Raw genomic sequence first — 57,671 nt, forward strand, 5'->3', positions numbered from 1 at the left:
GTCTATCCATAGACTACGAGCATACAGTAGAAAGTTCGGCAGCGCACATCAAATTAGCTAATATCAGCATGACCATGCAGTGCTTAAGCTAGTTTTGACAAATTTAATTCCCCAACAAGCTCTAAGATCGAACTCGACAGGCGAACTTTTTTGCTCTTCAGATGGTAAATTCTACCCCTCAGGCAATTCGATTCGTAGTGTCAATAATTTTATTCCGTAAGGACAATAAGCAAAAAAGGATTCGACTGGCGAGTTCTGGCACCAGACTCGCCAGTCGGGTTCAGCGTTTAAAAAACCGCCGCACCGCCAGTAGCCGATGCTCATTCGTGATGGAGAAAAAGTGTAGGCCGGAGGGTAAGTTACCTGCATCAATATCCATGGAATGACCAGTCACCGAGCCTGATTGTAATATACGGCCATCACTGCCTGCAATCGTGTACGTCAGCCGACCAGTCGGTAAGTTTACTCCGGAAATTTCCAGGTGGAGTGAGTTTTCTACGGGATTGGGGTTGATTTCAATAGTGGCCGTGGGTTCCCGAACAATTTCTTCATTTGCCACCGGCTTAATCAGGTGAATGGTGCCTGATGTGCAGCCAGGTTCGAGCCCACCTCCCATTGTATCACCATCCATTCTATGAACCGAAGGAAAGATATGGGTAATGGGGCGTCTCACCATAACGATAAGTCGATAGCGTCAATCTTTCCAAACCTCGCCCAAACCAGTTACGTTACCGACAAATATGCGCTACTTCCTCTCCTTCCTCCTCCTACTATCCCTCCTATCCGCCTGCAACTCCGGCACCGGCCGCCAGGAAATAGACCTCACCGAACGAACCATCGCCAACCCCGCCGACGGAGTAGGTCATTACGTCTATGCCCTCTCCCTGCCGGAATCCATCGCAGCCGGTGAAACACTGGAAATCCAAATGGACTGGCGCACCGTCGGCCCCGCCGATATGCGCAAACGCTACGACCTTGAAATGCGGCTCAATGGCCCATCTACTAAGATATACCGCGTAGACAAATCGCTCAACACCGTCGGCGAAGCCAATCTGGTTAATTGGATCAACTACTTTTTCGACGTTCCCGCCAACTTCCCGGCGGGAAGCTACAGCGTAGAAGTTCGCTTGCTCGATGAGACACGAGTGGAAGGGTTCGTATCATTAGGGTTTCAACAGGATATGGCTGCGGGGGACGGGTTTTGGCGCGTAGCCGAGATCGAAATAGAAGCTTTACAATAATGAATGGTTGAGGCCTGGCTGGCTCGCCAGTTATGTATTCAACAGTTCACCAACTCATTGTGACTGTAGGCAACAAAACGAATCCAGGTACATCGTAAAATCGCATGATCATCTGTTTGTATTCCGCATTGTCCTGGAAGATATTTCTACCGGTACCGCCACTGCCCAGAGGATGAGGAAAATACAGTGGAACTACGAAAACTGCGCTTTTATCTTGAACAACACAATCTTCCCATGCCCTGATCCTTTTCGCATTTCTAAAAGAAATACGATTCATAAATTCCTGTAGCTCCTCGTTCGGGGTTCCCTTCGCGAAAATCCACCCCTTGGAAGTAAAATCATGAGCTATTGAGTCATACTCATAAAACATTATTACGCCCTCTTCCTGATCATACTCCAACTGTGAAGTACTTGCACGGGACAGGGCTGAGACGATTCGTTTGGCACAGGAGTCTGAAGCTACAGCAGCTAAACCTGGCGGTGTTCCGCCTACATCTTGAGCAAACAGGCTACCCGCTAAAGCCAGAAACGACAGACAGAAAAACGAGGAAAAGAGAATTACACGAAGGAGCATACTTAACAATTTATGAAGTAATAGTTGGTGAAATCTCCCGGAGTAGGGCTGCATCTGGCGGCCATATCTATTTCCACCACAGAACGACTCTATTTATTTAGACCTTACTAACAATTTATAAAGCACAAGGCATAGTATTGCGATTACAAGAAAAATAAAGAATGAAGAAACCCAGAAGAGAAGCCCGGGATTTGGTTTAAAAAACATGCGTTATTTTTTTTAATCAATGGTTATTGACCATTCGCTGGTCCATGGATCGAAAATTAGTTGAAGGTGATAGGTTGCAGTAGAGTATCCGCCTGATCCGGTAACTGAAATGTATCCATAAACATTTACAACTAATCCTCCAACTCCCCAACTTGAACTTGTCGAAGTCTGATTCCAATTTAGAGGTCCTGAAAACCCATAAAGGTGAGAAGTGATATTACTAGCCTCCCAGCCTAGATTCATTGTACCATTGGGTAGTTCAGAATAATCGAAATCGATTGCAAAGCCATAGGGTGCCCAATAACCGGCTGGTTGATTTGCTGTAACGTGGCCACCAGAAACACAATGAGCGGGAGTAAGGATAGCGAAAGGATCATTACATCCGTTTAATTTACCCGTATGGTCCTTCCCCTTACCGTTAAGGGTAACAATAAACTGGTCAGATGTCATTATAAACCGTTCACCCCGAAGACTTTCAGTAGCTGCAAGCTCGCTATAAATATATTCAAGCTCTGTTTGAGTATAGTCCCTCAAACTACTTTGGCTATTGGTTAAACTAGTTTTGATCAAGTTAAATTCACTGACTATTTCATCAAACGTTATTGCTGTAGGATCAAAACTATTTTCCTCGACACAGCTATACGTTAGAGCTAAGAGAGAAAGGCATACGAGAAGCGAGAAACGAGAAACGAGAAACATAATTCAGGTTTAATTAGGTGGAAATAAAATTCCAATAATTGAATATTGTATGTGCAAGATAGTTTCAAAGCAATAAAAAGTCAAAAGAATATTAAACATTAACGTTCAAAAAAACAAAAAGCGCACACCAGGATTGACCCCCCGGCATGCGCATCCAAAGCTAAAAAAAAGGTGTGATTGCTGAGGCTGGAGCCTAATCGGACGCCAGACTCAACATGGTTGAAATCTAAATTTTATCGGAAGTATTCTAGGGAGCTAGGAGCTAGGGAACTAGGAACTAGGGAGCTAGGAGCTAGGGAACTAGGAACTAGGGAGCTAGGAGCTAGGAGCTAGGGAACTAGGAACTAGGGAACTAGGGAGCTAGGAGCTAGGGAACTAGTTCCTAGTTCCTAGTTCCTAGTTTCTAATTCCTAGTTTCTAATTTCTAGTTCCTAATTCCTAGTCCACATTATCGTGCAGGTACCGGTTATCCCGGCGCAGCGGCATCTCCTCGTCGTCAGAGATACTCCAGCGGCTCAGTTCGCGCTCGTCGCTTGGGGCCACGTTGTCGAGTTGAATGTTCCGACGGAGGTAGGCGGGCTGACTTTCCAGTTCGTTCACCACTTTCGGGTTGCTGAGTTTGGGCAGTTCGGTCCGGTTACGGAGGGCGGCACGACGCTCTTCGTCGCGGGCAATCTGCTCGAGACGGAGGGCTTCACGGCGGGCTTCTTCCTCGTTCTGGAGAAAGGAGTTCGTAAAGCTGCGCTCTTCGCCACGGCTGCGCGGACGGAGACGCGCCTTGGCTTCCTCCAGGTCCTCGAACTCGAAGGTAGTGGTGCCTTTATTGTCTTTGCTGTAACCAACGGGGTCGGCTTCGCCGGTGATGTCTTCCAGGCTAACGCGTGTTTGCGCCTTTGGCTGGTCGTCATTGACCTTGCGGTCGTCCAGGTGAACTACCCGACGATCGGTTGCCTTGCCGGCAACCAGGTTCTTCTTTTCGTTGAACCCGGTAGCGATTACGGTTACGCTGAGGTTATCGCCCAGACTCTCGTCGTAGCAGTTACCCCAGATGAGGTCGGTGCCGTAGCCGGCTTCTTCCTGTACGAATTCGGTGATCTCAAAGATCTCGTCCATCGTCACTTCGCGGGTACCGGAGGTGATGTTCAGGAGGATGTGACGGGCACCACGGATGTCGTTGTCTTCCAGCAGCGGGCTGTGGAGGGCCTGGTCTACAGCCTGGCGGGCGCGGTCGTCGCCTTCGGCCATTGCGGTACCCATGATGGCTACCCCGGATTCGCGCATTACCGTGTTCACATCTTCGAAGTCAACGTTCACGTAACCGGGAACGGTGATGATTTCGGCGATGCCCTTGGCTGCGGTCGTCAGGATGTTGTCGGCCTTGGCGAATGCTTCGCTAAGGTTCAGGTTACCGTGAATCTGACGAAGTTTGTCGTTGCTAACAATGATGAGCGTATCAACGTTCTCCTTCAGTTCGTTCAGGCCTTCCATGCCGTTGGTTGCACGACGACGGCCCTCAAAAGTGAAGGGCAGGGTTACGATACCAACCGTCAGGATGCCCATTTCGCGGGCAGTCTTGGCGATGATCGGCGCGGCACCCGTTCCCGTTCCACCGCCCATACCGGCGGTCACGAAGAGCATCCGGCAATTGTTGTTAAGGTACTTGCGAACGTCATCGATGCTCTCTTCGCAGGCAAGGGCTCCTACGTCAGGTTTCGACCCTGCTCCGCGGCCTTCTGTAAGGTTGGGGCCAAGCTGAACCTTGGTGGGCACCGGGCTCAGTTCCATGGCCTGGTGATCTGTATTACAAATGGCAAAATCAACACCGATAATGCCCTGGCTGTACATGTGGTTCACGGCATTGGAGCCGCCGCCACCGACGCCGATTACTTTGATGATGGGAGATTCTCCCTGTGGGAAATCGAAATTCATAGTTCTTTGATTTATTTGCCCGTATCCTCAGCATGGTTCACACCTCTGAAAACCAGAAATATCGGATGTCTTGTGGGCTACAGCGAAGGGTGAGTCCGCTGGATTATTGTTGTGGGTTATGAAGCATCTGGGCGGGGCCGCAGGTGCAATGAAGGTTGAAAAGCAAGGTTCCTCAAGTCGCCAGTCGAATTCTTTTTAGCCTGACGAAGTCGGATAAAAAGTTCGCCTGTCGACTTGAGCCGAATCTCCACCAAAATCGGCAGATGAAAACTCTGCCGACTACGTCAGGCGAAATTTGATTCGGCTGGCGACTTAGAAATCAGAGTCAGGCTCAGCTTCGAACCATTCCTTTGTTTTCTTGAACACGTTGTCGAACCATCCGGAGCCGGAGGACACTGCTTCCTGTTCCGCTGCCTGCTCCTGCGTACGCGCCGCCTCTTCCTTCGCTTTTGCTTCGGCTTCGAGTTGTGCTTTTGCAGCTTCTTCCTTCGCCTGCTTGCGGGCAATGGCCGGGTTCACTTTGCCGGCGTCGATGTCCGCAAAACCCTGCAGCAACAGGCCTACACCGGTGGCGTATATCGGGCTGGTCAGTTTTTCCTGGTAGCCGTGCGCGAGGTGCTCGATCGGCGTACCCACGCGGGTGGGCATTCCGGTGTGCAGCTCGGTGAGCTTTTCGATGTCTTTCATGAGGGCGCCACCGCCGGTAAGCACGATGCCACCGATCAGTTCCTGACCTTCAAATCCGGCACGGCGGATCTCCCACATCACGTGATCAAGAATCTCTTCCGCGCGGGCCTGAATGATCAGGGCAAGGTTCTTCTCACTGATCTCCTTCGGGTCGCGGCCACGCAGACCCGGGATTACGATGAGGCGGTTCTCGAACACCTCGCTGGCGAGGGCCGAACCGTAGTTTACTTTCAGTTTTTCAGCGTGCTGGTCCATCACGGTGCAGCCCGCCTTAATGTCTTTGGTGAAGACGTTACCACCAAAAGGAATCACTGCCGTGTGGCGGATGATGCCGTCCTGGAAGATGGTAATGTCAGTCGTTCCACCGCCGATGTCGACCAGCGCTACACCGGCCTGCTTTTCGTCGGAGTAGAGCACGGATGCAGCACTGGCGATGGGCTCCAGCGTTACGCCGGCCATTTCCAGTCCGGCGCGCTCAACGCAACGGTGGATGTTGTTGCTGGCCGTGATCTGGCCAGTGATGATGTGGAAGTTCGCCTCCAGGCGGGAGCCGCTCATCCCGATGGGGTCGGTGATGCCCTGCTCCATATCCACGGTGTATTCCTGCGGAATCACGTGGAGGATTTTGTCTCCGGGAGGGAGAACGAGCTTGTGCATATCGCTGATCAGGCGATCGATGTCGCGCTGGCTGATTTCGTCCTGGGCGTTGTCCCGAACGAGCATCCCGCGGTGCTGCAGGCTTTTAATGTGCTGGCCGGCAATACCGACGTGCACGATGTCGAAGTTTTCGCCGCTGGCCTTGCGGGCCAGGTCGCATGCTTCGCTGATGGCGCGTACGGTCTTCTCGATGTTCGAGACGACGCCGCGCATTACGCCTTCGGATTCGACCTTGCCGGTTCCGAGGATTTCCAGCCGTCCGTGTGCATCACGCCGTCCAACGAGGGCGCACACTTTGGTGGTGCCGATGTCTAGTGCGGCAATGGTTTGGTTTTGAGTATCAGTAGTCATAATTACATCCGATAATTAAAAAGGGTTAAAAAATATGGCCAGGGTCATTGGCCGGCTGTGAGTCGGGAGTTTTGAGTCTGGAGACCTACCGCTGTTTCCATTCACTGTACTTCGCTTGTTCGCTCAGGGTGAGCAAGCGAAGCGCTGCGAATAGCAATTGCGGCAGCGACTCCAGACTTCCGACTCCAGACTCTCTACCGCTTCCGCGCAATCACCTGGTCAGAGAAGCGCAAGTCAAAGCTTTTGTACTTACGCCACCCTTCGTAGGGGAGCCCTTCACGATAGAAGATCTTTAGTCGGCGCAGGCGTTCCTGCGTCGTTTCTTTTTTATAGCGACCAAGGTGAATCACCTGGTCTCCGACCTTAGGAGCGAGGACGAACTCGCCGTTGGTCTTTACGTAAATCTGTTCCACCAGCGCGTCGAGGAAATCATCCTGGCGCAGGTAGTGGGCCAGCTCTACGAGCTGGCGGAGTTGGTTGTCGTCGTGGTCCATGAAGTCATCAGACCACAACACCACGTTGCCCGATGCGACGGGCACGCGGGCCGTGTAGCTGCTGCTCAGGGGCATGCGGACCCCGTCTTCGTCGAGGTAGTAATCTTGTCCGTTCTCGGCCATTACTCTGAGCAGTGGGACCCGCTGAGTAACTTTTATGTTCAGCTGGAGGTCGTCGTCGATATAAGCATCGGCGTTGGCCACAAAAGCCTGGCCTTCGAGCACTTCTTCGACGCGCTCGATGTCGATATCGCTGAGGCTCAACTCACTCATCGGCTTGGTGAATCCGGCAGCCAGACGGTCCAGCAGGTCCTTTTCGGTTACCAGTGCCTCGCCTTCGGCGAGCGGCATGATGATCGGGGCTACGGTTTCAACGTGGGAGGCTTCGCGGGACGAAATCGCTGAGATCGCGAGAACGCCGACGATGATCGCCACCCCCAGCCAGCCATAGGCCCGTATTCCGCCAAGGATGGCGAACAGCACCTGAGTAACCTTATTGGTTTTTTTCTTAGCCATTGGTGAGGGTATTTTGGTGTTCAGCTACAATTTTCGGGACCAGTGCATCGATGTTTCCGGCACCTAACAACAGCAATACGCCGTCGGTAAGTTCCGCCGTTGCGGCCAGCATCTGCTCGTCGTCAAGCAGGCGCTTATTGGTTGAGCGCATCTTCCCGAAGATCAGGCGGCTGGTAACGCCCTCGATGGGCAGTTCACGGGCCGGGTAGATCGGGATGAGGATCGCTTCGTCAAGTAAATCGAGGGCTTTTGCAAAGCCCTGTGCGAAGTCCTGTGTCCGGCTGAACAGATGTGGTTGAAACACACCGCGGATCGTCTGGTCGGGGTACAGTTCCCGGGCGGCCGTGATGGCCGCTTCCAACTCGGTCGGATGGTGAGCGTAATCGTCGATGATGACGATTTTGTTTGTCTTCAGTACCGTCTCGAAGCGACGGGCGATGCCACGGAAGGCAGACAGTCCTGCTTTCAGTGCATCCTCACTCCCGCCGGCCAGCCGGGTTACGGCGCAGGCAGCAACGGCATTCTCGACGTTGTGGCGCCCGGGCAGGGCGGTGCGGATGTTCGTAATGAGGTGGCCATCCGGTTCTTTGAGATCGAAGTGGAAGGCTCCGTCTTCTACGCGCACGTTGTGCGCGCAAAAGTCTCCGGCCCCAATTCCGAAGGTGTATAGCCCCTCGCCTCCCAAAGGGGGAGTTAACCGTGCTCCCCCTTTGGGGGGCGGGGGGCTAAAATGGTGCGCAATGTCGTAGCGTACAATCAGGCTTCCACCTTCTTTGACCCGGCGTGCGTACGCCCGGAAGCCGGTCTCCAGCATATTGTCGTGGTCGCCGTAGATGTCCAGATGATCAGGGTCAGCACTGAGGATGACGGCGATAGCCGGGTCGAGGTTCAGGAAGCTCCGGTCATACTCATCGGCTTCCACCACTACCCAGTTGCTGTTGCCGTGGACGTAGTTTCCGTCGAAGTCGCGCGGGATGCCGCCCAGGAAGGCGTGGGGTTGCAAGCCCGCTGTCATCATCAGGTGAGTGGTGATGGTAGTTGTGGTTGTTTTACCATGAGTTCCGGCAATACCGACACAATCCATCCCCCGGCTGAGGAGGCCGAGTACCTGGGCACGCTTGTAAAGGTTGTAGTTGCCAGCCTGCACTTTCACCAGCTCGGCAAAGTCGGTCGGGATGGCCGGGGTCCACACTACCAGCAGATCATCGGATGCGTCCGGTACAAGGCTTACGTTCGCAGCGCCGTAGTGGATAGCAATTCCTTCGGCTTCCAGCGCACGGGTGAGCGGCGTCTCGGTCTTGTCGTAGCCCGTCACCTTCAGCCCCTGGCTGTTGAAGTAGCGCGCAACGGCGCTCATCCCGATTCCACCGACACCGATGAAGTAGACCTGCTTTATGTCAGTCAGTTCCATTATACGAAAGCTTTTACGGGTGAAGGAATAAGATTGATAACTTCGTTGGCGATGCGGGTTACGGCTCCGGTTTGGGCCATTGCGCGGGCATTGGTGCTGAGTACCGTTGGTAGCTGAGCGTCGTCGATGACTCCGAACACCGTCGCCACCAGTTTTTCATTCACGTCTTTGTCGGCCACCAGGACTGCTGCGTCGCGCTCGGTGAGTGCCCGGGCGTTCATCGTTTGGTGGTCTTCGGCAACCCAGGGGCTCGGCACAAGGATAGTCGGTTTGCCGAGGAACTGGATTTCGGCGATGGTAGTGGAACCGGCCCGGCCGATGACAACGTCGGCTGCGGTGTAAGCAGCTTCCATATCGTCGATGAAGGCGGAGATCGTTACGTTTGGCAACTGCGCGGTAGCGCAGTCTTTGAAAGCGTCGTAGTAGAACTTACCGCACTGCCACGTCCATTGCACCTGCGGCCGCGCCCCGATCAGATCAGTACTGTCGCGCATTGCTTCGTTGAGCGAACGGGCACCGCCGCTGCCGCCCATCAGAAGGATATGGGTTTTTCCTTCCGTGATGTTTCTTTCCGAAACCGGTGTGGACTTCTCCAGCACCCGCTCCAGCATCTCTTCCCTTACCGGGTTGCCCGTCTCGACCAGCTTTTCTTTGGGGAAGAACTTCTCCATTCCGGGGAAAGCCACGCAGATTTTGTCTACGTACTTACCCACCCATTTATTCGCGAGGCCGGCAAATGCGTTCGGTTCCTGGATCAGTGTCGGCACGCCCATTCTCGCCCCGACATAAAGGATAGGTCCGCCGGCGTAGCCGCCGGTGCCTACAACTGCATCGGGCCGGAAACTTTTGATGATGCTCCGGCTCTGCCACAAGCTGGAAAGCAGCTTGAACGGGAAAGACAGGTTGGCAAGCGACAGCTTACGCTCAAGGCCCCGGATGGGCAATCCGACAATCTTGTAGCCAGCCATCGGCACTTTCTCCATCTCCATTTTTCCCGTGGCTCCCACAAACAGGAACTCGGTATCCGGGCGGAGCCGCTTGAGCTCATCCGCAATGGCGATGGCCGGGTAGATGTGCCCGCCGGTGCCGCCGCCACTTACGATTACCCGTAAGGGGGCCGTGTTATGTCCGACACTAGGTTGCATCAGCAGTAACGGCTTCTATGTACTTCGATACGGACAAGATGATGCCAAACGAAATACAGGTGAACAATACGGACGTACCACCCATCGAAACGAGGGGCAGCGTCAATCCGGTGACGGGGACGAGATCAAGGTTGACCGCGATATTCATGAAGGCCTGCATCAGCACCGCCAGGCCGATCCCGAAGGCGACCATGGCCCCGAAGGCCTTTGAGCTTTTAGTTACAAGGCGCACCACCCGTAGGAACAGTAACATGTAGAGCGCGATCAGGGCAATACCTCCAACGACGCCATATTCTTCAACAATAATGGCGTAGATGAAGTCTGCGTAGGCATACGGTACGTAGTTCCGCTGGGTCGAATTGCCCGGTCCTACGCCAATTATACCACCGTTGGCCATTGCAATTTGTGCCTTGGTGATCTGGTAACGATCATCGGAAGATGCTGCACTTGGGTTCACGAAGGTTTCGATCCGCTTTTCCCAGGTAGCTGCCCGCGGAATCAGACCGGGATATTTAGACCCCAGCATCACCATAATGCTGAAAACGGAAACCCCGAGCAGGATCAACATCACCACGTACTGAAGCGCCACACGACCAACCACCATCATCAGGATGCAGATCAGAAACAGCATCAGCGCCGAGGAAAGATCGTTGATCGCGATCAGCATACAGATACCGATCACCGGCAGGATGATGGGCAGAAATGCCCCCTGGAAATCTTTGATCACATCCTGCTTGGAGCCGATGGAACGGGCGACAAAAATGATGAGGGCCAGCTTAGCGAAGTCGGACGTCTGGAAGGTGAGCCCCACAAACGGAATCTGAAGCCAGCGTTGCGAGTTGTTGATTACGGGCCCGAACCACATCGTAAGCAGTAACAGGACAAAGGCGACCACCAGCATACCCGGTGCCCACCGGCTGAACTTGGTGTACGCCAGCAGGTGACAGACGTAGATCACCACCAGGCCGAAGGCCAGGATGACGCCGTGCTTGATGAGGTAGTAGCTCACCTCGCCCGACCGCTCGGCGTAAGCCAGCGTGGAAGCAGAGCTGAATACGGACACCATGGAAATGATGGCCAGCAGAACCACAATGGCCCAGATCACGCGGTCACCCCGCAACTCCGTCGCTATGCGTGCTGAGATGTTCATGCGTTGAGGTTTTTAACGGCCGCACGGAACTGGTCTCCGCGGTCGATGTAGTTATTGAATAAGTCGAAGCTTGCGCAACAGGGGCTCATCAGTACGGTATCGCCTTTTTTCGCCAGTTGGCTGGCAAAGGTGACGGCCGCAGCGGCACTGTGGCACTCGTACAGATTTTCCACCTTACCGGTGAAAGCCTCCACCAGTTTGGCGTTGTCTTTCCCCATGCAGATGAGGGTGTGCACGTTTTCGGTAACGAAAGGCAACAGGACGTCGTAGTCGTTCCCTTTGTCCGTTCCGCCGGCGATCCATACCGTAGAGCCGCTCATCGCTTCCAGCGCGAAGTAAGTGGCATCCACGTTGGTTGCTTTGCTGTCGTTGATCCACGTGCGGCCGTCGGAGGTCGGGACGACTTCCATGCGGTGCGGTGCGGGGACGAAGCTGTCCAGCGCCAACTGTATTTCTTTTTCGTTCACGCCCAGTTCCATCGCTATACGGATAGCGAAAAGCGCATTCAGTCCGTTGTGGCGGCCGCGCAGGCTGCCCGTTCCGAGGGTAAATTCGTAGCCGTCGATGAACACGCTTCCGTCCCGAATATCCTCGTCGGAAATCGTTGTGAGTTTAGCGTCAATTTTGTGGCGACGCAGCGCAGGTGCAATGGTTTGTTGATCGGCAAGGACGAAAAGACGATCAGTGAGACGTTGGTTTTTAGCGATGCTGACCTTCGAGTCCGCATAAGCCTCCAGCTTGTAGTCGTACCGATCCAGGTGGTCCGGGGTGATGTTAAGCACCGCCGCGATGGCCGGCCGGAAATCCACCATGCCATCGAGCTGAAAGCTCGAGAGTTCGAGTACGTACACATCCTGCGGCTCGTGGTCCAGCAGGAGACGGGCGAAGCTATCACCAAGGTTGCCACCGGCGAGTGACTTCACATCGGCGAAGTCGAGCAGGTGATGCGTCAGCATTGTGGTCGTTGTTTTACCGTTGCTTCCGGTGATCCCCACGATGGTCGCTTCCTTCGGCGCGAAGCGGTAAGCGAATTCGATTTCGCTGATAACGGGGATACTACGCTTACGCAGCTCCACGATCATCGGTACGGTATCGGGGATACCGGGACTCTTCACCACTTCATCCGCAGCGTAAATCCGCTCGGTGGAATGCTGCATCGTCTCAAACTCGATGCCGGCCGCTTCCAGTTCAGCCAGGTATTTAGGGTTGCCCGGTCCTGCGTCGGATACGAAGACGGCATAGCCTTCCCGTTGCGCCAGGCGGGCTGCGCTTGCTCCGGATTCACCGGCTCCGAGGATGACTATGTTCTTCGTTGTCTTCATGGTTGGTTTTTCAGTAGGCGTGGCTTCAACCGCTGCCTTGGTAATTATTTTTAAAGGCAGCGGCTGAAGCCGCGCCTGCTGGATCAGCGTAGTTTTAAGGTAAGAATGGTTGCTACCGCGAGGAGAAGGCCTACGATCCAGAACCTGATCACGATCTTGGTTTCGGGCATCCCTTTCTTTTGGTAGTGGTGATGTAATGGTGACATGAGGAAGATCCGTCGGCCTTCCCCGTATTTCTTTTTGGTGTATTTGAAGTAGCTCACCTGCATCACTACGGAGAGGTTCTCGATCACGAAAATCCCGCACAGCAGCGGCAGCAGCAGTTCTTTGCGTAGTAGTATGGCAAGCGCGGCAATCATACCTCCCAGGGCAAGTGACCCGGTATCGCCCATGAAGACAGTTGCCGGAAAGCCATTGTACCACAGGAAGCCGAGGCAGGCTCCGAAAAGGCAGGCGCTGAAGATCACCAGCTCCTGCGTACCCGGCAGGTGAAGAACCCCGAGATAGTTCGCCGCGATAGCATTGGAGCTCACGTAGGCGAACACGCCGAGTACCGCCGCAATGATCGCCGAAACTCCGGTCGCTAATCCGTCCAGCCCGTCGGTGAGGTTCGCCGCATTCGACACTGCCGTAACGATGAACACGATAAAGGGCACAAAAATGATCCACACCAGCGAAGCACCGATGTTGAAGATGTTATCGTAGGCGATGTGGCTGTTCTTGATGAAAGGAACGTTGGTCAGGGTCGTGCGGTAGTTTGCGCGTTCCATCGTCTTACCATTGGCAAGAACTGTGGAAGTCGCCTCCCCTACCCGATCTTCGGCGGTGAGTTCCAAAGCTTCTGCTTCTTCTACCGTCATCCGTACGGTTACCTGCTCGCTAAAGAGCATTACCAGTGCGATCAGGATGCCAAGACCGATTTGCCCGGCGATCTTGAACTTACCGGCCAGACCATCTTTATTTTTACGCTTGATCTTCAGGTAATCATCAACAAACCCGATTGCCCCCATCCATACCGTTGCAACGAGCATGGTGAGGAGGTAAACATTGTTCAGCTTTCCCATCAGCAGGCAGGGAACCAGAATAGCCAGCAAGATGATCACACCGCCCATGGTGGGAGTCCCTGCTTTCTGAGCCTGACCGTCGAGGCCAAGGTCGCGTACCGACTCTCCCATCTGGTGACGCTGAAGCATCTTGATGATCCGGTTACCGAAAAGCATGCTGATGACCAGGCTGAGGATAATTGCCACGCCAGCCCGTACGCTCAAAAAGTCGAACAGATTATTACCAGGAAAGTCTCCCAGAACGGATTCCAGCCATTTGAACAGACTAACTAGCATAATTGCGGGTATTTAGTGCGGTGGCTAATTCCAATTTATCGTTGAAGGGCAGGCGCTCTCCTTTGATTTCCTGGTAGGTTTCGTGGCCTTTGCCAGCAACCAGAACAATGTCCTGTGGCCTGGCAAACTGAACTGCGGTACGGATGGCACTGCGGCGATCCGTGATGCGCAGGGTTTTCTCTTTTTGCATCGAAGTGGTCAGGCCAGCTTCCATGTCGTTAATAATCGTTTCGGGATCTTCTGAGCGGGGGTTATCGCTGGTCAGAATTACCCGGTCGGCAATTTTTGCCGCCAATTGCGCCATCAGCGGGCGCTTCGTTTTGTCGCGGTCTCCCCCGGCACCAACGACACAGAGTAACTGAGCATCGGTCGCCAGAAGATCACGAAGGGTTGTGAGTACGTTTTCGAGCGCATCGGGCGTATGGGCGTAATCGACAACGGCAGTAACGAGCCCTGCTGGGTCCGTGACGTAGTCGAGCCGGCCGGCAGCAGCCGTCAGGCTGCTAATTGCCACGAGTACTTCGTCGCGTTCCTGCCCCAGTTCCATCGCTACCCCGAAGGCAGCAATGAGGTTGTAGGCATTGAACCGACCGATAAAGCGGGTGAACACCTCCGTTCCGTCCAGCTCGAGTTGCAAGCCCTGAGCGGAGTTGCTCAGCACTTTGGCGCGGTAATCCACCAGCTTGCGCAGGCTGAACGCCAGCTTGCGGGCTTTGGTGTTTTGCAGCATGAACTGGCCGTTCTTATCGTCAGCGTTTACGAGGGCGAAGGCCGTTTTCGGGAGTTGATCGAAGAACCCCTTCTTAGCGTCGCGGTAGGCCGCGAAGGTCTCGTGGTAATCCAGGTGATCGTGGCTCAGGTTAGTGAAAACACCGCCGTTGAAGGCGAGGCCGCAGGTGCGATGCTGGCTTACGGCATGGCTTGACACCTCCATGAATACGTAGTCGCAGCCGGCATCCCGCATTTCCGCAAGGAGAGCGTTGACCGACAGCGCATCCGGGGTGGTATGCGTAGCGGTTTGCACCTCGCTGCCAACCCGGATCTCTACGGTCGAGAGCAACCCGGCTTTGTAGCCCAGGTTGGTGTACAAATCGTGCAACAGGGTGGCAACGGTCGTCTTACCGTTGGTACCGGTGATACCGACAAGGGTAAGATCCTGGCTGGGGTTGTGGTAGAACTCTGCGGCTGTTTGGGCCAGGGCTTTGGCCGAGTTTTTTACCTGGAGATACGTTTCCCTCTCCCCCGGCCCCTCTCCTCGGGAGAGGGGAGACGAGGCAGACGTGAGTGCTTGCTCTCCCATTCTGTTCTCCTCCAGCTCCTCTTTTCGGGAATCGGGAGACGAGGCAGACGTGAGTGCTTGCTCTCCCATTCTGTTCTCCTCCAGCTCCTCTTTTCGGGAGTCGGGAGACGAGGCAGACATGAGTGCTTGCTCTCCCATTCTGTTCTCCTCCAGCTCCTCTTTTCGGGAATCGGGAGACGAGGCAGATGTGGGTACGCCGTAGTAGACTTCCGTTGGGTACGGGAAGGGGCGGCTTTCGCGCTCGTCCAGTATGGTTTTGATCTTAGCTGCAACTTCAGATGGCTGAGCTAAAACTTCTTCGTTAGTAAAGCGAATTACCTTATAGCCTACAGACTCAAACTTTCTAGAGCGTTCTTCGTCGCTCCAATACATTTCTGGTGTTTCGTGGTAGCCGCCATCAACTTCAACGATTAGTCGTTTTTCAAAAAACACAAAGTCTGCAATAGCGTATCCCATCGGTCTTTGACGGTATACTTTATAGCTAAGTTGGTTGGCTCGGATTTTGCCCCACAGTACTTTCTCTGCGGGGGTCGGAGCGCTGCGCATTTTCTTTGCGTAGCCTAAAATGGTTTGTGCATGCGCTTCAGGCAATGACCAGTAAGTTTTGGTCAGTTCCCCAACAGCGAACTCTTCTTCCGCAGCACCTCCGACACCAAAGCCGTCTCCCCTCTCCCGAGGAGAGGGGCCGGGGGAGAGGGAACGAACAGAGGGGGTTTCATTGCTATCCGAACCTCCCCCCGCACCTGCGTCCGCGCCCACAGGCAGCTCTTCGCAAATAATTGCCGTAGCACCAAGCTCAATCGCCTTGGCTATGTAATCGTGCCCGTCGACCTGCGTACCGCGAACGGCAACAAACAGGCAGCCCGGGACTGCTTTTCTTGAATCAAAAACCACGCAACTCACCCCACGACCGGTCACCTCGCCAACAACGGCAAGGGGATGAATCCGATCAATGATTTGGGTAAGTTGCATGGTTAAAATAGTTATCTGGTATCAGTAAAAAGGAAAAAATGGTTGCAAAAAATTAGTAATTGAGATTCAACTCGTATCCTTATTGAATCAGTGTCTTTTGGGATTTTGATCTATGGGCGTCAGTTAAGTATTAAGGTGACATCTTTACCGCGCTTCCCTTTTCCGTCGGTATGCCACTGCTGGTCGGTGACCCTGCCAACACCTTTGGGGTGTACTTTGTATCCGTTGTTTTCCAGGACGTAGACTGCGTCACGCAGTCTCATCCCCCGAACGTTTGGCCACTGCTGGGCTGCGGGATCCCATGGCTTCACCACTACCCGTTCGTCTGCGGCATCCACCACCGCCAGTTCGCTGCCCGGCAGGCTGTCCAGCTTCACGTTGACGTAGTCGAGAATGGTAGTGATCTCGGCCAGATTCCCCGCGTCACGGTTGGGCAGTTGTGCAGCGTAAAGCACCGGGCGTGGCCCCTGATTGAGCGCATCGTGGACGGTGATCATACTGTTGTAGATATTGTCGGATATCTCACGGAAAACCGGACCTGCAACCTCGCCACCGTAGTATCCGCCCTGGGTAGGGTTGTAAATCACTACGATCACGCTATAGACTGGTTTTTCAGCCGGGAAATAGCCAGCAAAGCTCGCCTGGTGCTCGGTTTTACGCCGGCGCTTTCCGTAATTCTGCTGACTCGTCCCCGTCTTACCCGCAAAGCGGTACTTATCGGATTTGAGTTTCTTAGCCGTACCGCGCTCTACCACACCCTCAAGGAGTGTTTGCAATTCTTCGATGGTGTGCTGCGAAGCAATCTGTTCATCGACCACCGTTGGCCGGAAGTCGGTGAGGGTCTTCCCTTCTCTGCGAATCTCTTCAACTACGTAGGGCTTCATCATCTTGCCACCGTTAGCAACGGTGTTGAAAAAAGTCAGCATTTGCAGCGGAGTCAGGCGGGATTCGTAGCCGAAGGAGAGCCATGCGTTAGAGATGCCCGACCACTCGGCGCGGCTGGTATCGTTTACCATTGGTGTTCCTTCTCCGGAAAGCTCGATCCCCGTCTTCTCGTCGAGGTGGAACGACTGCAAGCGGGCCGAGAACTCACCGTCGACGTAGAGGCTGTCGGCCAGCTTGGCCATCGCCACGTTGGAAGATTGCTCGAAAGCCTGGCGGATAGAGATCACATTCCAGTGCCTGCTGAGCGGGTTGGAGTCGGTTACCTTCACCTTGTCTTTAGAGAATTCCTTCACCCCTTTTTCGATATCGATCTCGCCGTCAAGGGTCACTTTTTTGTCTTCCAGCAATGCCATCATTGTGGCCAGTTTGAAGGTAGACCCCGGCTCTGTACTCCGCTGAATAGCATAGTTGTACTGCTCGAAGTATTTCGTGCGGGTAGTGTTCATCCCCAGGTTGGCGATGGCACGAATGGCGCCGGTCTTGACGTCCATCACAATTGCCGCGCCCCAGTCTGGCCGGTGCTTGCGCATCGCCCGGTGCAGGGCATTCTCGGTAATGTCCTGAATATTGACGTCCAGCGTGGTGTAAACATCAGCACCTGCAGTAGGCTCTACGATGGCGAGGTTTTCGGTTGGCAACCATACATCATCGTTCTTGCTGATGCTGAACATATGAGCTTTGCCGCTTTTGCCAGCGAGTTCTTTATCGAATGCGTTTTCAATTCCTACTTTCTTGCCGTCGATCTTACCGATCGTCCGCCGGGCAAGCCAGCCGAAGGGCCGCTTACGCTCGTCTTTTTTGGTCACAATGAAACCACCGCCAAACCGCCCGAGGTTAAAAATCGGGAATTTTTTGATCTCCTGTAGTTCGCGGTAACTGACGCTCTCGGCAATTTTATAGTAGTGGCGGGCAGGCTTGCTGAAGCTGTCACGCATAAAGGTCAGGCTGTCGCGCCAGTCTCCGGCGGTATGGCTATCGTCGACGTGCAGGCTCAGCAGGTAAGACAGGCTGTCGATGTTGTCGTAGTAAGTGCGGGGCGGCGCTACAAACGGATCGAAGTGCAAGGTAAAATACGGTACCGAAGTAGCCAGCAGGTTATTGTTACGGCTGTAGATGTTGCCCCGCTCAGGCCGTACTTCACGTTCCTGGAAGTACTCAGCGCCCTTTTTCATGTTTGCCTCCCTGTTGATAACGGCGATATCAATCGTCTTGTACGCCAACGCGCCCGCAATCGCCACCATGACGGCGACGATAAGGTAAATCCTGACCAGGACATCGTCTTTGTAATTTAGAGCCATTGTTACTGGGTAGTTCTTGGTGGGTAGTGGGTAGTTATTAAATGATGGTGGTGGTGTTACAGACGCTGGAGTGTGGAAGGCGTAGCAGGCTTGGGATACCGAAGCTATGGGCGGCTATTACCCCAACTATCCTGCTATTTACTATTCACTACCAACTTCTTAGGTTTTCCCCGGTGCATGCGCAGCCCGTCTTCGCGGACATTTTCCACAACTTCGGAGCGCAGACCGTTGTACATGTTCTCACTTTCGAGCGACATGTAAAGCCAGCGTTTTTCTTTGATTTCGTCTTCGAGGTATTGGATACGGCGTACGTTGTACTCCGCGTAATGGGCATTGCCGATATACAGCAGGGCCAGCCCGCCCAGAAAGGCAAGGAAGCCGAGGTTATTCAGGATGAAGGAGGAGACGTCAAAGGACGGTCCTCTGCTGCGTTTAGCTGCCATTTTAATCACACCTTTTGGACATTTGAATGCCGGACAAATGATTCCCCATCCCTGATTCAGGTGCCGCACCGTACAGGCGGCACCGTCAATTGGTACGAGTCTCAAAATCTCAAATTCAGCAATCCTAATTCAACAATCAATACGTGGCGACTATTCTTCGCCTTTTCTTAAACCTACCCGCAGTTTAGCGCTACGGGCCCGGCTGTTCCGCTTCAGTTCTTCAGCGGAAGGCAACTCGGGTTTCTTCGTCAGGATTTTATAGGGACGGTCAATTTTCCCGTAAAAATCCTTGATGACGTTTCCGTCCGCGTTGCCTGTTTTGAGGAAATTCTTCGTGATGCGGTCTTCCAGCGAGTGGTAAGAGAGTACAACGAGTCGACCTTTGTTTGGTATCAGTAAGTCGGTGGCCTGGGCCAAAAGATCAGTAAGTGCGCCGATCTCGTCGTTAACCTCTATCCGCAGTGCCTGGAACACTTGCGCCAGGTAGCGTGGTCGTGTACCGCGCACCCAGGGATCGCAGACATCCAGGAAGTTCTGAATGGTCACGATGGGTGCATTTTCGCGGGCTTCCACAATTGCGTGAGCCAGCGAGCGGGCGTTACGAACTTCGCCATACTCCCCGAACACCTGCTGCAGATCGTCGGCTTCATAGTTGTTCACTATGTCGGCGGCGGTGCGGTCGGCGGCCTTACCCATGCGCATGTCCAGGTCCGCGTCGAAGCGGTAGCTGAACCCCCTTTCGGCCTGATTGAACTGGTGGCTGGAGACCCCCAGGTCAGCGAGCAACCCGTCAATCTGAGTTACTCCGTGCAGACGCAGGTAGTTGCGCAAGTGGCGGAAGTTGGCGGCTACGAAGGTGAAGCGCTCATCGTCGAGGGCATTGGCACGGGCTTCCTCATCCTGATCGAAGCCGAACAGACGAATGTCCATATCACCGGCTTTTTCCAGAATGAGGCGGCTGTGACCGCCTCCTCCGAAGGTTACATCTACGTAAATTCCTCCAGGACGGAGATCCATAGCATCCACGCATTCGTGGGCCATTACGGGTATGTGGTATTCAGACATCAGTCTTCAACTTTTTTACCCTTCGAATCACCGAACAACTCTTCGGCAAGCGCCGCCGGATCTTCCAGCGCCTCTTGCAGCAATTCGTCGTATGCGGCTTCCGTCCAGATTTCAATTCTGTCGTTGCGGGCGCACAAAATCAGGCTCTTCTCCCCTTCTGCATAGGCCTGCAACCGCTTGGGCAGCAGAATCCGGTCTGCAGAATCAGGAGTCACCTCATTGGCGCCACGGTAAAAAATCCGCTTAAACGTTTTATGGCGAGGACTGAGATCGCTCAATTCGTCAACCTCCTTCTTCACCTCGTTCCAAACGGGACGAGGATACATGGTCAGGCATTTATCGAAGCCCTGGTTAACAACAAATTCAAGCTCGTCCCGGTCTCCCAGTTTTTTGAGTAAAGCACCAGGAATACGAAAGCGGCCCTTGCTGTCAAGGGACACATCATACTCGCCGATAAGATTATACTCAAGTACCATAAGCGGACCCCACGGGATATACGAACCCCTTGGGACTGTAAAAATACAGTGCATTGACACAAATTCCCACTTTTCGACACTTTATTTCACATCTTTTTCACTCAGCCTGAGTTTCAAAGCATAAAAAACGACGCACTTGGTCGCAAAAAAATTACACACGTAATTTTAGATCGCAATAAAATGTCATTTCTATTCAAATCTTGGTACAGTTTTTTCTTCTTCCAACCTACCTCGGCTTCCTGAGCCTCTTTTTGAGTTTTTCCGTAAGACTATACTGGTGGGAAAAAGTGTCGGTAGGTGTAAAAGAAAGTGGTAAATCTTCATCGCCAACCACTTCAGGGCACAATATAGGGCAAATTGTTTGCTAAATTTCAAAATACCAACATTAACACAATTCGGAGGCGAGGCCGCAGGTGCAGCGCACGGGTTAATGGAAAGGACTATCCGGAAATGATGGTTAGAATTGATATCTTCACCTTCTTCTATACCTTAGGTATATCATCATGCAAACCGTAACTAATGCTACGCCCTTTTCTATTTACCCTTACTCTTCTTCTCATGGAAACTACCTGTTTCGGACAAAACGACTTTGCTAACCTGGCCCGGTACGCAGACCACAACGAAGTCCGAGCCGAAATGACCAACGAAGTCGTCTTCCTCGGCAACTCGATTACCGACAGCTGGTACGCCCGGGATACTGCTTTCTTTGAAAGCAACAACTTTGTCGGGCGTGGCATCAGTGGGCAAACCTCAGAACAGCTCTTGCTTCGTTTCCGCCCGGATGTAGTCAACCTGAAACCCAAAACCGTAGTCATCCACATCGGCACCAACGACGTAGCCGAAAACACCCGCCCCTACAGCGAGGATTACACCGTTGGTAACATTGCTTCCATGATCGACATTGCCGACCAGAACGACATCCGCGTTGTTCTGGCCTCGGTTTTGCCCGCTACCGGATTCTCCTGGCGGCCAGCTCTCGGTGATCGCTCTGCCATGATCGTTGCCCTCAACAAAAGACTAAAGCAGCTGGCAGAAGAGAAAAACGTGGACTACCTGGATTACCACTCCGCCCTCAAGAACGACCAGAACGGCATGGACAAAGAGCTGGCTCCGGACGGCGTCCACCCCACCATGAAAGGCTACGGAATGATGAAGGAGATGGTGCTGAAAGTGCTGCGGTAACGCACTGGAGCGAGCTGCCTGCGGCAGCGGGTTCGAAGGCAACTCGCTTCAGGTCGTATTATTCATACGCTCTATATTTGAGGTTAACCCTCTCGCCAAATGAAATCCTATTTACCAGTACTAATTACCTACGCTCTCTGCTCTCTTCTCACAGGTTGCAGTACAGAAGGGAGTCACCCAACCGGAATCTATCTCTCCGTCTGCACTACGGAAAACGGCTCACCGTATAGCGATTTAACGGTATTCCACGTAAAAGAAGATTCAATTACCGCAAGCACTCTCAACAACTTCCTCAATGGCAGTACATCTCAAGGAACGGCTATACCTACTTCTGTACTTAACACTCCTTATTACAAAGACTATGATCAGTGGTTCAAAGACACTATAACCGCAACCATAACGGCGGATGAGTTAACGATAACCTCTATCGGAATCTCAAATAGCATAACGATTGCTAAGCACCTGCAGGGCATCAATTCCGGTAAGATCCACCTCGCTGACAATAGTATGGTAGCCAATAAGGCATTTGAAAGATGGAGCGACCGGTCCCGCTGGCTGTTCTCAGCGGACAACCGGCTCGAGGTAAGAACCCATGATAACAAAGCGCTCTATGAACTGGAATATGACCAGTTTTACACCATCGATAGTTTTGCCAATTCTCGATTTTTGAATGTCCATACCAACAACCAACATAAGTATACTATTGACACTATTAGCGAATCCTACATCGCGCTGGAACAGGTTGGCTGCGCTCCCACAAAGGACACCCTGAGGTTTTTAAAGGATACGTTTATCGAAAACCTACTCCCCCCGGCAGAGATCCTTGCCGAACACCCCGAATATGAACCTAAGAGTTATTCAACCTACTGGTACGAAACGCTGTGGACGTTTACCTTTTTGAACGATGGAACTTTTAAGTATCTCCCAAGCGGGCACTTTAGTGCCGGGCACCTGTACACAGGCACCTTTAAAGAACAAGACGGTATTATTGAGTTAGGCTATGTGAAAAGCGATTTCGGTGACTTGCGTGCAACCACTGACCCCACAAGGCTATTCCGGCTGGATGCCGATCACCTTCGCTGGTCCAACGGTGCCTTGATTTCCACCAACGAAAAAAAACGAGAACCTTGGGAGGATTTATTCCATGAGCTTGTCGACGTATGTTCTCAAATGGTGGCTGAGAATAAATTTGGCGTGGCCAATGAGGCCTTCCCGTACATCTCAGCGGAGATTATAGCCATTACCCCTGAGGTTTTGGTCAGGTTTCAGCCCAGCTCCCGCAACGATAACCAGATCGCACCAGAATTAAGGGATACACTTTCGTTAAAAGAAATAAGGGTAAGGTATCCATACAGAGCACCAGAATATTAAAGCAAATGAAATACCGATGCCGTTCTTTTTGCGCGGTCGCAGGTGCAAGGATGCTTTTCCAGATAGCAAGAAATAGCCAGTAGAGCGGGTTTCCCCCCCACAACAACCTTTCTCTGCACCTGCGCACCGGCGCCCCTACCCTGTTCTTTTGGAGTCTCTGGAAAAAAGCAGAATCGCTTCTTTAAAACCAGCGTTTTCTTCACGGGGCTGTATCATTTATCTTCTCGCACCCGGAGGGTGCTCTGACCGCTCGCGCTGAAAGAGGGCGTTAACCGGTTAAAACACAGGCTTCACTCCCGTCATCTCCCAGTGCCCCAGTGCGATGGGGATGTTCCCGATGCCGTTCAGTTGATCGAAGAAGTCTTTAAGCATGAAGGGCTCGCCCTCCGCTTCCCGAACCCGCGCGAGATCGGTCATTGCGTTTTCCATGAGGTATTTGCCGGTGATGTAACTGGTACCGTAGCCCGGTTGCCGCAGGTAGAGGTGCTGCTCAAAAAGGAGGAGTTCTTTCTCCGTCTTCATCCATCCGCGCGGGGTGTATTCTGAATGAATACCGCCAGCTTCCTCCATCGTCATCTCGTTGGCGTGAGCGTAGAGTGAGCCCAATCCCCGGGCTGCGCGCTGAGCGATCATGATGTAGACGATTTCCCGCACGCGGGGATTATCGTCGTACAAACCCGCCTGCATAAACATTTCCTCCACGGCGGTCGCCATGCCCTCGTTGCGGGAGTCGAAAATATTGTAGAGCAGCGCGCCGCGCCGGACCGGGCTGGCGTGCGGTTCTGTATCCATCCGGGCCAATTCAAACCAGTGGTAGAAGTGGGAGTACAACGGGCGCTGATCGTAGTGCGCCGTAATCCAGAAGAAGTTGCGGGTATCGGCGGGGACAAAACCACCAAGGTGCTCCCGCAGTGCAGGATCGAAGTAGTCTTTAACCGTTACGATGTCTTCCTCTTCGAGGAAGTTGATCAGGCTTCGGGCCGATTTATCAGCCATCTCAGCGTAGGCCTCCGGCGAGTCGGCAGCTACCAGCGGCGGCAGTTTCCGGTTACGGTGTTCTTCGAGCTTTAGCGATGACCAGGCCCGTGCCAGTTCACGTTTCAGGATCATTACCTCATCGGCCCAGGTAAGCGGAACGAGGTGGACGTTTTGCAGGTACCAGGTATAGTTTTCCTTACCGATGCCGGAGGGGCCGGTTTTAGTTTCTGCTTCCGCATTCAGCCAACCGACCAGTTCCACTGAAGACTCGTAGGCCAACTCCACCGCACGAACCAAATCCTTGTCGTCACTCACGCCATCCATCCCGAGGACAGCTTTGAGGTTATCCCCCTGGTCCTGAATATCGCGGATACCAGCGACCCACAATTCCTTAGCGTTGCCCGTCAGGTTTTGCCGGGCCTGCTTATTGAGTGAGGGGATAACGCGAAGATCAGCGAGTAAGCGATCCCGTTCGGAGGCAGTCAGCGGAAATGTGTAGGTCCATAGTTCGGTAACGCCGTGGTGGGTTGGTCCTTCGTGAGCGGGCACATCGCTGCGCGATGTCCACAGGCTTTTGTAGAAGGCGGGGTCACGAGCCCATGGCTTTAGAATTCGGTCATTGAAGTCGTAACCGTTCATTTCGGCGCGGACGATGTTCCAGTCTACTTGCTCGGCAATGCTCCAGCCCGTAGTGTCCATCGCCAGCAGGCGGGCGCGCAGGACTTCGAAAGCCGGACGGCGTTGGCTGAAGGTGTTGGCGGTGTAGTCCGGTGCACCTTCCAGTAGCGGCGGTTGCTCAAAGGTCCGCCACTCGTCGAAGAGGGTGAGTAACTGCCCGTAATCGCTAGTCGTTTCAACAACCGGTGATTCCGCAGCCGGGGCATTGGGTTCGCAACCGAAAAGCAGGCAAATAACGATCGAAGAAAGAAACAAAGAAAACAGGCGCATCGGATATGGGTTGGTTTTGACCGGCAAGATATGACCAACTCACCTGACTCCCGGCAAAAGCATAAACCTTTGCCTGAAATCAGGTTGGGTTTACTCCCGGCGTTTTGCCCGCTCCTGTCTCCGCAGTTCTCTCAATTCTTCCAATCGGCCGCGTTGCCGGTAGTACTTTCTGCGGCCCAGGCGGAATTTCATCTTCTGCTCTCCTCTTTTATCCCGTTCCACCACCAGGTAGACCTTCCAACCGGCATTATGGAACCCTGTGTTCTGCGGGGGCGTATCGAGCATGCCCCGGCCAATATTCCGCAACGGCACCGCAATCAGTAGATCAGGCCCTTTGAGACTGTCGAAATCTCCTTCGATAAAAAGTTGCAGGGCAGTTGACTGGACCTCCGTGCGTGGTAACCAGGCCTTTCCGTTCTCCAGCTTCAACTTCAGGTTCAGCGGAGCGAAGCGAAGGGTATCGAAACGCTTCTTCATTTTCACCTTGCGGCCTACTTCCTTCAGGGCCGGCCAACCGGAAAGTTCCAGGTCGGTCAGCAGGAGTTTCAGGTCTCCGGTGGTGCTGTCCAGCATCACCCGTTGGGTTTCTTCGTTCATTTTACTCACTACGTCTCCACTCATTGAGAGTACGCCCGACACAGTCCCTTCCGCCTCCTGCGGGGCAATGTTCATCGTTTTCATCACCTGCTGCAGCTCGCCCAGCGCAAGAGAATCCGTTTTCCACTTTACCAGAAAAGGAGATTTCACCTTTTTATCGATGTCGTAAACAGCCGAGAAGGTTACATTTCCTTCTCCCAAACGGAAACCTGAGGTTTCCAGAATCAGCCGGGTGGAATCCTCGAGCCGCAGTCCCGACCTTACATCCGTCAGAACTGTGTTTGCGTCCGTACGGAAGGTATCTACCCGCAAACTGAGTTCGGGACTAAAGGCACTGAATATCCCTCCGGTTGCCGACAGAATATCCTGCGGGTTGAAGGCGGCAGTATCTACCGCGCTGGCCTTACGCTTACGAATAAGCCCCTGAATATCCGACCAGTGCAGCCGCTGAGCGGAGGCATTGGCTTTCATCCTGAAGGTTGCGCCCGGCTCGGGATATAGAAAAGCAGAAAGGCGGTCGAGGGTACCGTTCAGTACAACCGACCGGCGGGTAGAGTCAGAGATCAGTTCCAGATTATAAGCGACGTGTTCGTCGGCGGAATGAACGGAAAACTTACGAATCGGTACAAACACATTTCCGGGCCGGTACTCTACCCTGCTTGAGTCTATTTCCAGCGACAGGTTTGTCGTCCGGATCAGTTCATTAAGGTCATCAGGGGTTCCTTCCAAATCCATATCAATAGTGAAGCGGCCAGTACCAAAGAAAAAATCTTCCGCGGCAAACAACTGATTTACCACGATAGGATCTCCTTCCAGGTGGAGCCGTGTATGCAGGCTGCCGGAGCGCGGCGCATAAGTGATATTGCCGGAGAAAAGTTCTTCGCTGCCTTCGCTGAAGCTAAGGCTCCCGGTATTATCTCCCGGTCGAACTCCGGCGACATCGTTAATTACTCCACGGTGAGCAAAATCGATCTTCAGGTCCTGCGGCAAAGAATCGAGGCCGGAGGGGAGTTTCAGCCCGAAGTGTTCCAGGGCGGGCCGGGTCCGGTTGAGGTTCAGGTGCTCAGCACCTGCCACTAACCGAAAAGGTGTCGTTCCGGATTCACCCAGGCCCAGACGCGCGCCAAAGTCGAGCTGACTGTCTTCCCAATCGAAACTCGTTTGCTCCAGAACGAGGGTGTCCCCGTCAAATCGTAAGCCGGTTGCAAAGTTGGTCACGGCAAGGATGTCGTAGTAGGAGACTGTATCAAAACGGGCCTCCATTTGCGGGCGGAACGAAGCCTGCAGACCGAGGAGCGCCTTTTTCATGGCCTTAACGCGCTGGTCACCGTTCACGGCATCCTGCGTTTGCGCCCCCTCAGCATCAGAAGACGGGTTAGTGACAAGTTGTGGTTGCCGGTTCTGGTCGTCGGAAGCGAACATACCACCTTCACCAAACATGGCCAGAAAGTCGGTCCAGCTAATGCGCGGTGCGTGGAGTCTCACGTCGGTCCGTATACTGTCTGCCGGACGGTCGAGCAGCAGGGGCAGCAGATTATCCATTTCTCCCTCCATACCGAAGGCGAAGCCCGTACTGAGTTCTCCGCTCTGGAGTTTGAACCGAACATCTTTAGCCCTTTTCACCAACTCAAGGTGACGGAGCGGGAAGGTGACGTTGGCCGGTTTGTACAGCACCTTGGTATTGGTCAGCACCAACTTACCGTCACTGCTCTGGATGATCTTCGGCATGTAATTGAGCGACTCGTTGATGTACGTCGACAGCACAAAACGGCCATCGCCAAAGATGAAGTTCTCGGTTCCGACATTTTTGTTGATCGCACGCGCCGGCCCGGCTACCCTGATGGGAGCATCGAGGTAAGTATCTCCCACCACACCTCGTATAATTGCTTCGGGGAAGCTGATGAACAACGCCCCCTGGTACGCCCGTGAAGTATCGAGCTTGATGCGGAAGTTCTTCTTACTCCCCGGGATTCCCCCCTCGCTGACCGCCAGTTCGTTTACGAACGTACCCTGGCTGAATACTTTTCGAAACGGAAACTGATTGATCCTTACGTCGTTGCCCGTCAGCTTAAAGTCGACACTAATATCTGGCTCCTGATCCGCTACCAGGCTGGACTGAATACTGGCCATCGCGCTGAAACGGTCCCTTACGTGGTACTTCTCGAGGTTTTTCCGCAACTCCTCCGGGAGCAATACCAGGGTGGAATCGTAATGAACGGCAGCACTTTCAATCTGAAGGCTAAGGCCTTTGTCGGCACCGGTACGTAGTTGTCCCGCGCAGGTAAACGTTTCGTCCCTGATGTGGAGCACAGTACTGGCCAGCTCCCACACGCCATCATTGTTATCGATATGTAAGTCGCCCCGCAGGGGCGACCGGACGAGAAACTCTCCCTTTTCGGTATTGAAGGCAATTCCCTCGACGAACGCGGCGACCTTACTGTCGGTATGCATCCCGAAGGGAGTCTTTTCGGTTTCGGTCCGTAAAGAGTCGAGATGTACCACCATCCTTTTGTTCCGGTCGGGCCGGAGGAAGGCGAGATCTACGTCGATTAACGCGATCTTCAATCCACTCCACACAAATTGGGGTTCGAACCATCCTTTACGCTGTACCGAATCCGCGGGCGTGCGCTGCCGGGTGAGTTTGCCGAGGTTGAAACCGCCCAACGAATCGCTCGCGACGTACACTGCGGCGTGGCTCAGTTCAATACTGTTGAGGCGCAGGGTATCGAAGATGAGGTTGCCCAACGTCAGGGAACCGCTGAAATGCTGAGCGGCAAGCAGTGGAGGTTCTGCGACCGATCGCGTAGTGTCGCGCACCACCATACTGTCGATGGTAAAGGTGACGTGGGGGAAACTCTTCCAGGCCTTGAAGTCGAGTTCCCGAAAGGTAACATCAAGGCCCGATGTACTGACAAATTCGCTCAGGATCTTCTCCTGACTGGAATCCAGGTAGGCACTAAGCCACCAGGTTGCCAAACCCAGCAGCAACGCAACAACGCCTGCAAAGATGAGCAACCAACGGACAATTTTTTTCAGCATAAGGAGGAACTTGCCGGACACGTCGGAAAACAGAGGCAACGTAAACACAGCTCTCATTTAACGAAAGTAAGCAGTACGGAGTTCGGTACGTCGACATTACGACGAAACAACATACGTTGTTTTGTAAAAAAGGAAGAGCACCTTAACTTTATGCCAGCAATGCAGAACCGTAAATTCAAACGACAGATCGCCCGCCTCGAGAGGGCTGGCAACGACGATTTTCTCCTCATCCTTACCGGAGGAGCAGGCGCGTTTGCTACCCACGAGTTGCACCTTTTGCTGCGACGCATACGGGTAAGGACCCAGCAGGTAAGCCAGTTACGCAAAACGATGTTTAAGGTAAGTCTTTGCATTCCGCTGCTGATGCTTGCCGCCTGTGTGGCAGCTTTGGTTTCCCTGCGGGGGCTGATGGCCATCTTTGTTTTAGCAATCCCCGTTTGCCTGATCATTCTGCTGTACCAGCAGGTCCGGGCGGGCCGCAAATTCAGTTGCTACGACCGGGCCAAGCGTTTACGGGCCATCATCCAGCAGGAATTGGCGCGCCGCCGGCGCGGGATGACTTACTGATTCTCAAACAGTACCGAAGGTGGTTTCAATCATTGCCGGCCAGCCATCAGGGCGCGGCCGCAGGTGCAGTGTAGGTTGAAGAAGCATCGTTTAAACAATTGGCCAGAACGAGTTAGACTCCCCAACCCCCAGGGCTAACGCATAGGATTCGATTTTAAGCTTTTAGTTCAAGATCAAACCCTATGCGTTGGCCTTGAGACAGTGCCCTCCCCCGCTCTCAGAAGTGGGTCATTGCACCGGCGTACGCGCCTGAAAAAGCAATTGGTTTATCCTTTTAGTTCAGCAACCACCCGTTCTGCCAATCCGGCCCGGGTACTGAGTGATAGCTGCACCCGTTTCACCGGTGCGTGCTCGTTTTCGGCGAAAGCCGCCCATACCCGGTAGTTACCCAGTTGGTCTTTTTCACAGTACACGCCCAGCGGCATAGAGCAGCCGCCTTCCATCATGTTGAGCACGGTGCGCTCAACGTTGGTACACTCCCCTACTTCGAGGTTGTGCAGCGGTGCGAGTTGCTTACGAATAGCGATGGCGTCTTTGCGGGTTTGGATGGCCATTACGCCTTGCCCCGGTGCGGGCACAAACTCACGTGGACTTGGCTCCACCACTACCATGTCGGAAAGGTCAATTTCCAACCTTTCGAGGCCGGCGGCGGCGAGCATGACGGCGTCCAGTTCCCCGGTGCGGGCTTTCTCCAGCCGCGTCGGTACGTTGCCACGGATGTCGACCGGCACCAGGCCGGGATGCAGCTCGCGCAGCTGCGCCTTGCGCCGGTTAGAGCTCGTACCGATGGTCGCTCCGTCGGCCAGTTTGAAGGGCTTGCCCTCCACGGCTTTGTCTTTATGGATCAGGATCAGGTCGCGCACGTTGGCGCGGTAGCTGAGGGCCGCCAGGGTCAGGCCTTCGGGCTGCTCGGTCGGCATGTCCTTCAGGCTGTGAACGGCCAGGTCGATGTCTCCGGCCAGCAGATGATCTTCGATCTCCTTGGTGAAGAAGCCTTTGCCCTCCAGCTTGTCGAAGCCGAGGTGCTGAATTTTATCGCCCTGGGTTTTGATGATTTTCAGCTCACTGTCTATGCCCAGCTCCTTTAGTTGAGCCTGGACGAAGTGTGCTTGCCATAGGGCTAGTTTTGAGCCTCTTGTACCTATTATCATTGGTTGGTATTGTTCCGCAGCCTTCAGGCTGCGATGAGTTGACGCAGCCTGAAGGCTGCGGAACAGTTAGAAGTCGGCCGTCTTCGGTGCCCGGGGGAAAGGAATTACGTCGCGGATGTTGCCCATTCCGGTTACGTACATCACCATCCGCTCGAAGCCGAGGCCGAAGCCGGCGTGAGGACAGCCACCGAATTTACGCAGGTCCAGGTACCAGGCCAGTTCGTCTTCGTGCACGTCCATCTCCTTCATCCGGGTGCGGAGTACTTCTTCGCGCTCTTCACGCTGGGAACCGCCGACCATCTCACCGATGTAGGGGAAGAGGATGTCCATCGCGGCAACAGTTTCGTTGTCGTCGTTGAGGCGCATATAGAAGGCCTTGAAGCTTTTGGGGTAATCGCGCACGATGACCGGCTTTTTGAAGTGCTTCTCCACCAGCCAGCGTTCGTGTTCGGCTTGCAGGTCTGTCCCCCACTCTACCGGGAATTCGAATTTCTTTTTCTTGTAGGGCTTACTGCGCTGGATCAGGTTGATCGCCTCGGTGTAGGTGATGCGGGCGAACTCGTCTTTGACGGTAAACTCCAGCATCTCGATGAGGCCCATCGGGCGGCGCAGTTCGGCCTTCATGTTCTTTTCAGCCTGCTTGATGCGGGCGTCGAGGAATTCGAGGTCGGCGCGGTAGTTGTCGAGGCAGTAGTTGATGAGGTACTTCAGGAAGTCCTCGGCCAGGTCCTGATCGTTGTCGATGTCGGCGAAGGCGATTTCCGGCTCGATCATCCAGAACTCGCTCAGGTGGCGGCTGGTGTGGCTGTTTTCGGCGCGGAAGGTGGGCCCGAAGGTGTAAACCTTGCCCATCGCCAAGGCTCCGATCTCGGCCTGTAGCTGCCCGGAAACGGTAAGGTGCGTGCCCTTACCGAAGAAATCCTGGCTGTAGTCCACATTGCCGTCCTCGTCTTTTGGCGGGGACGCAGGATCAAGGGTCGTTACCCGGAACATCTCCCCTGCTCCCTCAGCATCGTTGCCGGTGATGATCGGCGTGTGCAGGTAGTAAAAGTTGCGGTCGTTGAAGTACTTATTGACGGCGTAGGCCAGCGCGTGGCGGAGGCGGAAAACAGCGCTGAAGGTGTTTGTCCGCATCCGGAACTGCGCGTTTTCGCGCAGGAACTCCATCGTTTGGCTCTTGGCCTGCAGCGGGTATTCGCTCAGGTCAGCAGCACCGTGGATGGTGATGGACTTGGCGACCACCTCTACGGCCTGTCCGCTGCCCTGACTTTCGACCAGTTCGCCCGTCACGCCCACACAGGCGTGGAAACCGATGGCGCGGATGGTCTCTTCGTCGAAGTCCTCTCCGTTCACCACCACTTGAAGGGTTTCAGCTCCGGAGCCATCATTTAAAACCATAAACCGGTTGCCGCGCCAGGCGCGGACCCAGCCCATTATGGTTACATCTTCGCCTACCGTTGGCGACTTTAATACATTGGCTATTTCCTGACGGTGGATCATTCGCTTGCTTGTTTGAGGGCGCGAAGATAAGAACATCGTCAGGTAGTGTTGTAGTTGCAGGGTCAAATAGTCTGAGGGAGCATTAACTCTGCTGAATCCTTACCACAACTAAAGTTGCCGCCTGTAACCTGCCAAGTCCCTTCAGGGCTCCTGCGCTCAGACGAAGTTGATGGTTAATAGCCTCCCCTAAAACCCTTCCCTGCACCCGCGTTCCCGCAAAAAAATAAATAAAACGGTCTGCCCTGTCACATTCCTTCGGCCACCGGCATATGGGTGAATGTACCCAACATTCCCACACGGCACCAATGTGCCGCAACAAAAACCAAAGCATGATCCGTTCTACCCTTTTTTCCTTATTCTGCCTCTTCGCCCTCGGCTTCGCCGTAAGCTCCTGCGACGGCGACGAAGTCGACCTCACCAACCAGCAAGTTGATCCTCCGGTGATCGAAGTGGAGGCCGGCACCCTGAACTATACCATCAACGGCAACCCTGTGCTGGACACCGGTTTTGGATTCGTCTGCCGCACCGATACCATTGGCATGCTCACCCACAGCTACGTTGCCACCAACGTCGACGTTTCGGGGCTGAGTGATACCAACAACATTGTGCCCGTTGCCCAGGGCGATGTACTCATCCATGGCTACACCGTAGATGTAAACGACATCGACTACACCTACCTTTCAATAATGGTGCCGATTGCCGTTGGCGAACTTGAACGTGCCCAGTGCTCAGATTGCGACATCACGATGATCGAAACCGATGGTATTGTTTCCGGCACCTTCTCCGGCACGGTGAATACCTCCAACCCTGATTCCGTTTTCGTTATCACCGACGGTACATTTGAGCTACCGCTCATTGAACTGGTCTGCGACTAACAGGCCCTGCTACTAAAATCCATTTCAACCTGAGTATTACCTTCCGTTCCGTCCATCAATTATGGACGGGACGGTTTTCTTCACTACCTCAATTTCTCCGCGCTTGCCCGAAAGAGAAAACGAAGCACAACTGCTGGCCGAATGTCGGGCCGGGAAAGATGCGGCCTGGGGCCGCTTCTACCAGCTTTTCGGTGGCTACGTCTACAGTCTCTGCCGGCGGTACGGAGTTGCCGAAGGCGAGATCGTGGACACGGTGCAGGAGGTTTTTGCGCAGGTATTTCTTAACCTCAAAAGCTACGACCCGGTGAAGGGTGCATTGAAGCCGTGGGTGCGCGCCCTGGCCATCAACATCGTACTGATGCACCTGCGCAAACAAAGCCGGGGGCGCATCGTGTACCTCGAGGATTACTCCGACGACGTACAGGTCTCCGGGCGCGGAGTACTGGACCAGCTCAATCAGGAAGCCTTGCTGAGCATCGTAGCGAAGCTGCCGTTGAACCTCCGCCTCGTGTTCAACCTTTCGGTAGTGGATGGTTACAGCCACCGGGAGATCGCAGAGCGCCTTACGATCAGCGAAGCCACCAGCCGGCAGCACCTGACCCGCGCTAAGCAATGGCTGCGTCGTCATCTTTCTCAACCCTCCGTAAAGCAAGCATATGGCCTATTCTGATCAGCACTTTGAGGATGAACTGCGCGAGAAGCTCAGCCAGGACACACCATTGCCTCCGGGCATGGACTGGGAGGCCATGCGCAAAGGAGTGCATCAGAAAGTAGAGGCTCAACGCAAAACGAAGCGGCCTTTCCTTCCCTGGTGGCGGCCGGGAATAGGGATCCTCCTGCTGTTGCTCGCAGGGCTTTGCGGCTATCAGCTCAGAAACGCCAGTATTTCCCAGCAGGATGCTCCGTTGAAGGATGAAACGAATATCCCTGATAATCCGACCGACCCAACACCTGAAATTCAGGACGCTACGGGTTCTGTACTTACCGACATCGAATCAGGAACAGACAGCCAACAACCAGAAAAGGAAGCCGGACAACTGCCCCAGCCTTCCACTTTCTCACCAACGAATGCCGCACCTGAAAAAGATGGACCGGCTTCTGCGGGTCTCCCGACAACTAATGTTCAGATTACCACCGGTAAGACAAACGACCTCCAGAAACCTGACCCCGTAGTTTCTGCCGACAACGCTGTCGTTACAACCAAGAACGCAGCAGAAAAAGTTGATGCATCGCTCCGGAGTGAAGCCCTTCCGCGGCTTCCCTTTCAGCAGTACACCCTCATTGCGGAAGGAGAATTCCTGCCCGATCCCGAAGTAAAACCCGCTCTTACTACCAACGAAGAACAAGCAACTGTTGAGGCCAAAGGCTGGTTTGTCGACCTGGTGATGGGCACGCAATTCGCTAGCTTAGATTACGAGGGAGATGACTCGGCTTACGCGGCCTTGCGTTCCGAGACAGCGGCTGCTTTGCCGGGTCATCACCTGGCCTTTAGCGTTGGTAAAAACATCAATGAGCAGTGGCATATCCGGTCGGGTCTGGCTTACGACCGCATTCGCACCCTCACCGAATATGAGGGCATGCGGACGTTTGACTCTACCTTCCTCAACGTACCCTTGCGGGTACGGGTGAACGGCGACACCATTTTTGGCGCAGCGGCGCTGGGGGTCACGGAGTTTCGCGAGATTCAGTCTTTCCAGCGGGAGGAGCGGCTTACCGTCCCCATATTGGTGGGCCGTAACTTTCAGTTCGGTCGCAGCCTGCTTACCCTGCGGGCGGGGCCGGAGTTTGGTCTACTGATTGGTAGCGGGGGGAAAGTGCTTACGGCGGACCGTAGTGTCCGCCTCTTGACCGATGACGACTTTCAGCGGCTTACCATCAGTGCTCGCCTGGAGGGCGAGCTGGCGGTGCCACTCGGGGCGAAGTGGCCCCTGCTTATTGGCCGGATTGGAATCCGGCGGGAGTTTGGCGGTGGCCAGCTCGAAATCCGGCGGACGGGAGGTTCGGTGGTCGGAGGGCTGGGGATTCGGTGGTCGCTTTAGGCGAGGCACAGCCAGGGTAATCCTGACGGAGAGATTTAACAATGAGGAATTGAACGGTGCTCAAAACCGACCGTTGCACCTGCGACCGCGCCTTCTGGTAAAACAGGCTGACGTGGGCGCGGTCGCAGGTGCAAAGACAAGTTGAAGGAGCTGTACTGAAAATGTTTTTCCGGTTTGGCGTAACGTTTTTTCGTCTTGTGAATAAGATCACAAAGCCCAAGGCAACACCCCCATACTTTTGCTGCTGTAATAGATAATTAAACACTAAATAAATACAGTTATGCAAACGGATTCCCCCACAATGCCCTCCATGCCAAGAATTGGTGACAAGGCTCCCGATTTTAATGCGGTAACCACCACGGGCAAATTGCAATTTTCAGAATACGCCAAAGACAGTTGGGTTGTAATGTTCTCGCATCCGGCCGATTTCACCCCGGTGTGTACGACCGAAATGTCGGCCTTCGCGGTAGAAAAAGACTGGTTTACTGAGCGTAACACCAAACTTCTCGGGCTCAGCATCGACAGTATCCACTCCCACCTTGCCTGGGTGAACAACGTCCGCGAAAAGACCGGCGTCTACCTCGACTTCCCCATTATTGCTGACATCGACATGTCTGTATCCAAGCTTTACGGAATGTTGCACCCCGGAGAAAGTGCGACTGCCGCCGTCAGGGCCGTTTTCTTCATCGATCCCAAAGGTGTGACGCGTTTGCTGATGTACTACCCGATGAACGTAGGGAGAAATATGGACGAAATCAAACGTGCGCTCGTAGCGCTCCAAACCTCAGACGAGCATAAATGTCCACTGCCCATCGATTGGCGCCCCGGCGATAAGGCGATCGTTCCTCCGCCCAAAACACTGAAGCAACTGGAAGAGAGAAACGCCAATACGGAGTATGAGAAGGTCGATTTCTATCTGGCCAAAAAGGCCATTTAGCCAGAAATCTATTTCTCATCCCCGAGGAGGCATTTCAGACGTTCGCCGGAAAATTGAGGAAGTACTCAAAATCGCCTCCGTGACGGATGGGGTGGCACTGATTCCTTACAGTGCAACAACAGATCAAACAGAAGACTTCCCGGCAGGCAGCAATAACATTGTTGCCTGCCCTTTCGGGCAGCGAAGTATGAGAGCAACTTCCAGCCGGATCGAAGTCAGTTGGTGGCCTCTACGGAGTCTCGAAACTCTGGCAGGAACCGGGTTTACTCCCTTCCGGATTGGGATGGATAACCAAACCTCCTACCCCAGACAACCGTATCAGAAGTAAATCACCTTCACTAAAATTATATACAAATGACCATCAAGCAATTTTTTGACGACGGCCTTGCGCACGCTTCTTACGTGCTCATTGCCAACAGCGAAGCGGTTGTAATTGACCCCGCCCGCGACCCTCAGCCTTATTATGACTACGTGAAGGAACAGGGAGCAAACCTGAAAGCGATCATCGAAACCCATCCGCACGCAGACTTTGTTTCTTCTCATCTGGAGATGTACGAAACGACGGGTGCAACAATTCTGGTGAGCAGCAAAGTTGGAGCTGCGTACGACCACGAGGCGTTTGACGGCGGGAAAACGTTCTCAGTGGGTGATCATACCCTGACCGCTCTGGACACGCCCGGCCACTCTCCCGACGGGATTACGATTCTGCTTACGGATAAGGATGAAAAGCAGATTGCGGCGTTTACCGGGGACACGCTCTTCGTTGGTGATGTTGGTCGCCCCGATTTGCGGGAGTCGGGCGGTGACGCCCGGAGCAAGAAAGAACGTCTCGCCCGGGATATGTACAGCAGTTTGCGCAATGTACTCATGCCCCTCTCCCCGGACGTGACGGTCTACCCGGCGCACGGCGCCGGCAGCCTGTGCGGTAAAGGGCTAAGTGAAGACCGGACCAGTACCATTGGCAGAGAACTGAAGGAAAACCCGGCCCTGCAGCCAATGAGTGAAGACGAATTTGTCTCCTGGCTTCTGCAAGACCAGCCTTTTATACCGAAATACTTCCCTTACAACGTTGAGGTGAACAAGCAGGGAGCTCCTGCGCTGGCACCAAGTCTCGCCAACGTGCAGCGGGAAGGACACGACTATGAACTCAGTAACCCCGAACTGCCAATCATTGATACCCGTGACGAGGCAACCTTCAAACTCGGTCACCTTCCGGGAGCTATAAACATTCAGGATGGCAACAAATTCGAAACCTGGCTCGGCGTTCTGGTCGCTCCAAAGACCCCGTTTTACCTGATCGCAAAAGACGAGGAAGCCCTCGAAAAGGTGATCACTAAAGCAGGCAAGATTGGCTACGAAGGCTTCATTTCTGTTGCCTATACGCAGTTCGAGGCTTCGGCAGAAGCCTCCCTCTCCCCCATCAACCTGACCCACTTCCGTAATAGCCCCGACGACTACACCATTGTAGACATCCGCAACGCCAGCGAAGTAAAAGACGGTAAGTTCTTCCCCTCGGCCATCAACATCCCTCTGCCTGAGTTACCAGACCGGGCCGGCGAAATCCCTACCGACAAATCCGTCGTTGTTCATTGTGCAGGCGGTTATCGCTCCGCTGCGGGATCCAGCATCGTAGCCGCCGAAGTGGGAGACAAAGTCGAAGTCTTTGACCTGAGTGAAGCCGTCAATTCGTTCAAGTAAGGTCATGTCAAAGTACCTGATGCTGCTCTGCTTGCTGATGATATCTGCCAGCCTGAGTGCCCGGCGCGATTCAAGCCGGTTGAATCAGCTACTAGCCGATTATCGAATAAAAATTTCTGTCGGGCTTCAGCTCTGGTCCACCTACTCAAGGGGAATGGAAATGTATGATATGGAGCAAGGAGCATATACCAGCCTTGAAGATCGGCTAAATGTACAACTACGGCGCAGCCGGTTCTCCGTAAGTGGCCAGCCTTACCCTACCCTCCGCTTCAAAGTTACTTCCTCACTTGACCTGGTAGGTCATGATGTTCTGGCAGCGACAGAAGCGGGGGGTAACAACGGAAGCTCCCCTGAATTCCGGATATGGAATGCCTTTGTAAACTGGCAACTGGCTCCTGCCAAGGACGTCCTTTACGCCACGGCGGGCTACTACGTATCCCCGATCGGGCGGGAGAGCAATACCTCCGCGATGCGGAGCATTTCCTTCGAGAAAGCCTGGTCGCAGAACTACCTGCGCCGCCATCTTATCGGAACGGGTCCGGGAAGGGCGATGGGCCTGATGTTGAGCGGACAGTTACACAACAGCAATGGAAAGCGGCACCTCACCTACGAATTGAGTCTGCAAAACCCAATATTCGACACCCTCAGCGGTAACTCTTCGGGAAGCAACTACAGTCCTTTGCTAAGTGCCCGGCTCTCTCTTCATGCGGGTGACCCTGAGAACAAATCCTACTCTTTGGGCCATAAAGTCAATTACTTCGGTAAGCGCAACGGGTTAACAATCAGCCTATCCGCTGCCCGTCAGGGCAAGTCGGCCGGGTTTTCCGCAAATGGAGCATACGGTCTGGAATACTTATACAACAGTCAGGTCGTCCATCTCGACGGGGAGTTTTTCTTCCTCAGCAGGTCCGATGACCGGTTACCGGGCCACGCCCGGTTTGAGGGAAGAACGGGCTATTTCCGAATCGGTAAAAACATACCTCTGCCCCGTGCCCTCACCATGGAGCCTGTAGTAAGTTACTGGTTCTTTGATGGCCCGCTGGAGGCTGCAGATATTCTGGAAGCGACGAGTCTGGGGAGCTTCACTGGATCTGATACCGGACTGGACATTGGGGCGAACCTGTACTTCAGCCCAAACCATAAACTATCCCTGTTTTATGCCTTCCGAATGGGTGATGCCGGCGAGGGAAAACATGAACTGATCGAGAATAATTATTTTCAGCAATCCGGAGTCGGAGCAGTTCGCAGAGGAAATTACTTCGGCGGGGGCTGGGTGGTTATTTTCTAAAGTTATCACGATGCACCGTATTCTTTATTGCCATTGCTAAAAACAGGTAATCATACAACAGCCGACTTCAACACTTCCACCACCTCCCCCTGCGTACTCCGCGTCTTATCCCGCGCGTACCAGGTGTGCAGTTGCTTCTGGAACTCGGCGTACTCTGGCCGCTCGCTTTCGGGGGTCTGCTTATAGTCCATCACCATTTGCTGAGCTGCTTCGGGGCGGGGTCCCCAATTGCCGAGCACGGCTTTGGTTTTAGCGTCCAGGATGATGACTTCGGGGATGGCGCGTGCCCCGTTGGTCAGGAACTTATCCATCAGTTCCAGGTTTTCATCGCGGAGGAGGCAGTACAGTTGGAGGTGTCCGGATTCATCAGCCATCCAGTTCAGGACGGGCAGGATTTGTGCGGCATCGCCGCACCAGCCTTCGGTGAGGACCAGCAGGATGAGTTCGCGGTCCAGAGCAGCCAGAAAATCCGAGGTTTCCCCGGTGAGTTTCGGTTTGCGGTCCAGCCGGTTCATCCGGGCCTGGTTGAGGTGAGCGATTTCTATGTACTGTTCAGACTGGTTGGGGCCGGTCGTTTTGCCTTCGTCCTCCAACAGTTCGGTCAGCATTTGACGGTAACCGGCGTAGGATTGAGCTTTGCTTAGGGAGTCGGTGATCAGAGAAGTCATCGTTGAGTTATTTAGTGGCGTTTAAAGGCCGGGAGGCCGGCTAAAGTTCACCTTAATGGGTTTCTCTGTGTTGCACAGACAGACAGAAACGACCAGTTTTCAGGTGCCTGCCTGCCGTCTACCGTCGCTTTGCGAACGCCAGGCCTGCGCTTTGGTCCCGCTGCTCCTCCGAACGCCCCCTGCACCTGCGACCGCGGCTACTTCATAAATTCTTTCAGTGCCAGCGCCACCCCGTCTTCTTTAGCGGCTCCGGCAGTAATGTTTGCGACCTCGAGCACTTCCGCTCTGGCGTTGGCCACGGCAACGCCCAGGCCTACGCCTTCCAGCATTTCGATGTCGTTGTAATTGTCGCCGAAGGCGACACAATCGGCCAACGTCAGGTCAGGATATTTATGCTCCAGAACCTTACTGATGCCCGTCAGTTTGGATATTTCCTTGCTGGCTATCTCCAGGTAATCGTCTTTAGAGCGGTAAAGGTGGAGGTAATCTCCGTCGGTAATTTTCTCCAGCCTGGCGACCATCTCGTCGATGCCCGCAGGGTCACCCATCACCATTATTTTGTGAGCACTGACGGGCCGGTCGGCCCAGTCCAGCGCCGTTTCCCGGTTACCCCGCATCTGAGGTTTCACACGGGTATTGTTCTCTTCGCGGCGGGCGTAGTGGTCCATTTCCTCTACGTACCATTCCTCACCGTGAAAGAGCTGTACGGACAAGCCGAGTTTCTCGTTGATCTTGCGGATGGTGGCCAAAAAGATGATCGGAATTTCTTGCGAGTGCACCACTTCCCCATCCACAATCACCAGTCCGCCGTTGTAGCAAACCAGGGGCAGGCCGGTAATTCCCAGATCGTCCTGAATCCAGGTCATCGCCTGCGGCATGCGGGAGGAAATGAGGATGAAGGGGATGTTGCTTGCAGCGAGGCGTTTAACTTCCTTTTTCAGCGCAGGGGAAGGTTCACGATCGGCGTTGAGAAGGGTTCCGTCGATGTCGGAGAAGGCAATTTTGTAGGACATGGCGGCAAGGTACAACGGCTGGGCAGTTTTACGCTCCGTGACGGGAGTCGATGGGCGTGCGGGAAGGGCTCTTCGGAGGGCGGGAGTCGACAGGCTAAAAGAATTGGACTGGCGACCCGCCGTTCCATCCTTACAACGCCACCGCTACTTCCCAGGCTTCCTTGATCGCACGCTTAGCGTCGAGTTCTTTAGCGTTCAGCGCTCCGCCGACCACATGGACGTTCACTCCGGCAGCCGTTAGTTTTTTACTCAACACATCCAAAGGTTCCTGGCCGGCACAGATGACTACGCTTTCGACGTCTAGTACGCGCGGCTCGCCGGCTACGGTGATGTGCAAGCCGGCATCGTCGACCTTTTCGTAGGTACACTGAGCCAGCATGTTGACCTGCTTCATGGCAAGGCTGGAACGGTGAATCCAGCCGGTGGTCTTGCCGAGGTTTTTACCGTGCTTGCCTTTCGAGCGCTTCAGGAGGTACACTTCGCGCGGACTGGGCAGCGGCTGGGGGCTTTCGGCCAGCGAACCACCGCGGGCATAAGCCATATCAACGCCCCATTCTTTCATGTACTCATCTACGCTGAGGCTGACGCTGGGGTGGTCGAAGTCGTGGCTGAGGTACTCGGCAACGTCGAAACCGATGCCACCGGCACCGATAATCGCCACTGATTTGCCGACTTTCTTCTTAGCGGCAAGTACATCGGCGTAATCGAGCACTTTGGGATGGTCGATGCCGGGGAAATCGAGTTTCCGGGGCGTTACGCCGGTGGCGATCACGACCTCATCGAAGCTGGTCAGTTCTTCGGCGGTAGCGCGGGTGTTGAGGCGAACGGTTACGCCATGTTTTTCCAGCATCTCACCGTAGTAGCGGATGGTTTGCCGGTATTCCTCCTTTCCGGGGATGACGGTGGCCATCTTGAACTGACCGCCGAGTTTATCGCTGGCTTCGAAGATCGTGACGTCGTGTCCGCGTTCGGCGGCGACGGTGGCGGCGGCCATGCCGGCGGGTCCGGCACCAACTACAGCGATCTTTTTAGCTACGCTGCTGCCTGACTCGGTGGGCGCGGCCGCAGGTGCAACGGACGGATCAGGGAGCAGGGTTTCGTGACAGGCCCGGGGGTTAACGATGCACGAACTCACCTGAAGCGTGAACGTGTGATCGAGGCAGGCCTGGTTACAAGCAATACAGGTGTTGATTTCCTCCGGCTTTTCGGCAGCGGCCTTAGTAACAAACTGCGGATCGGCGAGAAAAGGCCGGGCCATACTCACCATATCCGAGCAACCATCGGCCAGTACCTGTTCGGCCACTTCGGGCGTGTTGATACGGTTAGTTGCAACAAGAGGGATAGACACTTCGCCCATCATCCGCTTGGTTACCCAGGCGAAGCCGCCGCGCGGAACGATGGTTCCGATGGTTGGCACCCGTGCCTCGTGCCAGCCGATTCCGGTGTTGATGATGGTCGCGCCAGCTTTCTCAATTTCTTTGGCCAGGTGAACGACCTCTTCCCAGGTGGAGCCTCCTTCTACGAGGTCAAGCATTGAGAGGCGGTAGATGATGATGAAATTTGGTCCTACGGCTTCGCGCGTTCGCCGCACGATCTCCAACGGAAACTTAATCCGGTTTTCGTACGCCCCACCCCACTCATCGTCGCGGCGGTTGATCTTCGAGACGATGAACTGATTGATCAGGTAGCCTTCGGAGCCCATGATCTCTACGCCGTCGTAGTTGGCCTGTTGGGCCAGTTCGGCGCACTTCACGTAGTCTTTGATGGTTTGTTCTACCTCTTCGCCGGTGAGACCGCGCGCCGGGAAGGGCGAAATCGGAGCCTTCGTATCCGAAGCGGAGACGTTGTGCTCCGAGTAACCGTAACGACCGGTGTGAAGAATTTGCATGCAGATCTTTCCGTCCTCAGCGTGGACAGCATCGGTCACGACCCTGTGTTTCCAGACTTCGTCTTCATTGTCCAGGGGGTGCCCGATGGGCAGCGCCAGACCTGACTTATTAGGGGCTACGCCGCCCGTCACGATCAGGCCTACCTGACCCCGGGCGCGCTCTGCGTAGAATGCAGCGAGGCGTTCGTGGCCTTCGGGGATGTCCTCCAGCATGGTGTGCATGCTGCCCATCAGGACGCGGTTTTTCAGGGTCGTAAAACCAAGATCTAAAGGTTGAAAGAGGTTTGGATAATTGGACATGACTGACTTTTAAAGGGGCAATGTAGCGAATTTTCGCTACTTCTTGGTTATCCGCGAGTGTAGCCCGTGCAGGATATTCGGGCTGATGCTATTTTACTTGTTACCAAACCAATATCCCATACGTAGCCCCAGAGCCAACTCTCCCCTGAACTTACCACCGTGTTGTTTCAGTTCACAGCATCCCCACTCATTGGGTTGTTCCCGGGGAGGGCCAGGATTTTCGATATCCGAGAAACGGTAATGGCGGTAGGCTAATCCGCCGCCCAGATATGCATCCAACATCACACGGTGGAAAACAATCATTTGCCAACCAATTTTAGCGATACCGGAAACCCTTACCCTTCGCTCTAAGGCCTCACCAGCCCAGAAAGAGTTTTGTTCCTCGTCTACCAGGTTTCCGCTGTGTGATTCATGTTTTATGGTTACCGGCACCTCAAAGCCAAGATAAATCAGATCCTCGCTCCATTTCGTTTGGTACCGAAGCTCGGGCCGGAAGCCCAGAAACCGGTAGTCCGGATCAGAATCACCATCAAATACCACCCGTAACTTATCCGTTCCGTATTCCAGATCGAGCAGGTAACTGAAACGTTTGTTTTTGTACTGCCCTCCGAGTCGAATGCGGGATGGGTTGTTTAACAAGCTGAAGGGCATCAGGTGGACGCTGCCCCCAGATGCCTCCGGCGAAAGAACTCTGGCGTGAGAAAGCAAGGTTGCATCATTCTGCCAATTTTGCCCGCTTACAACAGCACTAAGCAAAAATATAAGTTGGAATAATAAATGCTTCATGAACGTAAGTTAAGAACCTCGATTCTGAATTCAAAAAACCAGCTCAAACCAGCACCCCATAAGCCACTGAACTTCGACATAGCGATGGATTGCACAAAAAGAGCAGAGCATCGTTCGGCTTTCTTAAGAAAGCACGCCCGGCACCTGCGGCCGCGCCCAAACCCGCCCGACGATGAATACCATTCTCTCCAAACGGAGTAGCAGCATGCAACCCGTAGCCAGGCATAAAACGTTACAGTTCAAGCACTCACACCCGCCCCCATGCCTATATTCAGCACCTATAATAAAAAATACGCCACCGGTTTCGATAAGATCATCAACCGGCAGCCGCGTGAAAACGCCCTCTACGAAATAAGCACGCTTCTTACCCGGTACGAATCGAACATCCTGCAGGTTCCACTTGAGGAAATTGAAGCCATCGCACGGAAACACCGGATCGACCTTGCAAAAGATTTTCTAACCTTTCGCAAAGACATCTTCCGGGAATACCTGAGGTTTTGCCTGAAAGACTACTACCTGGATTGGAACGAAAAAGAAGAGTTGCGGCACCTGGCCGGGATGCTGTACCTCAGTAATCACGACATCAGCAATGTATTGACCAGCGAACGCAAACGGCTCTTCAAGAAGAAAACCAGGCATGCTGCAAAGGATGGTATAATAACCGAGAGAGAAAAGGCCCAGCTGGCCCGGCTCCGGCATCTACTGGAACTCGATCACGGCATTGCCAAGCGGATAAAACACGAGGTTTATACTCAGCGCTATCAGGCCGCAGTTCGATCGGCAAATGCCGACGAGCGCGTGACCGATGAGGAAATGAAAATCCTCGAGTTCATTGCGGGAAGCATGGGGTTGAAGCGGCCACACCTGGATACCGCCACTTACCGAATGTTCAACCGCTACCGGACCTACTGGCTGATTGAAAACGGACGACTCCCGAAGTACCACCCCGGCATCATCCTCAACCACGGAGAACTGGCACACTTCCGGGGAGCAATAAAGTGGCTGGAGCGCAAGTTGGAGAAGTACACCCACGAACCGCGGGGCTATTCTCATCGTATCCGTTACGCCCACGCGTATGTCTTCAATCACGGACAACTGGAGCCGGCACATATTCCTGAACACGAATATGAGTTCGTAGAATCAGGTGAGGTGTACATAACAAACCAACGCCTCATTTTTACCGGCCATTCCTGCAACCGGGAGGTCAGACTCAGAGACATCCTGAACGTTTTCCCTTATTCAAACGGCGTTGACGTGCAACGTAAAGACGGGCGCAGCCCGTTCTTACAGTTTGATGAGGATGTAGACCTTTTCTCCATGACGCTCAACCGGGTTTTGATGAACGTGAACCATTGAAGATTTCGTCCCGCCGCGGGCGAGCGGCGTTTATTTGCGCCCGAACCAATACCCCATTCTTACTCCGGCCGCCAATTCGGGAACGTAGCGGGTGCCTTCGTCATAAAGGTCATCAGAAAAGAGCTGATCGACGTGAAGGAATTCCTCGGGCGCAGTGGTTGTGCGGGCGGCGTCGGAATAAGTGACGTTGCGTTTGGCTCCGCCAAACCCGAAATAGACATCCAGCATCATCCGTTCCCAGGCGATGTGGCGGATACCAAACTTCGCGATCACGCTTACCCGGAACCGGTCCTGCAGGGCATCTTCCACCCTCAGGCGCCGCCCATCGGCGGCGTCGAAGTCTCCGTCTTTGCGGCGGCGAACCTCCGTGACCGGCACCTCGATACCGACGTAAAAGGGCGTGAAGGTAGGAATGGGATCAAACCTGATTTCGGGGCGAATCCCGATGAAGTTATAATCTGTGTTATTGGGCATCCCGATCAGCCCCTGGGTAAAATCGGAGCCGTGCTCCACATCAATGAGGAAGCCGAAGCGTGAGGGCTTGTACTCGATCCCCGCCCGGAGGCGGGGTAAAAAATTAACGACACTGGCCGGCATCACGTGAATGCTCAGGCCACGCTGCACGATGTGCGTTTCTTCGGGAGTCGAGAAGTTGAGCGGAGAGTCATCCTGCTGAGCAAAGAGAGAGTGTGAAATGCAGAGGGCAAGGGCGGTTAGTAAACTCAGTTTCATGGAGGTAAGGTTAACAACGGGTTTCCCTCACACAACGTAGCCCTGCTCCGTTTCGCTGCCCGCAAGGGAACCCAGTTTGCACCTGCGTGTGCGCCCGCATATGCTTTTCGATCAGCGTCTGAAAGTACCCGTCTTCTTCACTTGCCGGTGCCAAGATAGACCCTCATGCGGCCGGTATCGGAGTTGTAACTGCCGTACATGGCGAGCTCGGCGTCTCCGTCGACGGTGATGTAACCACTTCCGCTTCCCGGGACCTCCTGCTCCACGTATTGCCTCCGCACATTACCGCGTTGATCGCGGACGTTGCGGTAACCATAATAGGTAGAAGACGAAATCACCCGGTAAGCATACTTCCCCGGAGGGAGCTCCAACTCGAGGTCTTGTCTGTTACGGCCATTCTTGTGCAGGCGAATGACGAACTCCTGGTCGGCGATCTCGAGCCTGATCGTTTCAGCTTTTTGCCCTTCCCCCAGTTCATTGCTGATCAGCAACGAATGGCTACGGGCTACCACCGGCGTAACGACCGGTGCTGGCGAAGACGTGCTGGTACTTTCGACGACACGGCGGCCGGGGTAAAGTTTAGCGATGTACTGCTTATCGATCGTTGAAAGATTGTTGTTCATCCCTACCTCGTAGCGACCGTTGGTAAGTCTTGCGTCTACGGGGTAATGCATAATCGAGGCAGGATCCGGCTCGGAGTACTGGGTAACGTTCCGGTTAGCGGTAGCGATGACATTGTTGTAGGTGGTGTTGCGGTCCCAGCCCTGGGTATTGAGATAGTGGCTGTACACGGCGGCTTCGTCCCACGGAATTCCGCCAGCAGGATTTTGGTGCTCGTGCAGCAAGCCCAGAGCGTGCCCGAACTCGTGCAGTACGGTACGTTTGACCTCGTAATCAGGTGTCAGATCAGTAAGCCAGCCGAAATTCATGCTGGGTTTTTGCTGATCGGCCCGGGCGGAGGAGTTTCCGACCATCGACCACGACGAACCGTTTTGGGTGAAAGAGATTCGGATATCGGCAGGTCCCGAGCGTACTACCTCGAACTTCAGGTTGCCGTAGCGGGTCCACTCCGCTGCGTACTGCATAACCCGGTTTCTCAGCGCGGCACTGCCGTCGAAGAACTTCACGGTGATGGTGCTTCCGCTGACCCACGAATTTCCGTAGGTCTGGCCTGGCTTGTAACTCACGGCCTTCTGGACCACGCCGGGCAGATTGCCGTATTCCTGAACGGCCGGCTGCTCAGCAGCCGGTATGACCGTACAGGTATGAATGGTCTGGCCACTGGCCATCGTACTGAAAATGGAGAGCATCAGCAATATGCCAAAACGGAAAAAAACGGCGTGGGTTTGCATAATAAATCGGTTTGAAAGAGCTGAATTGGGTTATCGTAGAAGAATCAACTACATAAGGGATGAGTCTATAAAGTTGAAACGGACCGTTTTCATCTGTGCTTCAGAAAACTTTAACCGGATTGAATCGGATTTTAACCTTCGTTCTCCCCTTCGGGCGCAAACCAGATTGTCGCTCCCCATTAAGAAAGGTTGATTGTTCCGACACCAAACGAGGACTGCGCCTGGCAGCAAGAGGAACTACTTCCTGACCTCTTTTATTGCCGGTGCCTCCTACCCTACTCAGCCTATTCGGGCCTCGATGGTCTCTTCCGGAATCCGGAGTGCAGGCTTTCTTCAGCCTCTCTTGCTTCACGACTATTTAGCGGCCTGTCCGTCTAACCTCAAAACTATCTTTCCCCTACTCCGTTTACCAATCGCAATCAGTAAAGCTTATCAAATATGACCCAGGCCAGAACCCTCGGCGAACTTCGCGCCACCGGCTATAAATCCCGCTCCGTAAAACAGGAACTCCGTGAGAACCTGATCAAGAAACTAAAAGCCAAGGAAGAAGTATTTCCCGGCATTATTGGTTTCGACGATACCGTACTGCCCGATATCCAGCGGGCGGTTTTGAGCCGCCACAGTATTCTCCTACTCGGTTTGCGTGGCCAGGCAAAGACCCGGATCGCCCGCTTACTCGTTAACCTTCTTGACGAGTATATGCCCGTGGTATCCGGCTCAGAGTTGAACGATGACCCCCTGGCGCCCATCAGCCGCTATTCTATTGACCTCATCGCCGAGAAGGGTGACGACACCCCTATCGACTGGGTCCACCGCGACGATCGCTACGTTGAAAAACTGGCTACACCCGATGTATCCGTTGCCGACCTCATCGGAGACGTAGACCCCATCAAAGCAGCGACCCTGAAACTGACCTACGCCGATGAACGCGTGATTCACTTTGGTCTCGTTCCCCGCGCCCACCGCGGGCTCTTCGTTATCAACGAACTGCCCGATCTACAGGCCCGCATCCAGGTTTCGCTCTTCAACATCCTGCAGGAAGGAGACATCCAGATCAGGGGCTTCAAGCTTCGTTTACCACTCGACATTCAGTTCCTGTTTACGGCGAACCCCGAAGACTACACCAACCGTGGTAGTATCATCACTCCCCTGAAAGACCGGATTCAGAGTCAGATTCTGACCCACTATCCCAAAACCATCGAGACCGCAAAAGCGATTACTAAGCAGGAAGCCGATCTGGTGGAAAGTCAATCGGATATGGTTGAAGTAGATGACCTGCTCAACACCATGCTCGAACAGCTTGCCTTCGCAGCCCGCGAGAGTGAGTACATCGACGAAAAGTCAGGTGTGTCCGCCCGTCTGAGTATCACTGCGCTGGAAAACCTGATCTCTACGGCCGAGCGCCGCAGCCTGATCAACGGCGATAAGAAAACTGCCGCCCGCATCACCGATTTCTGGGGCGTTGTGCCCGCCATCACCGGTAAGGTCGAGCTAGTCTATGAAGGCGAACAGGAAGGTGCCTACGGCGTGGCGATGAAGTTGCTCAGCCAAAGCATCAAAACTTCGTTCCTCGAACACTTCCCTAACCCCGACGATGTAGAGGCCAGCGGCAAGTCTGATTCTGATCCCTACGGTATCATCCGGGCTTATTTCAGCGGCGGCAACGTGGTTGAGCTGCTCAACGATGCCTCCAACAAAGATTACCACGATACGCTCGACGGAGTGGCTGGTCTTCGCCAGATCGTGACCTCTACTTTCCACGACCGGAAACTGGGCAAAGAAGAAACCTACCTGTACATGGAACTCGTATTGCAGGGCCTGGCCGAAATGGAGGTACTGAACAAGGAAACGATGCAGAACAGCCTCAGCTTCCGGGATATTCTGGCGGATATGTTTGGTGAGGGAGATTTGTATTAGAGCTGTTCGGCATGATGATCAGGCAGTTGGATAAAAGTTCCATAATCCAGAGGATACCGCCAAAACAAAAGAATGGAATTTATACCGGAACCAAAGTGATAAAGTCCCAAACCACTTTGGTTCCGGTATAGCGTCCCGGCATCTTAATCGATTGAATAAGAAACGATAGCGTTTCATTCCTCCGATGGCATGTTTAATATATATACGTTTCGCTGCGGATGGATTGACAACTGATGGCCATAGTAGTTTTTTGGTGTAAAAAAACTATCTTTAACAATCAATCGATTAGGCACAAATGACTCTAATCAAGAAAAAATATGTATATCATGTTAGCATATCTTCGTTCTCTGTCAAGTCAGGAAAAAGTTATTATTACCACATGTATAGTAATAGGCCTCGGCTTCCTTCTATTCTTCTCCATAATCCAACCAATGATACTGGCAAGACACCTATCTCCCGAAGAAATGGTTAACCAGTATTACTGAATAGTTCTTTTTCAACCCTTTAATAATCAAGGTTTGGACATTTTAGCCTTCAGTATTTTTATTAATACTGAAGGCTCCTCTGTTGTATAGGTCAGCAGATAAAGCAAACTCTTTCAAGTACCGCCAAGATTGCATCATTAATTTTTTTCGCCAGCTACCGGTATTCTGGGCGCAAGTATCAGTTTCAACTTTATTAGGGCTGACAATAGGAAACAACTCAAAAGTTCGCTCTCTTCTTCGCTGAGGTACTTTTGCTAATCCTCGTTGTATTACTTTCGCGTAGAACCGCAAAGTAAAACAACCTCAACATGCTAATAATCGGTGGCTACACTGAAAGAATGGACGAAGACACCCCGGGCAAAGCCCGGGGTATTTCTGTTTACGACTTCTTCCCGTCTGAAGGCCGCATTCAGTTCCTTGGCTTCACTCCGGCGAAGAACCCCAGCTACGTAATTACGGACCGGAAACGGAGCGTTGTGTACGCAGCGCTCGAGAACGATCAGGGCGAAGGTGCTGGCGTAAGCGCCCATAAAGTCAACCGCAGCAAGCAGGGCAAAGTCTGGTTTGACGACCTCGGCAAGGTCGACCTGCCCGGAGACGGGCCGTGCCACCTCAGTTTTGCGAAAAACACCGTCCTCGTTTCAAGCTACGGGAGTGGGCACCTCCACGTTATCCGGCGCGAGGAAGACGGAAGCCTCGGTGAAATCATCCAGACGATTGCGCTTTCCTCCGAGGACACCGACCGCGGCCCGCACGCGCACTGCACGGCTTACCACGAAGCGCGCGAGCAGGTTTTCCTCTGCGATAAGGGCGACGACAAATTGAAGGTATTTGACCGTGCTGAAGACGGAACCCTAACGGAACGCCCCGAGCTGGCGCTTGATTTTCAGGAGCACCAAGGCCCCCGCCACATCACCTTACACCCCGACGGTCAGCTTGCCGTTGTCAACGCCGAACTCATTGGTCACGTCCACCTGATCGACTTGAGCGGAGAGAAGCCCCTGCGGGCTAATCGGATGAACTACCTGCCCGAACGGGTGCTCGACGAAGCTTCCGGCGCAGCCATTCGGCTTAGTACAAATGGCAAAATGATTTATACCAGCGACCGTACCTACAGCGTGGTGACCGCTTTACGGATCGACGAAAAAGCAAAGAAAATAGTGCTGCGTGACACCTACCCGAGTGGTGGAGAGAGCCCGCGCGACCTCAACCTCTCCCCCTCCGGAGAGTGGCTGCTAACGGCCAACACCGCCGATCATACCGTAGGTGTTTTCCGGGTAGATCCCCGGGGGGCACTCACCCATTACCACACGTTCAAGAAGGTCCCCAGCCCTACTTGCTTTGCCTGGTTGTAAGCCCGTCTGCTGCAAAAATTTCACGTAAAGTTCCATCCCGCATAAGCCATGAAAAGATACTGGTTACTAGCCCTGGCTACGCTTCCTACTGCATACGTAGCCAGGAAGCTCCGCAACGACCCACAATTCGGCGCGGACGCAGGTGCAATGCGATACGTTAAAAAGCAAGGCTCGGTAGCCTGGAAGCTGGGCGCCTTCCGGAACCTCGATAAAACCCGCCTTCAGGAAGACATCGGCAGCCTCTTCGGCGACCTGGTGGGCTACATCAAGGCCAAAAACACCCAGCCGGCCCAGCCTTTGCCGGTTTCCCTGCCTAACCACCACGATCCTTCAGATCCGACGAAAGACATCCTGACCTGGTACGGTCATTCCGCTCTCCGGCTCGAGACCCAGGGTAATACCATCCTTTTAGACCCTATGCTCGGTGAGTGGGTAGCTCCCGTCCCTTTCCTGGGCCACCGCTTCCCCTACAAAGATTACAACCCGCTGCAAGACATCGGAGAGATCGATCTCGTCGTCTACTCCCACGATCACTACGACCACCTGGACTACGACACCCTGATGGCCATCAAGGACCGGGCGAAGCATTACCTCTGTCCGCTTGGCCTCGGCGCCCACCTCCGGGAATGGGGCATCCCCAACGATAAAATAACCGAACTGGACTGGTGGCAAAGCACCGAACTTGCCGGCTGCACCTTCACCGCTACCCCGGCCCGCCACTTCAGCGGCCGGTCGCCGGGCACGCGTAATAAATCACTGTGGGCGGGCTTCGCCATTAAGACGGCAGCCCACAACATCTTCTTTGGTGGAGACAGCGGCTACGGTCAACACTTTAAAATGATCGGTGAACGGCTTGGACCGTTCGATCTTACTATGCTCGACAGCGGGCAGTACCACGACCGCTGGAAGAACGTTCATATGCAACCCGAGGAAGCCCTCGTTGCTCACCGCGAACTCAGGGGTGATAAACTCCTACCCATTCATTGGGGAGCTTTCAGCCTGAGCGACCACGCCTGGTCTGACCCCGTGGAGCGCATCAGAAAAGCAGACAAAGAGAACTGCGTGATCAGCCCGATGGTCGGCCAACGGTTTTCCGTCGACGAACTCGAGTCCTGCCAGGATTCCTGGTGGGAGGAACATGGGTAGTGGGTAGAATGTAGTAGGTAGAATGTAGTGGGTAGTGCCCGGCGTACAGGCGTTACGTTCGTAGTGGGTAGAATGTAGTATAGGTAGTGGGTAGTGCCCGGCGTACAGACGTTACGATCGTAGTAGGTAGAGTGTAGTGAGTAGCCCCTGGCGCAATGCGGTACTACCCGCTACATTCTACCCACTACATTCTACGTTCCGCTGACGCTATCGGCCTAGTTGCCGACCGTACGCATGAGGCCCATTCCGGTAAGGAAGAATATCCCGCCGATGATCGCCACTCCCCAGGGGTTCTGGCCGAAGGCCAGGCCTTTATTGAAAACGGACATTACACCCACAGCCAGACCGATGGCTCCAACAATGGTGAATACGATACCGAGGATTTGCTTGCTCTTCATGCTTCTTTATTTCGGGCGAAGATACTGCGTCGTCTGTATTTGACTACAAAAGCCTGAGACAAACACTCCGTACAACACTCCAAAAAACCAGGCAGAGGCGGTTTCAGTAAGTTTGATAGCACGTTCCCGGCCCCTGATTAATCTGGGGTTAGTTCGCCAAACCGATCGTAAATCCATCAGAGGTTGAGCCCGCTTGCAGCGCAGGAGCTGGTATAATTCCATCCTCAGAACGTACCTTGCGAGCTATGTCTACGACCTACGAAACTGTCATCGGCCTGGAGGCCCACGTCCAACTAGCTACCGAAAGCAAAGCTTTCGCCGCGGACCGCAACCGTTTTGGGAATGAGCCCAACCGCAACATCAGCATGATCACCCTGGGCTACCCCGGCACGCTGCCGATGCTCAACGAGCAGCAGGTCCGCTTCGCCGTCAAGCTTGGCCTCGCCCTGGGATGTAAGATCAGTCGGCGCAGCACCTTCGACAGAAAAAACTATTTCTACGCGGACCTGCCCAAAGGCTACCAGATTACGCAAGACGAGACACCCATCTGTACAGGCGGTGGATTACCCATCCGGACAACTTCCCCTGCACCTGCGTCCGCGCCCGAAAAGAATGAACCACGGGTCATAAAACTCCACCATATTCATATGGAGGAGGATGCCGGAAAATCCATTCATACCGCGGGCGAAGCCTACACCAAGGTCGACCTGAACCGTGCAGGAACACCGCTGCTCGAAATCGTCACCGACCCCGACCTCCGCTCCGGTGAGGAAGTTGATGCTTTCATGAGCGGCATGCGCCAACTCGTACGCTGGCTGGGCGTATCCGACGGAAATATGCAGGAAGGGAGCCTGCGCTGCGACGTAAACGTGAGTGTACGCCCCGAAGGACAGGAAGAATTCGGCACTCGTTGTGAGGTTAAGAATATGAACTCGATGAAGTTTGCCCGCCAGGCGGTCAGTTACGAAGTCGAACGTCAGATAGCACTGATCGAGAGCGGTAAAGAAGTACAGCAGCAAACCAGGCAGTTCGCCCCCGAAACCGGCACTACCAGCGCCCTGCGTGATAAAGAGGACGCTCACGACTATCGTTATTTCCCCGACCCCGATCTGCCGCCAGTAGTGCTGACGGAGGCCTTCATTGAAGAAGTGCGCAAAGAAATCGGAATCCTGCCCTGGGAAGCTTACGATCAGTTGATTTTCAGACATCAACTCGCTCCGGACGACGCAGCATTACTCAGTGAAGACCGGGAAGTCTTTGAGGCTTTTACTGCCTACGCGGCCGAATCGCCGTCCGTGGGTGACCTTGCCAAGCTCTGGATCAACAAACTGCTGCCTTGGCTGACCGAAGAACGCTTAACTCCTGCGGAGCTCCCCCTCTCCCCCGAAGAAATTGGCCGCTTTCAGGAACTCATCCTCGCCGGAGATGTCGCGGCTTCCGTAGCTACGGCCAAATTGCTCCCCGACCTCTTGTTGTCGCCCGGAGATCCTATGCAGCGAGCCGAGAAACTAGGGCTTATCCAGAACACTGACGCAGACTTCCTCAGCGGCCTGGTTGACGAGGTGATTGCCCGAAACCCGGATAAAGTTACCGCCTACCAAAAAGGGAAGAAAGGCCTTATCGGCTTTTTCATGGGTGAAGTGATGAAACGGAGTAAGGGCAGCGCCGGACCAAAAGAAACACAGGCGCTACTGAAAGAGAAGTTAGGCAACTAAAAGCCTGCCCTTGGTATATCTTTGCGCTTAATGGACAGATTATACCCCGCCCACATAGAAGCAATCGCCGAAGCCCTGAGTAACATCTTCGGAGAAAACAAGTACGCCGACCGCGAAATCGCCCGCGTGCTCCAGGCCGATAAGCGGCGTGGCAGCAAAGACCGCGCCTTTATCGCGGAGCACACCTACGGGGTTGTCCGCAACTACCGGCTCCTGCGGCACGTGATGGGAGGCTCCAAACCTAAGAAACGCGAAGACTGGTGGCGGCTTATCGGTATTCACCTGCTGAGCGAAGGTTACGAACTCCCCGAATGGCGTGAGTTCGGTGACTTCGATGAAGAAGAACTGAAAAGCCGCTGGGACGAAGCCAAAGCCATTCGCGCGCTGCGCGAATCCATCCCGGACTGGCTCGACAAAGTTGGCGAGGAACAACTAGGCGAGGAACTCTGGACCAGTACCCTCGCCGCTCTCAACGAGCAGGCACCGGTGGCCCTGCGGGCCAACACCCTGAAGACCACTCCCGAAGAACTTGCCGGGGTTCTGGCTTCCGATGGCATTGGTACAGAACCTATTTCGGCCAACGGGTTGCTTGTAACCGAGCGTAAAAACCTCTTTGCCACCAAGGCCTTCAAACAGGGCCTGTTTGAAGTTCAGGATTTTAGCAGTCAGCAGGCTGCGCCTACTCTGGAAGTAGAACCTGGCCAAACCGTAATCGATGCCTGCGCAGGCGCAGGGGGCAAATCGCTTCACCTTGCGGCTCTGATGCAAAACAAAGGCCGCCTCATCAGTCTCGACATCCACGAGTGGAAGCTGAACGAACTAAAAAAACGCGCCCGCCGCAACGGCGTTTCCAACCTGGAAACACGCCCCATCACTTCTACCAAAGTGATCAAACGCCTGTCCGGCAAAGCTGACCGGCTGCTGCTCGACGTTCCCTGCTCGGGGCTCGGGGTGTTGCGTCGTAACCCTGATGCAAAATGGAAGCTCAGCCAGGATTTTATTGATCGTGTGGTTAAGGAGCAAACTGAGATCATCACCAGCTACAGCCGGATGGTAAAGCCGGGAGGCAAAATGGTTTACGCCACTTGTTCTATTCTTCCGCAGGAGAACGATGCTCAGGTCGATGCTTTCCTCGCCTCACCCGCCGGGGAAGGCTGGACGCTGGAGCATAAACACACCTTTTTACCACAGGTAGAAGGATTCGATGGGTTCTTTGTAAGCCGGTTGGTGAAGGAGTAACCAACTAAACCAGCAACCCAACTCGACAGGCGAACTTTTTTGCCTCAGCATCATCAGGTATCTCCGGCAAGTTGCCCGACTCTCAGCAGTGGTATAGTTGGCATCCTTTTGGATGGAGCAAAAAAGAATTCGACTGGCGAGTGGAAAAGCAAACGGAGGGAAACTCGCCAGTCGAATCCTTTTTCGCCTTCGTCAGCTGATGAGACCTTTACTCAAAGCTACACGACTTGATCCCCTGAGAAAAGCTTCGTCAAAAAGGGTGCGAAAAAGTTCGCCTGTCGAGTTTGGCCTAAGTAACCCAACTCGACAGGCGAGTGGGAGAACAAGTGGAGAGAAAACTCGCCAGTCGAAAAAGTTCGCCTGTCGAGTTTGGCCTAAGTAACCCCACTCGACAGGCGAACTTTTTTGCTTCAGCATCATCAGGTTTTCCCGGCAAGTTGCCCGACTCTCAGCAGTGGTATAGTTAGCCACCTTTTGGATGGAGCAAAAAAGAATTCGACAGGCGAGTGGGAAAGCAAACGGAGGGAAACTCGACAGTTCAACCGATTGATGCTAACCAACTAAACCAGCAACCCAACTCGACAGGCGAACTTTTTTGCCTCAGCATCATCAGGTATCTCCGGCAAGTTGCCCGACCCTCAGCAGTGGTATAGTTAGCATCCTTTTGGATGGAGCAAAAAAGAATTCGACTGGCGAGTGGAAGAACAAGTGGAGAGAAACTCGCCAGTCGAATCCTTTTTCGCCTTCGTCAGATGGTGAGACCTTTGCTCAAAGCTACACGACTTGATCCCCTGAGAAAAGCTTCGTCAAAAAGGGCGCGAAAAAGTTCGCCTGTCGAGTTTAGCCTAAGTAACCCAACTCGGCGAGTGGAAGAACAAGTGAGGAGAAACTCGCCAGTTCAACCGATTGATGCTAACCAACTAAACCAGCAACCCAACTCGACAGGCGAACTTTTTTGCTTCAGCATCATCAGGTTTTTCCGGCAAGTTGCCCGACTCTCAGCAGTGGTATAGTTGGCATCCTTTTGGATGGAGCAAAAAAGAATTCGACTGCCGAGTGGGAAAACAACCGGAGAGAAACTCGCCAGTCGAATCCTTTTTCGCCTTCGTCAGCTGGTGAGACCTTTACTCAAAGCTATACGACTTGATCCCCTGAGAAAAGCTTCGTCAAAAAGGGCGCGAAAAAGTTCGCCTGTCGAGTTTAGCCTAAGCAACCCAACTCGGCGAGTGGAAGAACAAGTGAGGAGAAACTCGCCAGTTCAACCGATTGATGCTAACCAACTAAACCAGCAACCCAACTCGACAGGCGAACTTTTTTGCCTCAGCATCACCAGGTATCTCCCACAAGTTGCCCGACTCTCAGCAGTGGTATAGTAAGCCACCTTCTGGATGGAGCAAAAAAGAATTCGACTGGCGAGTGGAAAAGCGAGTGGGAGAAAAGCCTACCGCAAATGCTCCGGCAGCGCAATTCCCACCGCATCAGGGCCAGGAATGGGCTCGCCTTTCAGCGGCTTGATCGGGATCAGACCCGTCCAGATTGGCTCAGTACTCTCTACGTCTGACGGCGGCCCCTGACGCACCTTCGCGGAAGCTTCGGTGATGGGCACTTTGATGGCCATTGTTTTGGCCATCTGCTTATCGGTCATCGGCAGGAGGTAATCCCAGCTACCGGGCACCATTTTTTCGGTGAGGGTTTTGAAGGCGGCGTACTTTTCGTTGTAATCCTCAACCACCTCGGGCTTACCCCACATTACAACGGAGCGATAATTTATGCTGTGGTTGAAGGCGGTTTTGGCAACCACGATGTCGTCGGCCAAAGTGACCGTAATGCACACCTCGTCGAGTTGGGCCAGACTGCGGAAGAAATGACTACCAACTGAAGCATGGAAGTACACCGCATTGTCCATTCGGACAACAGATTGGGGAATAGAGCGCACTCGCCCCTCCCAAACAAAACTCATTGTGCAGAACAGAGCTTCATCCAGAATGGGGTAAATGGTAGCGGCATCTTCGTGGGCGCGCTTCGGGTAACGGGAAGGGACGGTCCGGGAATCTCGGTTCATTTTACTGGGTTGATTAGTTTGCTGCCGCGTAAGAAAAATCTACCACAGGCAACTTTTCCGGCGCGGGCGCAGGATGCAAGGATTGTTATAGTGTGAGGATTCAATTTTCACAACTTCACAAAACTATGAGCAAAGCGGACTACCTTAGCCCTCCAATTCCGACAACAATTGTAGTCCATTCAACATTTATCGTTGAAAGGCTTGTATTTAGATCATGCCATCAGCCACAGGGCAATTATTTCTCAGGAACAAACGATATGCTTAAGAACCTGATCATAGACCGCGATGCTCCCCTACCCCACTACCGCCAACTCAGCGATCAGATCATCGATCAGATTCAGCAGGGCTACCTGCTGAGCGGAGCCCGGTTACCAAGTACGCGTCAGTTGAGCAAACAACTTGGCATCCACCGGAAAAGCGTTGTTCATGCCTACGAAGCACTCGCTCTTCAGGATTGGATTTATACCGCTACCGGACGTGGTACTTTTGTTTCCGACGACCTGCCCGAAACCGGAGCGGAACAACTCCTGACCTCGCTTCCGGAAACAAACGCCCCCTCGCCTCCGGCGGAGCTTCACCTGCCCGAATATATGACGATGGCCGAGTCGGTCACTCATCTGCCTTATCACCTGGACGATGGCCTGCCCGATCCCCGCCTGATTCCCTTCGTAGAACTGGAGCGCGCCTGGAAATCCGCCCTCCGCCGGGGCAACCAGTATCATCGCCTCGGCTACGCCTCGCCCCAGGGCATTCGTCCGCTGCGGGAGGCCATTGCCGGCTACCTGTCTAAAACGCGGGGTTTGATGGTTACGGCCGATCATATACTGCTCACCCGGGGCGTAACGCACGCCTTCCACCTCACGCTAA

The 57,671-nt window shown here is 53.9% G+C and carries 45 protein-coding genes (1 of these 45 running past the window's edge); 17 read left to right on the plus strand and 28 right to left on the minus strand.

Going from position 1 to position 57,671, the window contains the following annotated elements:
• Nucleotides 1-280: 280 nt before the first annotated feature.
• Complete coding sequence (locus tag FUA23_RS09225) at nucleotides 281-676, minus strand: hypothetical protein (protein WP_187270948.1); 396 nt, start codon at nucleotides 674-676, stop codon at nucleotides 281-283.
• 64 nt (nucleotides 677-740) lie between these two features.
• On the opposite strand from FUA23_RS09225, the gene FUA23_RS09230 reads away from it, so the two are divergent.
• A complete protein-coding gene (locus tag FUA23_RS09230; RefSeq protein ID WP_147930455.1) occupies nucleotides 741-1,241 on the plus strand; it encodes a hypothetical protein in 501 nt (166 codons plus the stop codon).
• A 46-nt stretch (nucleotides 1,242-1,287) separates the two neighbouring features.
• On the opposite strand, the gene FUA23_RS09235 is transcribed toward FUA23_RS09230, so the two are convergent.
• From FUA23_RS09235 to mraZ, 15 genes are all read right to left on the minus strand, one after another.
• Entirely contained in the window at nucleotides 1,288-1,815 is a 528-nt protein-coding gene (locus FUA23_RS09235) for a hypothetical protein (protein ID WP_147930456.1), read from the minus strand.
• Between the two features lie 219 nt (nucleotides 1,816-2,034).
• Entirely contained in the window at nucleotides 2,035-2,721 is a 687-nt protein-coding gene (locus FUA23_RS09240) for a hypothetical protein (RefSeq protein WP_147930457.1), read from the minus strand.
• 438 nt (nucleotides 2,722-3,159) lie between these two features.
• Nucleotides 3,160-4,650, minus strand: coding sequence for a cell division protein FtsZ (gene ftsZ, locus FUA23_RS09245; protein WP_147930458.1), 1,491 nt, complete (start codon nucleotides 4,648-4,650; stop codon nucleotides 3,160-3,162).
• A 312-nt stretch (nucleotides 4,651-4,962) separates the two neighbouring features.
• Nucleotides 4,963-6,345, minus strand: coding sequence for a cell division protein FtsA (ftsA, locus tag FUA23_RS09250; protein ID WP_147930459.1), 1,383 nt, complete (start codon nucleotides 6,343-6,345; stop codon nucleotides 4,963-4,965).
• A 194-nt stretch (nucleotides 6,346-6,539) separates the two neighbouring features.
• Nucleotides 6,540-7,355, minus strand: a complete 816-nt coding sequence (locus tag FUA23_RS09255) for a cell division protein FtsQ/DivIB (RefSeq protein ID WP_147930460.1) — start codon at nucleotides 7,353-7,355, stop codon at nucleotides 6,540-6,542.
• On the minus strand, nucleotides 7,348-8,766 hold the full coding sequence (murC, locus tag FUA23_RS09260; protein ID WP_147930461.1) for a UDP-N-acetylmuramate--L-alanine ligase: 1,419 nt from the start codon (nucleotides 8,764-8,766) through the stop codon (nucleotides 7,348-7,350). The genes FUA23_RS09255 and murC overlap by 8 nt, the downstream gene beginning before the upstream one ends.
• The gene (gene murG / locus FUA23_RS09265) at nucleotides 8,766-9,911 is read right to left on the minus strand and encodes an undecaprenyldiphospho-muramoylpentapeptide beta-N-acetylglucosaminyltransferase (RefSeq protein ID WP_147930462.1); all 1,146 of its coding nucleotides are present in this window, start codon (nucleotides 9,909-9,911) and stop codon (nucleotides 8,766-8,768) included. The genes murC and murG overlap by 1 nt, the downstream gene beginning before the upstream one ends.
• Nucleotides 9,901-11,061 (minus strand): FtsW/RodA/SpoVE family cell cycle protein, encoded by a 1,161-nt coding sequence (locus tag FUA23_RS09270; RefSeq protein WP_147930463.1) that lies wholly within the window; start codon nucleotides 11,059-11,061, stop codon nucleotides 9,901-9,903. The genes murG and FUA23_RS09270 overlap by 11 nt, the downstream gene beginning before the upstream one ends.
• Nucleotides 11,058-12,383 (minus strand): UDP-N-acetylmuramoyl-L-alanine--D-glutamate ligase, encoded by a 1,326-nt coding sequence (murD, locus tag FUA23_RS09275; protein WP_147930464.1) that lies wholly within the window; start codon nucleotides 12,381-12,383, stop codon nucleotides 11,058-11,060. The genes FUA23_RS09270 and murD overlap by 4 nt, the downstream gene beginning before the upstream one ends.
• A gap of 83 nt (nucleotides 12,384-12,466) precedes the next feature.
• A complete protein-coding gene (mraY, locus tag FUA23_RS09280) occupies nucleotides 12,467-13,723 on the minus strand; it encodes a phospho-N-acetylmuramoyl-pentapeptide-transferase (RefSeq protein ID WP_147930465.1) in 1,257 nt (418 codons plus the stop codon).
• The gene (locus FUA23_RS22565) at nucleotides 13,713-15,995 is read right to left on the minus strand and encodes a UDP-N-acetylmuramoyl-L-alanyl-D-glutamate--2,6-diaminopimelate ligase (RefSeq protein WP_222707013.1); all 2,283 of its coding nucleotides are present in this window, start codon (nucleotides 15,993-15,995) and stop codon (nucleotides 13,713-13,715) included. Before FUA23_RS22565 ends, mraY begins: the two co-directional genes overlap by 11 nt.
• A 119-nt stretch (nucleotides 15,996-16,114) precedes the next feature.
• Entirely contained in the window at nucleotides 16,115-18,238 is a 2,124-nt protein-coding gene (locus FUA23_RS09300) for a penicillin-binding transpeptidase domain-containing protein (RefSeq protein WP_147930466.1), read from the minus strand.
• 134 nt (nucleotides 18,239-18,372) lie between these two features.
• Nucleotides 18,373-18,681 carry an FtsL-like putative cell division protein gene (locus tag FUA23_RS09305; protein ID WP_147930467.1) on the minus strand — a complete coding sequence of 103 codons (309 nt, stop codon included), beginning with the start codon at nucleotides 18,679-18,681 and terminating at the stop codon, nucleotides 18,373-18,375.
• 150 nt (nucleotides 18,682-18,831) lie between these two features.
• On the minus strand, nucleotides 18,832-19,746 hold the full coding sequence (gene rsmH / locus FUA23_RS09310; protein WP_147930468.1) for a 16S rRNA (cytosine(1402)-N(4))-methyltransferase RsmH: 915 nt from the start codon (nucleotides 19,744-19,746) through the stop codon (nucleotides 18,832-18,834).
• A complete protein-coding gene (mraZ, locus tag FUA23_RS09315) occupies nucleotides 19,746-20,276 on the minus strand; it encodes a division/cell wall cluster transcriptional repressor MraZ (RefSeq protein WP_246144124.1) in 531 nt (176 codons plus the stop codon). The genes rsmH and mraZ overlap by 1 nt, the downstream gene beginning before the upstream one ends.
• Nucleotides 20,277-20,741: 465 nt before the next feature.
• Between mraZ and FUA23_RS09320 the strand changes: the two genes are divergently transcribed.
• Entirely contained in the window at nucleotides 20,742-21,404 is a 663-nt protein-coding gene (locus tag FUA23_RS09320; protein WP_147930469.1) for a GDSL-type esterase/lipase family protein, read from the plus strand.
• Nucleotides 21,405-21,503: 99 nt separating this feature from the next.
• Nucleotides 21,504-22,775: a hypothetical protein gene (locus FUA23_RS09325; RefSeq protein ID WP_147930470.1), complete on the plus strand. Its 1,272-nt coding sequence runs from the start codon at nucleotides 21,504-21,506 to the stop codon at nucleotides 22,773-22,775.
• Between the two features lie 276 nt (nucleotides 22,776-23,051).
• On the opposite strand, the gene FUA23_RS09330 is transcribed toward FUA23_RS09325, so the two are convergent.
• Together FUA23_RS09330 and FUA23_RS09335 are read right to left on the minus strand one after the other, a co-directional pair.
• Complete coding sequence (locus FUA23_RS09330) at nucleotides 23,052-24,701, minus strand: hypothetical protein (protein ID WP_147930471.1); 1,650 nt, start codon at nucleotides 24,699-24,701, stop codon at nucleotides 23,052-23,054.
• Between the two features lie 90 nt (nucleotides 24,702-24,791).
• The gene (locus FUA23_RS09335) at nucleotides 24,792-28,337 is read right to left on the minus strand and encodes an AsmA family protein (protein ID WP_187270949.1); all 3,546 of its coding nucleotides are present in this window, start codon (nucleotides 28,335-28,337) and stop codon (nucleotides 24,792-24,794) included.
• Nucleotides 28,338-28,496: 159 nt separating this feature from the next.
• On the opposite strand from FUA23_RS09335, the gene FUA23_RS09340 reads away from it, so the two are divergent.
• The gene (locus FUA23_RS09340; RefSeq protein ID WP_147930473.1) at nucleotides 28,497-28,904 is read left to right on the plus strand and encodes a hypothetical protein; all 408 of its coding nucleotides are present in this window, start codon (nucleotides 28,497-28,499) and stop codon (nucleotides 28,902-28,904) included.
• Nucleotides 28,905-29,170: 266 nt separating this feature from the next.
• Here the strand turns inward: FUA23_RS09340 and hemC are convergent, their stop codons facing one another.
• A complete protein-coding gene (hemC, locus tag FUA23_RS09345) occupies nucleotides 29,171-30,055 on the minus strand; it encodes a hydroxymethylbilane synthase (protein ID WP_147930474.1) in 885 nt (294 codons plus the stop codon).
• Between the two features lie 66 nt (nucleotides 30,056-30,121).
• A complete protein-coding gene (gene asnS / locus FUA23_RS09350; RefSeq protein WP_147930475.1) occupies nucleotides 30,122-31,555 on the minus strand; it encodes an asparagine--tRNA ligase in 1,434 nt (477 codons plus the stop codon).
• A gap of 329 nt (nucleotides 31,556-31,884) precedes the next feature.
• On the opposite strand from asnS, the gene FUA23_RS09355 reads away from it, so the two are divergent.
• The 6 genes from FUA23_RS09355 to FUA23_RS09380 all read left to right on the plus strand — a co-directional run bounded on the left by FUA23_RS09355 (nucleotide 31,885) and on the right by FUA23_RS09380 (nucleotide 38,392).
• Nucleotides 31,885-32,430: a hypothetical protein gene (locus tag FUA23_RS09355; RefSeq protein ID WP_147930476.1), complete on the plus strand. Its 546-nt coding sequence runs from the start codon at nucleotides 31,885-31,887 to the stop codon at nucleotides 32,428-32,430.
• A 103-nt stretch (nucleotides 32,431-32,533) separates the two neighbouring features.
• Nucleotides 32,534-33,100, plus strand: a complete 567-nt coding sequence (locus tag FUA23_RS09360; RefSeq protein WP_187270950.1) for an RNA polymerase sigma factor — start codon at nucleotides 32,534-32,536, stop codon at nucleotides 33,098-33,100.
• Entirely contained in the window at nucleotides 33,087-34,469 is a 1,383-nt protein-coding gene (locus tag FUA23_RS09365; RefSeq protein ID WP_147930478.1) for a hypothetical protein, read from the plus strand. The genes FUA23_RS09360 and FUA23_RS09365 overlap by 14 nt, the downstream gene beginning before the upstream one ends.
• 310 nt (nucleotides 34,470-34,779) lie before the next feature.
• Nucleotides 34,780-35,406, plus strand: coding sequence for a peroxiredoxin (locus tag FUA23_RS09370; RefSeq protein WP_147930479.1), 627 nt, complete (start codon nucleotides 34,780-34,782; stop codon nucleotides 35,404-35,406).
• A gap of 354 nt (nucleotides 35,407-35,760) precedes the next feature.
• Nucleotides 35,761-37,104, plus strand: a complete 1,344-nt coding sequence (locus FUA23_RS09375; RefSeq protein ID WP_147930480.1) for an MBL fold metallo-hydrolase — start codon at nucleotides 35,761-35,763, stop codon at nucleotides 37,102-37,104.
• Between the two features lie 4 nt (nucleotides 37,105-37,108).
• A complete protein-coding gene (locus tag FUA23_RS09380) occupies nucleotides 37,109-38,392 on the plus strand; it encodes a hypothetical protein (RefSeq protein ID WP_147930481.1) in 1,284 nt (427 codons plus the stop codon).
• 50 nt (nucleotides 38,393-38,442) lie between these two features.
• Here the strand turns inward: FUA23_RS09380 and FUA23_RS09385 are convergent, their stop codons facing one another.
• The 4 genes from FUA23_RS09385 to FUA23_RS09400 form a co-directional block, all read right to left on the minus strand.
• The gene (locus tag FUA23_RS09385; protein ID WP_147930482.1) at nucleotides 38,443-39,060 is read right to left on the minus strand and encodes a thioredoxin family protein; all 618 of its coding nucleotides are present in this window, start codon (nucleotides 39,058-39,060) and stop codon (nucleotides 38,443-38,445) included.
• Nucleotides 39,061-39,257: 197 nt separating this feature from the next.
• Nucleotides 39,258-40,073, minus strand: coding sequence for a Cof-type HAD-IIB family hydrolase (locus FUA23_RS09390; protein WP_147930483.1), 816 nt, complete (start codon nucleotides 40,071-40,073; stop codon nucleotides 39,258-39,260).
• A 130-nt stretch (nucleotides 40,074-40,203) separates the two neighbouring features.
• Complete coding sequence (locus FUA23_RS09395) at nucleotides 40,204-42,261, minus strand: NADPH-dependent 2,4-dienoyl-CoA reductase (protein ID WP_147930484.1); 2,058 nt, start codon at nucleotides 42,259-42,261, stop codon at nucleotides 40,204-40,206.
• 93 nt (nucleotides 42,262-42,354) lie between these two features.
• Entirely contained in the window at nucleotides 42,355-43,047 is a 693-nt protein-coding gene (locus FUA23_RS09400; protein WP_147930485.1) for a hypothetical protein, read from the minus strand.
• A 261-nt stretch (nucleotides 43,048-43,308) separates the two neighbouring features.
• On the opposite strand from FUA23_RS09400, the gene FUA23_RS09405 reads away from it, so the two are divergent.
• Nucleotides 43,309-44,403, plus strand: coding sequence for a hypothetical protein (locus FUA23_RS09405; protein WP_147930486.1), 1,095 nt, complete (start codon nucleotides 43,309-43,311; stop codon nucleotides 44,401-44,403).
• Between the two features lie 30 nt (nucleotides 44,404-44,433).
• On the opposite strand, the gene FUA23_RS09410 is transcribed toward FUA23_RS09405, so the two are convergent.
• Both FUA23_RS09410 and FUA23_RS09415 read right to left on the minus strand, forming a co-directional pair.
• Nucleotides 44,434-45,135 (minus strand): hypothetical protein, encoded by a 702-nt coding sequence (locus FUA23_RS09410; RefSeq protein WP_147930487.1) that lies wholly within the window; start codon nucleotides 45,133-45,135, stop codon nucleotides 44,434-44,436.
• 137 nt (nucleotides 45,136-45,272) lie between these two features.
• Nucleotides 45,273-46,487: a matrixin family metalloprotease gene (locus tag FUA23_RS09415; protein WP_147930488.1), complete on the minus strand. Its 1,215-nt coding sequence runs from the start codon at nucleotides 46,485-46,487 to the stop codon at nucleotides 45,273-45,275.
• Nucleotides 46,488-46,925: 438 nt separating this feature from the next.
• Between FUA23_RS09415 and FUA23_RS09420 the strand changes: the two genes are divergently transcribed.
• The 3 genes from FUA23_RS09420 to FUA23_RS09430 all read left to right on the plus strand — a co-directional run bounded on the left by FUA23_RS09420 (nucleotide 46,926) and on the right by FUA23_RS09430 (nucleotide 51,390).
• Complete coding sequence (locus tag FUA23_RS09420; protein WP_147930489.1) at nucleotides 46,926-48,404, plus strand: sigma 54-interacting transcriptional regulator; 1,479 nt, start codon at nucleotides 46,926-46,928, stop codon at nucleotides 48,402-48,404.
• A 793-nt stretch (nucleotides 48,405-49,197) separates the two neighbouring features.
• Nucleotides 49,198-50,244, plus strand: a complete 1,047-nt coding sequence (locus FUA23_RS09425) for a lactonase family protein (RefSeq protein ID WP_147930490.1) — start codon at nucleotides 49,198-49,200, stop codon at nucleotides 50,242-50,244.
• 48 nt (nucleotides 50,245-50,292) lie between these two features.
• The gene (locus FUA23_RS09430) at nucleotides 50,293-51,390 is read left to right on the plus strand and encodes an MBL fold metallo-hydrolase (protein WP_147930491.1); all 1,098 of its coding nucleotides are present in this window, start codon (nucleotides 50,293-50,295) and stop codon (nucleotides 51,388-51,390) included.
• A gap of 215 nt (nucleotides 51,391-51,605) precedes the next feature.
• On the opposite strand, the gene FUA23_RS09435 is transcribed toward FUA23_RS09430, so the two are convergent.
• Nucleotides 51,606-51,788, minus strand: coding sequence for a hypothetical protein (locus tag FUA23_RS09435; protein ID WP_147930492.1), 183 nt, complete (start codon nucleotides 51,786-51,788; stop codon nucleotides 51,606-51,608).
• Nucleotides 51,789-52,033: 245 nt separating this feature from the next.
• Between FUA23_RS09435 and gatB the strand changes: the two genes are divergently transcribed.
• Entirely contained in the window at nucleotides 52,034-53,503 is a 1,470-nt protein-coding gene (gene gatB, locus FUA23_RS09440) for an Asp-tRNA(Asn)/Glu-tRNA(Gln) amidotransferase subunit GatB (RefSeq protein WP_147930493.1), read from the plus strand.
• A gap of 30 nt (nucleotides 53,504-53,533) precedes the next feature.
• A complete protein-coding gene (locus FUA23_RS09445; RefSeq protein WP_147930494.1) occupies nucleotides 53,534-54,742 on the plus strand; it encodes an RsmB/NOP family class I SAM-dependent RNA methyltransferase in 1,209 nt (402 codons plus the stop codon).
• A gap of 1,441 nt (nucleotides 54,743-56,183) precedes the next feature.
• Here the strand turns inward: FUA23_RS09445 and FUA23_RS09450 are convergent.
• The gene (locus tag FUA23_RS09450) at nucleotides 56,184-56,804 is read right to left on the minus strand and encodes a pyridoxamine 5'-phosphate oxidase family protein (RefSeq protein WP_147930495.1); all 621 of its coding nucleotides are present in this window, start codon (nucleotides 56,802-56,804) and stop codon (nucleotides 56,184-56,186) included.
• Between the two features lie 257 nt (nucleotides 56,805-57,061).
• Here FUA23_RS09450 and pdxR point away from each other — a divergent pair, with 257 nt between their 5' ends.
• Nucleotides 57,062-57,671, plus strand: the beginning of a protein-coding gene (gene pdxR / locus FUA23_RS09455) for a MocR-like pyridoxine biosynthesis transcription factor PdxR (RefSeq protein WP_187270951.1). The gene runs 839 nt beyond the window's last position; only the first 610 of its 1,449 coding nucleotides appear in the window; its start codon is at nucleotides 57,062-57,064; its stop codon lies off the right edge, out of view.

Origin of the sequence: Neolewinella aurantiaca, assembly GCF_008014675.1 — a bacterium.
GTDB classification, from domain to species: domain Bacteria; phylum Bacteroidota; class Bacteroidia; order Chitinophagales; family Saprospiraceae; genus Neolewinella; species Neolewinella aurantiaca.

Coding starts and splice junctions, on each gene's coding strand:
- FUA23_RS09410 (WP_147930487.1), bottom strand. CDS start 45,135: ATGAAACTGAGTTTACTAACCGCCCTTGCCCTCTGCATTTCACACTCT.
- FUA23_RS09430 (WP_147930491.1), top strand. CDS start 50,293: ATGAAAAGATACTGGTTACTAGCCCTGGCTACGCTTCCTACTGCATAC.
- hemC (WP_147930474.1), bottom strand. CDS start 30,055: ATGATAATAGGTACAAGAGGCTCAAAACTAGCCCTATGGCAAGCACAC.
- FUA23_RS09435 (WP_147930492.1), bottom strand. CDS start 51,788: ATGAAGAGCAAGCAAATCCTCGGTATCGTATTCACCATTGTTGGAGCC.
- ftsA (WP_147930459.1), bottom strand. CDS start 6,345: ATGACTACTGATACTCAAAACCAAACCATTGCCGCACTAGACATCGGC.
- FUA23_RS09235 (WP_147930456.1), bottom strand. CDS start 1,815: ATGCTCCTTCGTGTAATTCTCTTTTCCTCGTTTTTCTGTCTGTCGTTT.
- FUA23_RS09380 (WP_147930481.1), top strand. CDS start 37,109: ATGTCAAAGTACCTGATGCTGCTCTGCTTGCTGATGATATCTGCCAGC.
- FUA23_RS09300 (WP_147930466.1), bottom strand. CDS start 18,238: ATGGCTCTAAATTACAAAGACGATGTCCTGGTCAGGATTTACCTTATC.
- FUA23_RS09390 (WP_147930483.1), bottom strand. CDS start 40,073: ATGTCCTACAAAATTGCCTTCTCCGACATCGACGGAACCCTTCTCAAC.
- FUA23_RS09230 (WP_147930455.1), top strand. CDS start 741: ATGCGCTACTTCCTCTCCTTCCTCCTCCTACTATCCCTCCTATCCGCC.
- FUA23_RS09445 (WP_147930494.1), top strand. CDS start 53,534: ATGGACAGATTATACCCCGCCCACATAGAAGCAATCGCCGAAGCCCTG.
- FUA23_RS09375 (WP_147930480.1), top strand. CDS start 35,761: ATGACCATCAAGCAATTTTTTGACGACGGCCTTGCGCACGCTTCTTAC.
- asnS (WP_147930475.1), bottom strand. CDS start 31,555: ATGATCCACCGTCAGGAAATAGCCAATGTATTAAAGTCGCCAACGGTA.
- FUA23_RS09335 (WP_187270949.1), bottom strand. CDS start 28,337: ATGCTGAAAAAAATTGTCCGTTGGTTGCTCATCTTTGCAGGCGTTGTT.
- FUA23_RS09255 (WP_147930460.1), bottom strand. CDS start 7,355: ATGGCTAAGAAAAAAACCAATAAGGTTACTCAGGTGCTGTTCGCCATC.
- FUA23_RS09240 (WP_147930457.1), bottom strand. CDS start 2,721: ATGTTTCTCGTTTCTCGTTTCTCGCTTCTCGTATGCCTTTCTCTCTTA.
- FUA23_RS09340 (WP_147930473.1), top strand. CDS start 28,497: ATGCAGAACCGTAAATTCAAACGACAGATCGCCCGCCTCGAGAGGGCT.
- rsmH (WP_147930468.1), bottom strand. CDS start 19,746: ATGTCTGAATACCACATACCCGTAATGGCCCACGAATGCGTGGATGCT.
- FUA23_RS22565 (WP_222707013.1), bottom strand. CDS start 15,995: ATGCAACTTACCCAAATCATTGATCGGATTCATCCCCTTGCCGTTGTT.
- FUA23_RS09405 (WP_147930486.1), top strand. CDS start 43,309: ATGCCTATATTCAGCACCTATAATAAAAAATACGCCACCGGTTTCGAT.
- FUA23_RS09415 (WP_147930488.1), bottom strand. CDS start 46,487: ATGCAAACCCACGCCGTTTTTTTCCGTTTTGGCATATTGCTGATGCTC.
- FUA23_RS09420 (WP_147930489.1), top strand. CDS start 46,926: ATGACCCAGGCCAGAACCCTCGGCGAACTTCGCGCCACCGGCTATAAA.
- gatB (WP_147930493.1), top strand. CDS start 52,034: ATGTCTACGACCTACGAAACTGTCATCGGCCTGGAGGCCCACGTCCAA.
- FUA23_RS09225 (WP_187270948.1), bottom strand. CDS start 676: ATGGTGAGACGCCCCATTACCCATATCTTTCCTTCGGTTCATAGAATG.
- FUA23_RS09305 (WP_147930467.1), bottom strand. CDS start 18,681: ATGGCAGCTAAACGCAGCAGAGGACCGTCCTTTGACGTCTCCTCCTTC.
- FUA23_RS09450 (WP_147930495.1), bottom strand. CDS start 56,804: ATGAACCGAGATTCCCGGACCGTCCCTTCCCGTTACCCGAAGCGCGCC.
- FUA23_RS09370 (WP_147930479.1), top strand. CDS start 34,780: ATGCCAAGAATTGGTGACAAGGCTCCCGATTTTAATGCGGTAACCACC.
- mraY (WP_147930465.1), bottom strand. CDS start 13,723: ATGCTAGTTAGTCTGTTCAAATGGCTGGAATCCGTTCTGGGAGACTTT.
- FUA23_RS09400 (WP_147930485.1), bottom strand. CDS start 43,047: ATGAAGCATTTATTATTCCAACTTATATTTTTGCTTAGTGCTGTTGTA.
- FUA23_RS09365 (WP_147930478.1), top strand. CDS start 33,087: ATGGCCTATTCTGATCAGCACTTTGAGGATGAACTGCGCGAGAAGCTC.
- FUA23_RS09330 (WP_147930471.1), bottom strand. CDS start 24,701: ATGCGCCTGTTTTCTTTGTTTCTTTCTTCGATCGTTATTTGCCTGCTT.
- FUA23_RS09425 (WP_147930490.1), top strand. CDS start 49,198: ATGCTAATAATCGGTGGCTACACTGAAAGAATGGACGAAGACACCCCG.
- mraZ (WP_246144124.1), bottom strand. CDS start 20,276: ATGCACTGTATTTTTACAGTCCCAAGGGGTTCGTATATCCCGTGGGGT.
- murG (WP_147930462.1), bottom strand. CDS start 9,911: ATGCAACCTAGTGTCGGACATAACACGGCCCCCTTACGGGTAATCGTA.
- FUA23_RS09395 (WP_147930484.1), bottom strand. CDS start 42,261: ATGTCCAATTATCCAAACCTCTTTCAACCTTTAGATCTTGGTTTTACG.
- ftsZ (WP_147930458.1), bottom strand. CDS start 4,650: ATGAATTTCGATTTCCCACAGGGAGAATCTCCCATCATCAAAGTAATC.
- FUA23_RS09355 (WP_147930476.1), top strand. CDS start 31,885: ATGATCCGTTCTACCCTTTTTTCCTTATTCTGCCTCTTCGCCCTCGGC.
- FUA23_RS09385 (WP_147930482.1), bottom strand. CDS start 39,060: ATGACTTCTCTGATCACCGACTCCCTAAGCAAAGCTCAATCCTACGCC.
- FUA23_RS09320 (WP_147930469.1), top strand. CDS start 20,742: ATGCTACGCCCTTTTCTATTTACCCTTACTCTTCTTCTCATGGAAACT.
- murD (WP_147930464.1), bottom strand. CDS start 12,383: ATGAAGACAACGAAGAACATAGTCATCCTCGGAGCCGGTGAATCCGGA.
- FUA23_RS09325 (WP_147930470.1), top strand. CDS start 21,504: ATGAAATCCTATTTACCAGTACTAATTACCTACGCTCTCTGCTCTCTT.
- murC (WP_147930461.1), bottom strand. CDS start 8,766: ATGGAACTGACTGACATAAAGCAGGTCTACTTCATCGGTGTCGGTGGA.
- FUA23_RS09270 (WP_147930463.1), bottom strand. CDS start 11,061: ATGAACATCTCAGCACGCATAGCGACGGAGTTGCGGGGTGACCGCGTG.